Genomic DNA, 57105 nt, shown 5'->3' with positions numbered 1-57105 from the left:
CGGTCCGGCGCCCTGCCGGTCGGGGTCCTCGCCGAGCGGCTCCCCGTGTCCCGTCCGGCCGTCTCCCAGCACCTGCGGGTGCTGCAGGACGCGGGACTCGTGCGCGCCACCGCGGCCGGCACCCGCCGGCTCTACGCCCTCGACCCCGAGGGCGCCCGCACCCTGCGGCACTACCTCGACGACGTCTGGGGCCAGGCGCTCGACGCCTTCGCCGCCCTGGCGCAGGAGGAGTCCGCACGACAGGAGGAACCGTGACCCGGACCACCGTGGAACCCGTGCGGCGCAGCGTGTCCGTGCCGCTGACCCCGGAGCGGGCCTTCGCCCTCTTCACGACCCGGATGGAGCGCTTCTGGCCGCGCAGCCACAGCGTCGGGACGACACCGCCGGCCGCGGTCGAGCTCGAACCCCGCGTCGGCGGGGTGTGGGCCGAGGTGGGCGAGGACGGCACCCGCACGCCGTGGGGGCGGGTCCTCGCGTGGGACCCGCCGGACCGGTTGGTCCTCGCCTGGCAGCTGTCGGCCGACTGGACGTACGACGACACCGTCGACACCGAGGTCGAGGTCCGGTTCACCGCGGTCCCGGACGGCACCCGGGTGGACCTGGAGCACCGCGGACTGGACGCCTACGCCGAACGCGCCGAGGAGGTCCGCGCAGCGCTCGGATCGCCCGGCGGCTGGGCCGGGATCCTCACCGCCTACGACGCCCTGGCTGCCGGGGAGCGCTTCTGACGCACCCCCGGCGAGCGCCGGACCCGTGTCAGCCGGTGACGGGCGGGCCACCCACGGCGGCGACGGGCTTGTCGAGCGCCGTGCCCGACCCGTCACGCCGGCCCTGGGGGCCGGGCAGCGCCACGGCACTGCCCGTGGAGGTCGCGGCCTCCGCCGGACCCCGCCCGGCCCACGCCAGCAGCAGCGTGTCCTCGCCCCGCGCGAACCGGTGGCAGCGGACCCCGCCGGTGGCGCGGCCCTTCGACGGGTACTCCGTCAGCGGGGTGACCTTGGCCGAGCCCACCTGCGACGCCCCGCCCGCGGCGTCGCCCGCGACCGTGACGAGGACGGCGTCGGGCGCGTCCGCGACCACGGCCGTCATCGACAGCACCCGCGCACCGGGGGACAGCTTGATGCCGGCCACCCCGGCCGCGCCGCGGCCCTGCGGCCGCACGAGCGCGGCGGAGAACCGCAGCAGCTGAGCGTCGGTCGTGACGAACACGAGGTCCTCCTGGCCCGTGGTCAGGGCCGTGGCGGCCACGACCTCGTCCTTCTGCCGGGCCGTGAGGTCCTTGAGCGCGATGACCTCGACCTCGGGGCGGTTGCCCAGCGGTTCGGGCACGACGCGCTTGACGACCCCCGACGCGGTGGCCATCGCGAACCCCGGGTCGTCGGGGTCCTCCACGCCCGCGACGGGCAACGGCACGATCGTCAGGACCCGCTCGGCCTTGCCGAGGGTCACGAACTCCTTGACGCTCGTCCCGCCCGAGAGGTTCGGACGCCCCGCGACCGGCGGCAGCGTGGGCAGCTCCAGGACGGACACCTTCACCAACCGCCCCGCGGAGGTGAGCACCCCGACGTCCCCGCGCGCGGTGGCCGGGGCCGCCGCGACGACGAGGTCGTGCCGGGCGCGGCGTCCCTCGGTGCCCAGCGGTTCGGCCGAGCTCGTGCGGGCCAGCAGCCCGGAGGAGCTCAGCAGCACCCAGCACGGGTCGTCCTCGATCTCCAGCTGCGCCGCGGCCGCCGCGCCCGTGGCGGGGCCGGAGGACGTCAGCAGCACCGTGCGACGCGGGGTCCCGTGGTCGGCGGCGACCTGGCCGAGTTCGTCGCTGACGAGCGTGCGCAGCCGTTCCTCGTCGTCGAGGATCGCCTGCAGACCCGCGATGGTCTCCTGCAGCGCCGCCTGCTCCTGCTCCAACTGGATCTTGGAGAACCGGGTGAGCCGGCGCAGCTGCATGTCGAGGATGTAGCGGCCCTGGGTCTCGGACAGCGAGAACCGCTCGACCAGCCGGGCCAGCGCGGCGTCCGCGTCGTCGGAGGACCGGACGATGGCGATGACCTCGTCGATGTCCAGGATGGCCAGCAGCAGGCCGTCGACGAGGTGCAGCCGGTCCTGCGCCTTGCCCAGGCGGAACTGCGTCCGCCGGCGCACGACGTCGATGCGGTGCCCGACGAACACCTCGAGGAGTTCCTTCAGTCCCAGCGTCCGCGGCTGCCCCTCGACGAGGGCGACGTTGTTGATGCCGAACGTCTCCTCCATGGGCGTCAGGCGGTACAGGTGCTCCAGGACGGCGTCGGGGTTGAACCCGTTCTTGACCTCGATGACCAGGCGCATGCCGTGGCGCCGGTCGGACAGGTCGGTGACGTCCGCGATGCCCTGCAGCCGCTTGTTCTTGACGTTGTCGGCGATCTTCTCGACGAGCCGCTCGGGGCCCACGCCGTAGGGGAGTTCGGTGACGACCAGACCCTGGCGGCGGCCGATCTTCTCCACCTTCACGGTGGCCCGGGTGCGGAACGTCCCGCGACCCGAGACGTAGGCGTCGCGGATCCCCTCCAGGCCCACGACGCGGCCCCCGGTGGGGAAGTCCGGACCGGGCACGAACCGCATGAGGGCCGGCAGGTCGGCGTCGGGGTGCCTGATGAGGTGGCGGGCGGCGTTGACGACCTCGACGAGGTTGTGCGGCGGCATGTTCGTCGCCATCCCGACGGCGATGCCGCTGGCCCCGTTGACGAGCAGGTTCGGGAACGCCGCGGGCAGGACGCCGGGTTCCTTGAGGCGGTCGTCGTAGTTCGGGACGAAGTCGACGACGTCCTCGTCCAGACCCGTCGTCATGAGCAGCGCGGCGGGCGCCATCCGGGCCTCGGTGTACCGCTGCGCGGCCGGGCCGGCGTCCAGGGAGCCGAAGTTGCCGTGGCCGTCGACCAGCGGCAGTCGCATGGTGAAGGCCTGGGCCTGCCGGACGAGGGCGTCGTAGATCGCGACGTCACCGTGCGGGTGGAGCTTGCCCATCACCTCCCCGACGACGCGGGCGGACTTCACGTGCGCCCGGGTGGGGATCAACCCCATGTCCTGCATCATGTACAGGATCCGGCGCTGGACCGGCTTGAGACCGTCGCGGGCGTCCGGCAGGGCCCGGGAGTAGATGACCGAGTACGCGTACTCGAGGAACGCGCCCTGCATCTCCTGCTCGACGTCGATGTCGACGATCCGTTCGGGGACGTCGGTCGGCGGAGGTCCGGATCTGCTGGGCACGGGGGCATTCTGCCGCCCCGCGGGCCCTCAGCCGCCCCAGGGCACGCCGAACCGCCCGTCGTGCACCGAGTCCGCGACGGTCCGGCGGTGCCGCCGCGAGGGCCGGGACGCCTCCCCGGGGGCGGGGTGCCCGAGGGTGAGCGCGGCGACGACCCGCCGGTCGGCCGGGACGCCGAGGACGGCGCGCAGGGCCGGGTGCGCGGCGGCCGGCACGCCGAACAGGCAGGCGCCCAGCCCCGCGTCGACGGCCGCGAGCAGCACGAGGAGCCCGGCCATGCCCGTGTCGACGTCCGGCCAGGCGACCTCCCAGGTGGCGGCGTCGCGGTCCGGGCCGGGCTTGTCCGGGGCCGCGTACCGGCGGGCGTACGCCTCGGGGTCGGCCAGCAGCACCACGACGACGGGGGCCGTGCGCATCCCGGTCAGCCAGGCGTCCGGGGCCGCGTCCACCGGACGGGCGCCCGCCGTGGTGCTCCAGAAGACGTCCCGGTCGGCGGGTGTGCGCAGGACCAGCAGGTCCCGGCCCTGGCTGTTGCCCGCGCTGGGGGCCCGCAGCCCGGCCGCCAGCACCCGGTCCAGGACGTCCCGCGCCACCGGCCGGCCGTCGTAGCGGCGGACCATGCGCCGCGCCCGCAGGACCTCGGAGTACTCCACGGGCCCATCCTCGTAGGATCGTCGCCATGCCGCTGCCGCCCGTGGGGTACCCGACCCGGTGGGAGGCCGACGTGGCCCTGCGGGACGGGGGCACCGCCCACGTCCGGCCCATCCGGCCCGACGACGCCGACGCCGTCGCGGCCTTCCACGACCGCCAGTCCGAGCAGTCCCGCTACTTCCGCTTCTTCGCGCCCATGCCGCGGCTGTCGCGGCGCGACCTGGCCCGCTTCACCCAGGTCGACCACGTCGACCGGGTGGCCCTCGTCGCCACCGTGGGCGAGGACATCGTCGGTATCGCCCGCTTCGACGCCGCCCCCGTGCAGCCGGGCCGGCCCCGGTCCGCCGAGGTCGCCTTCAACATCTCCGACGCCCACCAGGGACGCGGGCTCGGGTCGGTGCTGCTGGAGCACCTCGCCGCCGCCGCCCGCGAACGCGGCATCCGCCGCTTCACGGCCGACGTACTGCCGACCAACGCCAAGATGATCGGCGTCTTCCGCGAGGCGGGGTTCGAGGTCCGGCAGGGGTTCTCCGACGGCGTGCTCGACGTCTCCTTCGACATCGACCCCACCGAACGCTCGGTCGACGTCATGCAGGCGCGCGAGCAGCGCGCCGAGGCCCGCAGCCTCACCGCCCTCCTGACGCCCCGGTCGGTCGTCGTCGTCGGGGCCCGGCGTACCCCGGGGACGGTCGGGCACCGGTTGCTCGCCGACCTGCTCGCCGGGGGTTTCGCCGGCACCGTCCACGCGGTCAACGCCGCGGGCGCGGGGGAGGAACTGCTCGGGGTCCGGTTGCGTGCGACGGTCGCCGAGATCGGTGAACCCGTCGACCTCGCCGTCGTCGCCGTCGCCCCGGTCAACGTCCTGGACACCGTCACCGATTGCGCCGCAGCCGGTGTGCGCGGTCTCGTGGTCGTCTCCAGCGGTTTCGCCGAGACCGGGCCGCAGGGTGCGGAACTGCAGCGCGACCTCGTCCGCATCGCCCGCGCCAACGGCATGCGCGTCATCGGCCCCAACTCCTTCGGCGTCGTCAACACCGCCGCCGACGTCCGGCTCAACGCCTCCCTGGCCCAGGACGTCCCGCCCCCGGGCCGGTTCGGGTTGTTCAGCCAGTCCGGTGCCCTGGCCGTCACGGTCCTCAGCTCCGCGCACCGCCGCGGGCTCGGCATCTCCACGTTCGTCTCGGCGGGCAACCGCGCCGACGTCTCGGGCAACGACCTCATGCAGTTCTGGCACGACGACGAGGCCACGGCCGCCGTCGGCCTGTACCTCGAGAGCGTCGGGAACCCGCGCAAGTTCAGCCGCGTCGCCCGGCGGCTGGCCCGGCGCAAACCCGTCATCGTCGTGAAGTCCGGGGCGTCCGGTTTCGGCGTCCCGCCCGGGCACACCGTCCGCCGGTCCGAGGTCCCGTTCGAGGTCGTCGACAGCATGCTGCGGCAGGCCGGGGTCATCCGCGTCGAGAACGTCCACCAGCTCTTCGACGTCGCCCAGGTCACCGTCGAGCAACCGCTGCCCGAAGGCGCGCGCATCGCGATCGTCGGCAACTCCGACGCCCTCGGCACGCTCGCGGCCGACGCCTGCGTCAGCTGGGGGTTGCAGGTGGCCCACGGGCCGACGTCGGTGCACCCCGAGGCGCCCGTGGAGGAGTTCACCGCGGCGCTGCGCGAGGCGTTCGCCGACCCCGAGGTCGACGCCGTCGTCGCGAGCTGGGTGCCCCCCACCGCCACCGTCGACGCGGCCGTCGCCACGGCCGTCGCCCGGACCGCCGCCGAGGGCGGCAAGACGTGCGTCACCTGCTTCCTCGGCACCCGGTCGGTCTCGGCCGCCCGCGTGGGGTCGGGGGAACCGGGGGAGGACTGCCCCTCCGTCCCGAGCTTCCCCACGCCCGAGGACGCCGTGCGCGCCCTGGCCGCCGTCGTCCGGTACGCGCAGTGGCGGCGCAAGGACCGCGGCCACCCCGTGGTGCCCGAGGGGGTCGACCTGCCCCGGGCGCGCGCCCTCGTCGGGCGGGTCCTGACCGAGCACCCCGACGGGGCCGCCCTCGACCGCGACGCCCGTGCCGAGCTGCTCACGGCCGCCGGCGTCCCCCTGCTGCCGCGCGCGGAGTTCCCGGCCGGCGAGGACGCCGCCGACGAGGCCGTCCGGGCCGCCGAGCGGTTCGGCTGGCCCGTCGCGCTGAAGACGGTCGGGGAGGAACTCGCCGGGCGGCAGGACCTGCGCGGGGTCCGGCTGGGCCTGTCGAGCGCGGAGGCGCTGCGGGCCGCGGTGGGGGAGATGCGCGCGGTCTTCGGTGCCGAGGTCAGGGCACTCGCCGTGCAGCCCATGGCCCCGCTCGGCGTGCCCTGCCTCGTGCGCAGCACCGAGGACCCGCTCTTCGGGCCCGTGCTCGCCTTCGGCGTCGAGGGCGACCCCCTCGACCTCATGGGCGACGTCGCGTACCGCATCCCGCCCCTGACCGACGTCGACGTGGCCGACCTCGTGCGCTCGGTCAAGGCCGCCCCCAAGCTCTTCGGGCACCGCGGGTCCCCGCGCCTGGACGTGCCCGCGCTGGAGGACGTCGTCGCCCGCGTCGCCGTCCTGGCCGACGCGCTGCCGGAGCTGGCCGAGCTGCGGCTGAGCCCCGTCCTCGTCGCCGAGGAGGGTCTGACCTGCCTCGACGCCGTCGTCCGCGTCGCTCCACCGCAGGGACGGGCCGACCCCGACCGCCGCACGCTGCCCACCTGAGCACGGGCGTCCCCGGGGGCGGGACCGGTGCGGGATGATGGCCCGATGCGCGACCGCACCGACACCCGTGCCGGCTCCGACCTGCCGGTCGCCCTGCTCCAGGACCTCGCCCGGGCCGGGTACTACCCCGAGCTCGTCGCGGACTGCCTGCGCACGGCCCTGGGCGGCGACGCCGTCCACGCGCACCTCGTCCACCCCGAGACGACGTTCGACGCCAACGAGGTGCGACGGCACGTGACCGTCCTCGTCACCACCCCCGGCCGGCTCGTCGTGGCCCACGCCGACGACCACGGCCCGGACGACACCTCCGGTGAGCCGTACGCCGTCTGCTCCACCGAGTCCGTCGCCCTCGCGCGCGTGCACTCCGTCGTCGTCTCCCAGGTCGTCGCCCGCCCCGCGGACCACCGCCCGGGCGCCACCCCCGCCGAGGTGAGCCTGACGCTCGGCTGGGGTGCGCTGCACCGGGTCGACCTCGAACCCGCGTCGTGCCCCGACCCCGACTGCGAGGCCGACCACGGCTACACGGGGTCCCTCACCGGGGACGACCTCACCGTCCGGATCGCGAGCGCCGCCGAGGGGGCCGACGCCGTCACCGCGGCCCTCGACTTCGCCCGCGCGCTGTCGGCCGTGGCCGGTCGCTGACCCCCTCGTGCTCCCCGCGCCCCTCCCCGCACCCGACTACGGCCGCGACACCCTCGCCGACCTGCTCCCGGCCGTCGGGCGGGCGCTCGGTGTCCCCGACCTCGCCGACGCCTCCCCGCACGTCGTCCTGCCGGCCGCGCAGCGGGTCTGCCTCGTCCTCGTCGACGGCATGGGGGAGCTGCTGCTCGCGGCCCGGTCCGGTCACACGGGCACGATGCGCCGCTGGCGTTCCGACGGCCTCCACCAGGTCCTCACCGCCGGCTTCCCCACCACGACGGCCACGAGCATGGGCCTGCTCGGCACGGGCCTGCCGCCGGGCGGGCACGGCCTCGTCGGCTACGAGGTCCTCGACCCCGACCGCGACCGGCTCCTCAACGAGCTGCAGTGGGACACCGCCGTCGACCCGCGCCGCTGGCAACCGCACACGACGCTCTTCCAGCGGATCGTCGCCGCCGGGGTCGACGTCGCTCGCGTCGCGCCGCCCCACTTCGACGGGTCCGGCCTGACCGAGGCCGCCCTGCGCGGCGGCCGCTTCGTCGGCACGCCGGAACGGCTCGAGGCCCGCGTCGACGCCGCCGTCACGGCCGTCCGCTCGAACCCGTGGCAGCTCACGTACCTGTACTGGGGGCGCCTGGACCACACCGGCCACGGCACCGGCGTCGACTCCGGGGAGTGGACCGCCGAGCTCGAACGCGTCGACGAGGCCCTCGGCACCCTGGCCCGCCGGCTGCCGCGGGGGACGCTGCTCGTCGTCACGGCCGACCACGGGATGGTCGACGTGCACGGCCCGCAGCGGCTGGACCTCGCCCGCGAACCCGACCTGCTGACGGGGGTGCGGCACGTCGGCGGCGAACCGCGGACCGTCCAGCTGTACACCGAACCCGGTGCGGCGCACGAGGTCGCCCACACCTGGCGGCAGCGCTTCGGCGGCCGGGCCGAGGTCCTGCTGCGCAGCGAGGCCGTCGCCGCCGGCTGGTTCGGTCCCGTCGTGGACCGCGTCGCCGCCCGCATCGGCGACGTCCTGGCCGTCATGCGCGACGACCTCGCCGTCGTGAACTCCGCGACCATGCGCCCCGAGACGCTGCGCCTGGTCGGCCAGCACGGGGCCCTGTCGGACGCCGAACGGCTCGTCCCGCTCTTCACCGTCCCCTGCTGAGAAGTCCCCACCTGAGAAGTCCGACCTGAGAAGTCCGACCTGAGAAGTCCCGAGCCGAGGAGTCCCGTGCGCACCCCCCTCCGCCGCCCGCCGCTGCCGCCGTTCCCCGACTCCGGGCGCAGCGCCCCCGGGATGCGGACGCTGCCGGCCGAGCACGACCCCGTGCACGGCACCGCGCGGCTCGGGATCGAGTACGCCCACCGCGACGGCCGTTCCCTCGTCCTGCACCTGCTCGTCCCGCCGGGGGAGCGCACCGGCCTCCCCCTCGTCGTCCACGTCCAGGGTTCGGCCTGGTCCGAGCAGGAGCTCGGGCTCAACCTGCCGGCGCTCGCGGCCTTCGCCGGGCGCGGGTACGCCGTCGCCACCGTGGCGTACCGGCCGTCGGACGTGGCCCCCTTCCCGGCGCAGGTCCTCGACGTGCGGGCCGCGGTGCGATTCCTCGCCCGCCACGCCGAGGAGTTCGGCGTCGACCCCGGGCGACTGGCGCTGTGGGGCGACTCCTCCGGCGGTCACACCGTCGTGCTCGCCGCCCTGACCGACGGCGACCCGGCCTTCGTCCACCCCGACGAGGGGGAGGACGGGCCGCTGGGGGTGCGCGCCGCCGTGGACTTCTACGGCCCCACCGACATCGCGGCCATGAGCGCCGAACCGTCGGCCATGGACCACGACGCCCCCGGTTCCCCCGAGGGGCTCCTCCTCGGCGGGCACCGCGTCAGCGAGCGACCCGACCTCGTCGCGCCCACGGTCGCCGCCACCCACGTGCGCGCGGGCGTCGAGCTGCCGCCGTTCCTCGTCGTGCACGGCAGCCGGGACCGGCTCGTGCCCTTCGGCCAGAGCGTCCTGCTCGCGCACGCCCTGCAGCGGGCCGGGCAGCGCGTCGACCTCGTGCGGCTCGAGGGCGCCGACCACGGCGGACCCCCCTTCTGGTCGGACACCGTGCTGGACCTGGTCGACGCCTTCCTGCGGGAGCACCTGGCGTGAGCACCACCCGGCGGCAGGCCCGGGTCGCCGTCCTCGTCCTGTTCGTCGTGGCCGGGGCCGTCACGGGCGGCTGGGCCGGGCGCATCCCGACCGTCAAGGCCGACCTCGGCCTGAGCGACGCGCAGTGGGGGCTCGTCGTCCTGGCTCAGCCGGTGGGGACGTTGCTGGCGCTGCTCCTGCTGACCCGGGTCATCGGCCGCACCGGTCCCCGCGTCCTGGCGCTGACCGGGGCTGCGCTGCTGCTGGCGATCGCCCCCGCCGCGGCGGCCTCGCCGACCCCGGCGGTCCTCGTCGTCGCCCTGGCCGTGCAGGGGGCCGCCGTCGGGCTGCTCTTCGGCCCGATGAACGCGCTCGCCGTCGTCGTCGAGCGCCGCTACGGGCGCAGCACGATGTCGTCGTTCCACGCGGGGTTCAGCGCGGGACAGCTCGGTGGGGGACTCGCCGGGGTCGCGGCGGGGGCCGCGGGGGTGGACCCCTGGGTGCAGGTCCTCGTCTGCAACGCCGTCCTCGCGGTGGCGCTGGTGGCCACGCGTCGGGCCGTGCCGCCCGGGGAGACCGATCCGGCGCGACCCGCACCGGGCCGACCGGCCCGGCGGGAGCGACCCACCCGGCAGGTCGTCCTGCTCGCGGTGCTCGCCCTCCTGGGGGCGATCACCGAGGGGTCGGCCGTGCAGTGGAGCGCGCAGTTCTCCGTGTCGCTCGGCGCGGGCGTCGCGGTGGGGTCGCTGACCCTCGTCTGCTACTCGCTGGCCATCGCGCTGACCCGCCTCGTCGGGGACCGTCTCGTGGACCGGCTGGGCCGGGTCCGGTTCGTGCAGGTCTCGGCCGCGACGACCGCCGCGGGCGTGCTGCTGGCCGTGCTGGCCGGCACCGTCCCCGCCGCGCTCGTGGGCTTCGCCCTCGTCGGCTTCGGGTGCGGGTGCGTCTTCCCCACGGTGATGGGACTGGCCGGCAACCAGCCGGACATCGCCGCGGGCCGCGCGGTGACGTGGGTGAACCTCGGGGAGTGGCCCGCGTTCTTCGTCGGGCCACCCCTCGTCGGCGCGCTCGCCGAGGTGACGTCGTTGCGGGCGGCGCTCGGCCTGCTCGTCGTGACGTCCCTGCTCGTCGCCCTGCTCGCCCGGTGGATCCGCGTCCCGGCCGGGCCGGTCGCGAGCCCGGTCAGTCCTTCTTCGTCCCGAACATGATGTCGTCCCAGCTCGGGACGCTGGGCCGCTTGGCCGCAGCCGACCCGCGACGCGCGGAGCGGTTGCGCCGCCGCGGCGCCGCCCCGTCCGCCGGGGTCTCCTCGGCGGCGTCGGTCCTCGGCTCCTGAGGGGTCTCGACCGGGGGCTGCGGCGCCGGCGGCTCCTGTGCGTCGACCGCCTCCACCTCGGTCTCCACCTCGGTCTCCACCTCGGTCGCCGCGTGCGGCTCCACCGGGGTGTCCACCTCGGGTGCCGGCAGGACCGTGCGGTCGACGGCCTCGTCGGGGGCGGACTCGGCGGGGTGCGCGGGCGGCGGGTCGGCGGTCAGGGCGTCCACCCGGGGTGCCGCGCCGGCGGGCGTGCCCGTGCCCGTAACGGGAGCGGCGGGCGTGACGGGCCCGTGCTCGGGCCGGACGCCGCGGGCGGAGTCCAGGGCCTCGAGCAGGTCGTCGGTCGCGTCGGCACCCCGGCCGGCGCGCACACCGCCGTCGGCCTCGACGTCGTAGACGCGCTCGGAGGCGGGACGGGTGCCCTCCCCGGCCACCGACACGAGACGCCGCGCGGGCAGCGGGCCGGGTTCGGCCGGTTCCTCCTCCGACAGCCAGCGGGCCTCGTCGTCGTGCGCGGACAGGACCCGGGCGGCGGGGTCGAAGCCCCAGCGCGCGACCCGCCCACGACCACCGGCGACGAACTCGCACTGCACGACCCAGCCCCCGTCCTCGCTGCGCCACGCGTCCCAGCGGGCCCCCTCGGGGTCCACCGCACGCGCCGACAGGCGGGCGACGACGACGTCGTCGAGGGTTCCGGCGACGGGGGACCGGCCGTAGGGCGTGCGCCGGGCCAGGCCCGTCACGTGGGCCCGCTCGGCGAGCACCGGACCCTCGTAGCGACGGACGTGCTCGAGGGTCAGGCCGCCGGCGGCGGCGACCTCCTCGGCCGTCTCCCCCGCGCGGATGCGGGCCTGGATGTCGCGGGGGCGCAGTTGCGCCTCCATCTGGATCTGCAGCTGGCCGAGCCGGGCCCGGTCGCGGCGCACGGCGGCGCGCAGCGCCTCGTCCACCCGCAGCCGGTAACGGCTGCCGTCGGTGCCGACGAGCACGACGTGCTCTCCGTCGTCGTGGACGCCGACGAGCCTCAGGTCCTGCATGTGGGGCGCCCTCCGGGAAGCGTGGTGCGGGCCATCATCGCGGATGCACTCTGCCACCTCCGCCGCGACCCCGTGCGCTGGTGCGGGGACGAGGGTGGGCCGGGGGGCGCGTCGGGCCCCCGTGAGTGGATGATGGCGCCGTGAGCGACGCGAAGCCGTACGACGCCGTCCTGCTGCTGTCCTTCGGTGGGCCGGAGGGTCCCGACGACGTGATGCCGTTCCTCGAGAACGTGACGCGTGGTCGGGGCATCCCCCGTGAGCGCCTCGAGGACGTGGCCCAGCACTACCTGCACTTCGGCGGCAAGAGCCCCATCAACGACCAGAACAAGGAACTGCTCGCGGCCCTGCGCTCCGAGTTCGACGCGCGCGGCCTGGACGGGCTGCCCCTGTTGTGGGGCAACCGGAACTGGGACCCCTACGTGACGGACGTGCTCCGCGAGGCGCACGAGTCCGGGGCACGCCGCGTGCTGACCGTCTTCACGAGCGCGTACTCCTCGTACTCCAGCTGCCGGCAGTACCGCGAGGACCTGGGCAAGGCCCTGGGGGCGCTCGCGGAGGAGGGCCGCACCCTCGAGGTCGACAAGATCCGGCACTACTTCAACCACCCGGCCTTCGCCGACGTGAACGCCGCGGCCGTGGCCGACGCCGTCGACCGGCTGCCCGAGGACGCCCGTGCGCAGGCGCGTGTGGTCTTCGTCACCCACAGCATCCCGGACGCCATGAACGACGTCTCGGGGCCGCCGGCCGCGGGCGGCGGCGCCTACGTCCGTCAGCACCTCGACGTCGCGGCCGAGGTCGCCCGCCGCGCCTCCGAGCGCGTCGGCCACGAGCTCGCGTGGGACCTGGCCTACTGCTCGCGCAGCGGCCCGCCGACGCAGCCGTGGCTGGAACCGGACGTCAACGACCACCTGCGGGCCCTGCACGCCGACGGGGTCCCCGGCGTCGTCGTGGCCCCCGTGGGGTTCGTGAGCGACCACATGGAGGTCAAGTTCGACCTCGACACCGAGGCGGCCGAGACCGCCGAGGAGATCGGCCTGCCGTTCGCCCGCGCCGCGACGGTCGGTGCGACGGCGCAGTTCGTCGCGGGTCTGGTCGACCTCGTGGAGGAGCGCGCGGCCCAGGCGCGGGGGGAGGAGCCGGAGCGTCCGGTGGCGGGCGGGCTTCCCCCCTCGCACACCGTGTGCCCCGTGGACTGCTGCCGGAACCTGCGGGCGCAGCTGCCGGCCGCGACGGGCGAGGACTGGCGCGCCCCGGTCCCGGCCGGGTCCTGACCGGTGGGCGAGTCCGGGCACGCCGAGCTGCGGCGACTGGCCGTCGAGGTCGCGACGGCCGCGGGTGAGTTGATCTCGGCCGGTCGCCCCGACCGGGTGGAGGTCGCGGCGACGAAGTCGAGCCCCACGGACGTCGTGACCGCGATGGACACCGCCTCCGAACAGCTGCTGAGGCAGCGGCTGCGGGCCGCCCGCCCGCACGACGGCCTGCTCGGTGAGGAGGAGGGGTACGAGGCGGGGAGCAACGGCATCACCTGGGTCGTCGACCCCATCGACGGCACGGTCAACTACCTCTACGGCTTGCGGTCCTACGCCGTCAGCGTCGCGGTCGTCTCCCACGACCCGGCCGGCGACCCCGACCCCGCGACCTGGACGGTGCTCGCGGCGGCCGTCGTCGACCCGTCCGCGGGGGAGACGTGGTCGGCCCACGCCGGCGGCGGGGCGACCCTGACGGACGCGCGGGGGACCCACGCGCTGCACGCGGGTGCGGGTCCGGAGCTGGGCCACGCGCTCTTGGCGACGGGCTTCGGCTACGACGCGCAGCGCCGGGCCGAGCAGGCCGCCGTCGTCGCGAGGTTGCTGCCCCAGGTCCGCGACCTGCGGCGCATCGGCACCGCGTCGCTGGACCTGTGCGCCGTGGCCGCGGGCCGGGTGGACGCCTACTACGAGCTCGGCCTCAACGCGTGGGACTTCGCCGGGGGGTGGCTCGTGGCGCAGGAGGCCGGGGCCGTCGTCACCGACTTCGCCGGGGGACCCGCGGGGTCCCACGGCCTGATCGCCGCCGGGACCGCCCTGCACCCCGTCCTGCGGGAGACCCTCGGCCTGGGCTGAGCCCTCGACGACGAAGAGCCTGATCCTCCGCTGGAGGGTCAGGCTCTTCGCGTGCGGTCCCTGCGGGGACGCGGTGGAGTTCAGGCCGGAGCGCACTCCGCGCCGGCGTGGACGGGGCTGTCGACGCCGCTGTGGCGGACGTCGATGGTGCGACCCTGCCGGCTGGCGAGGTACGCGACGGTGTCGGGCAGCGCCACGTCGTGCGCGGCGGCGAGGTCCACGAGGGCCTCGAGGTCGTCCAGCAGAGCCTGCGCGAGGTCGTCGTCGCCGGCGGCGGCGGCGGTGTCGATGGTCACGCGGGTGCGCTGGACGCGGTCGGACAGCTCGGCCACGAACGTGGGCGAGGTCTCTACGGACGTGCGGGGTTCGTGCACGGGCACGGCACCTCCCTGCGGGGCGTCGGGAGCTCCTCGCGGTCGTGAGCTCCGTCCCGGGCGGTAGGCGCGGGACGGACGACCGGATCGGCGGGGACGCGAGCAGACTACGGCTCGGCGGCCGCTCGTCCAACTCCCAGGGTGTCCCGGCTGTGGACAGACCCCCGAACGGGCGCATCCGTGAAAGCCGTTGCCCGAGCGCGGAAGTGACGCACGCGACACGTGGTTCCGGTGCGTTGGCCCGTTCGGGTGGTCGCGGTCCCGGGGGGTTGCGGCGCGACACGCGACCCGCCCCCGTTCGAGTCCGCGCCGTGGGTAGGTCATGATGCGTGCTCGCTCGTGCGCAGCACGGGTGGACGCAGGGGGCGGGAAGGAACTGGTCCCGGGCATGGAACGGGCGGTCGGGACGTTGTCCCCGCCGCACCGGGGACCCGGTGCCGGCACGACGCGCGGGAACCGGCGGAAGAAGCAGGAACACCAGCACGTCCTGCACGACGAGGACGACGGACGCCGAGAAGGCATGGAGTGTGAGGCGAGGTCATGGCGACCGACTACGACGCACCGCGCAAGAACGACGACGAGCTGAACGAGGACTCCATCGAGGAGCTCAAGGCGCGTCGCACGGACAAGAGCTCGGGCGCCGTCGACGAAGACGAGACGGAGGCGGCCGAGGGTTTCGAGCTGCCCGGTGCCGACCTGTCGAACGAAGAGCTGTCGGTGAGGGTCCTCCCGCGCCAGCAGGACGAGTTCACGTGCACCAGCTGCTTCCTGGTGGTGCACCGCAGCCAGCTGCACGACTCCGGCGACGGCCGGATCATCTGCAACGACTGCGCCGCCTGATCTCGGAGGCCAGGCGCTGCGGACGACGGCTCGACACCACCCAGTAGGGGGTGGGGTCGGCCGGGTCGTCCAGGTGGATCCGGACCGCGGGTCCGATCCAGGAGCGGATCGCCAGGTGGGCCCGGGCGTCCAGCCCGGGCCCCAGGGCGGCCCGCCGCTCCTGGCGCGCGATGACGTCGACGCCGGAGACGACGTCCAGCGGGAGCCGCGCCCGCCCCACGCGGAACTCCTCGTCGGACAGGCGCGTGGTCCACGACAGGCTCAGCAGGACACCCACGGCGAGCAGCGCCCCCACGACCGCCCCCACGAGGGCCCCCGTCTCGCCCCAGATGGGCAGGGCGATGAGCGCACCGCCGGCGACGGCGGGCAGCCACGACAACCACGAGGTGACGGCGGGCCACCACGTCTCCCGTCCGTCCCACACGGGGCCGTCGGCCGGGCCGTCGGCGGGCTGCTGGGGCGGGGAGGGGTGGGTCGCGCTCGACACGTGCCCAGGGTCGCACGGGTTCCTGGGGCTCCCGTTCCTGAGGTGCCGGGGCGCGGTGACGTGCCGGCGGGACCGGACCGGTCTCCCACGGGTCACCCACGGGTCACTCACGGGTCACTCACGGGGACACCCGTCGGTGCATCGACGTGGCGTGAGGCGTGGATGTCCCTTCCGCGTCGTCCTGGCGACGCTCTCGGGGCACCCGTCGGTGACCCCACGCCCGGTCCCACGCCCGGCCCGACGTGGGTGCAGGTGTGGGTGCGGCTCCTACGTCGCCGTGACGACGTGCACCCCGGTCCCAGGCCCCGGTCCCACGCCCGCGATCTGGCTGGACCCACGGGGACACCCACCGGTGTTCCGACGCCGGTCCCACGCCCGGTCCCAGGCCTGGCCCGACATGGGTGCAGCTGTGGGTGCGGCTCCGACGTCGCGGTGGCGACGTGCACCCCGGTCCCACGCCCGGCCCCACCCACCCCATGAACACCGCCGACGCCCCGACGCGCACCCGACCCGACCCCGCCCCAGCCCGACCCGGGGACGGGCGGGACCGAGCGCTGCGTGACGGGTAGGGTCGAGCCCCGTGACCGACGCGTTCCCGCAGGCCGAGGAGGTTCCGGGACCCCCCGCGCCGTCTCCGGAGGCCACTCCCGAGGCGTCCCTGGCGGTGCCGACCCTCCTCGCCGTCCCCGAGGCCCTGCCGACGTACGCCCACCCCGGCGACGCCGGTGCCGACCTGACGACGCGGGTCGACGTCGTCGTGGGCCCCGGTGAGCGGGTCACCGTCCCGACGGGCGTCTCGCTGGCACTGCCCGAGGGGCACGTCGCCTTCGTCGTCCCCCGGTCGGGTCTGGCCGCCAAGCGGGGCCTGACGGTCCTGAACTCCCCGGGCACGGTCGACGCCGGGTACCGCGGCGAGGTCCGCGTGACCCTGCTCAACACCGACCTGCGCGAGGCCGTCGAGCTGCGCGCGGGGGACCGCGTCGCGCAGGTCGTCGTCCAGCGCGTCGAGCGCGTCCGGTTCGTCCCCGTGCCGGAGCTGCCCACCTCGGCGCGCGGTGCGGGCGGGCACGGTTCCACCGGCGGCAGCGACGCCCTCGGCACGCCCACCACCACCCCGCCCACCGACACCCCCACCCCGAAGGAGCGAGCGTGAGCCTCTTCCGCCGCCGCAAGGTCGCCGAGAGCACCCCGACCGACCCGACCGACGACGCCGTCGACGCCGTCGACGCGACCACGGTGACCACCGCCGAGGCCGGGGCCGAACCGGCGACCGCCGCCTCCGGTGTCGTCGACGACCCCGAGGCCCGCGCGGCCGCGGAGGCCGACGCCCCGGCGCGCACCACCCCGGCGCCGGAGGCCTTCGACCGCTCCGGCGGCCCGTTCGACGTCAGCGAGGTCGACGGGACCGACGGGCGGCTGACCCTGGGCGGGCTGAGCCTCGTCGGCCGCGAGGGCATGGAGCTGCGCTTCGAGGTCGAGGAGGGGTCGGGCCGGGTCATCGCCGTCACGGTCGGGCTCGGCGGGTCCACGGTCCAGCTGCAGGCCTTCGCCGCGCCGCGCTCGAGCGGGGTGTGGGACGAGATCCGCGCCGAGATCGCCGAGGCCGTCGTCCAGCAGGGCGGCACCGCCGACGAGCAGGACGGTCCGCTGGGCCGCGAACTCCTGTGCCGGCTGCCGGTGCGCACGGAGGACGGCCGGACCGCCCACCAGCCTGCGCGCTTCGCCGGGGTCGACGGGCCCCGCTGGTTCCTGCGCGCCGTCTTCAGCGGTCACGCGGCCCACGACGGCGAAGCGGCGGCCGAGCTCGAGAGCGTCGTCCGCGAGACGGTCGTCGTGCGTGGGGACGAGGCCATGGCGCCCCGTGAGCTCATCGCCCTGTCCCTGCCCGAGCAGCCGGAGCCGACGGAACCGGCGGCGGAGGAGACTGCGGGCCGCGACGACCTCAAGCCGTTCGAGCGCGGACCCGAGATCACCGAGGTCCGCTGACGTCGGACCCGCCGGAACACCACCCCGGTGGGTGACGTTGGGACCTGCAGGCGATCGGGAGGGCCTACTGTGAGTGCCGTGTCGAAGTCCTCAGTGCTGGGGGCGCCCCTCTGGCGTCGTGCTCTGGCGCGGTTCACCGCGTCGAACTCCGACCTCGCGGCGGAGGAGGCCCAGGAGGACGCCGTGCGCTACGGCGGCACGCCCTGCGACCAGGTCCCCGACCGCACGCGCGCGTGCGTCTGCGGGACGCTCCGGTCCGTGACGCTGCGTCCGCGCGGCGGGGTCCCCGCACTGGAGGCCGAACTCTTCGACGGGTCGGGGTCGGTGCAGCTCGTCTGGCTCGGACGTCGCCGGATCGCCGGCGTCGAACCCGGCCGGCGTGTGAAGGCCAAGGGCCTCGTGGCCTGCGACGACGGGCAGCGGGTCATCTTCAACCCGGTCTACGAGCTCGTCTGCACCGAGACGGCCGAGAAGGCCTAGTGGCGGTCCCGTCCGCGCCCGAGGGTCCGCAGACGGTCGAGGAGCTCGTCCGGCTGCGCCTGTCGACCGCGCTCGGCGGCTGGCGCGGGCTCGTGGACTCCGCCGTCGCGCCTCTGGCGTTCCTCATCGCCTGGCTGACGACGAGCGACCTGTGGACGTCGGTCGGCGCGTCGCTGGCCGTCATGCTCGTCGCCCTGGTGGTGCGCATCGCCCGCCGCGAGACCGTCCAGTTCGCCCTGGGCAGCATCCTCGTCACCGCGGTGGCGGCCTTCATCGCCTCGCGCACGGGGCGCGCGCAGGACGTCTTCCTCCCCGGCATCCTGCTGAACCTGGCCCTGGCCGTCGCGTTCGCGGTCTCGATGGTGACCCGCTGGCCCGTCGTGGGGTTCCTCGTGGGCGCCGTGACGGAGGAGCCCACGGCCTGGCGCCGCGACCGCGGGATCGTCGCGCTGTGCCAGAAGCTGACGGCCCTGCTGCTGGCCGGGTACGTCCTGCGCGTGGCCGTCCAGCTGCCGCTCTACCTCGCCGACAACACGACGGGCCTGGCCGTCGCCAAGCTCGCGCTGGGCTGGCCGCTGCTCCTGCTGGGCCTGGCCGTCGCCGGGGGCATGCTGCTCAAGGGACGCACACCGTTGCAGGTCCCGCAGCGCTGACCCGTCCGGCAGGTGTGGTGAGGCTCACCTAGCTTGAACCTGTTACCTTCTGCGCGTGGGCAAGAAGAACAAGGAACTCTGGCCGAAGTCCAAGTGCTGCGAGTCGAAGGACAAGTGCCGACGCTGCCCGCTGCGCATGCTCAAGGAGGGCACGATGCCCGAGGGCTGGACCGTCAAGCGCCGCCGGCTCGTCAAGGCCGACTGACTCACCCGCGACCGGGGTCGACCCGGTGCGCCAGCACGTCGGTGACGACGTGGCCGAGCGCGAGGCCGCGCTTCTCGAACCGGGTCAGCGGTCGCCAGTCCGGCCGCGACCGGTCCGGGTCGAGCGCGAAGCGGGGGTCCGCGGCGACGACGTCGACCATCTGCTCTGCGTAGGGCTCCCAGTCGGTCGCGCAGTGCAACGTCCCACCCGGCGCCAGCCGGTCGGCCACGAGGGCCACGAACTCCGGCTGCACGAGGCGACGCTTGTGGTGCTTGGCCTTCGGCCAGGGGTCCGGGAAGTACACGCGGACCCCCGCGAGGGCCCCGGAGTCGATGCGCGCGTCGAGGAGTTCCCGCCCGTCCCCTTCGAGCAGCCGGACGTTCTCCAGCCCGAGCTCGACGATCCCCTGCAGCAGCGCCCCGATCCCGGGGGTGTGCACCTCGGCGGCGAGGACGTTGGTGCCGGGATCGGCCTGGGCCATCGCCAGCGTCGCGTCCCCCATGCCCGAGCCGATCTCCAGGACGACGGGGTGGTCGTTCCCGAACAGGTGCTGCAGGTCCAGACGCCCCGGCCCGGCCGGGACCGCGAAGCGCGGCAGGTGCCTCGCCAGCGCCTCCTGCCGCTCGATCCCCATCCGGCCCCGGCGCAGCTTGTAGGACTGCACGGGCGTTCCGGCGGGGACGGGGGAGGCGCTCACCGCCCCATTCTCGGGCACCCGGCGGGGTGGCTCGTCGTCACGACGGGCCGGTGGGTCCGGCGCTCCGTGACGACGACCCGGACCTCCGGGGGCCGCGCGGGGCTCGCGCAGGGGTCGCTTCAGTCGTCGCCGAGCGCGGCCAGCAGGCGGTCGAGCGCGGGCAGGGCGGCCGCGAGCGCGGCGCGGTCCCCGGCGTCCAGGTGGCCCAGCGCCCGTTCGAGCGTCCGCGCGCTCGCTGCGTCGTAGCGGCGCAGCAGTTCCAGGGCGTGCCCGGTGGCGCTGACGGCCACGGCGCGACCGGCGCCGGGGGAGCGGTCCACGAGTCCGGCGCTCGTCATGGTCCGCAGCAGGTTGCTGATCGTGGGCCGGGCCAGGTGCAGCCGGTCGGCCAGCCCGCTGGGGCTCTGCGGCCCGTCGTCGGCCAGGACGCGCAGGAGCTCCACCTGCGCCTCCGGCAGGTCCGGCAGGGCGGCCAGGTCGCGGCTGCGACGCAGCACGGTGCGCCGCAGGGGTCCCAGCAGCGGCCCGAGCCGGCGGGCGAGTGGGGCGCCGGACGTGGGGGAGGTCACGCGCCCATCGTGCACCGTCGGGTTGCCCTCGTGAGTTTTGTCTGCAAAATAGAAGACATGACGACCACCGACTTCCAGGTCACGACGACCGTCGAGCACCCCGTCCCGCCGCAGGACCTCTCGGGCATCGTGGGGCACCGCTTCGTCTACACCTACGCCAACGGCTGGCAGTACGAGATGTACGTCAAGAACGCCACGACCATCGACTACCGCATCCACTCCGGGATGGTCGGCGGCCGCTGGGTCAAGGACCAGACCGTCGACCTCGTCCAGCTCGACGAGGACAGCTTCAAGGTCTCCTGGAACGAACCCACCGGAACCTCCGTCGTGGTCAACGTCATGCCGCAGCGGCGCCGTCTGCACGGCACGATCTTCTTCCCCCGCTGGATCGAGGAGGACGGCTCCAAGACCGTCCTGTTCCAGAACGACCACCTCGACCGGATGCGCGCGTTCCGCGATGCCGGCCCGACGTACCCGATCCACGTCGTCCCCGAGTTCGCCCGCATCACCCTGTTCGAGCACGTGGGTGCGGACGACGACTCGGTCGTCTCGGTGGCCCCGGCCGACCTCGACCCGGAGTTCGTCCGACGCACGAACTGACCCGACCGGGCGATGGCAGGTTTCCTGTCAGTGCCCTACCGTGGTCCCGCCCCACCTGAGAACCCCCGGAGGAACCGTGAGCACCCCCGCACCCGAGCAGCCCGACGTCCCGGAACTCCGGGCCCCGGACCACACCCACCGCCTGCCGACGTCCGACGGCCTGACGCTGACGGTCTACGAGTGGGCCGGGACGGCCGAGGCCCTGCCCGTGTTCCTGCACCACGGTTTCAGCGCCAGCGCGTTCGTCGAGTGGCCGCGCTCGGGCCTGCCGCAGACGCTCCTGGCCCAGGGCCGGCGCGTGCTGGCGGTCGACGCCCGCGGGCACGGCGCCTCCGACGCCCCGCACGACAACGCGTTCTACGGCGAGACGCGGATGGCCCAGGACGTGCTGGAGGTCCTCGAGGCCCTCGGCCTGGCGCAGGTCGACCTCGCCGGGTACTCGATGGGGTCCGTCGTCTCCCTGATCTTCGCCTCCCGGCACTCCGACCGCCTGCGCCGCCTCGTGGTCGGCGGGGTCGGGGCCGGGATCGTCGAGGTCGGCGGCGTCGACACCCGCGCCCTGCCGTCCTCCGAACTCGCCAGGGCGCTGCGCGCGTCCGACCCCGGCGAGCTCGGGGACGACCTGCTGCAGGGGTTCCGGATGTTCGCGGCCTCCACCGGGAACGACCTGCTGGCCCTGGCCGCGCAGGCCGACGTCGTGCACGCCTCACCCATCGACCTGGCGGCCATCGCGGTGCCCACGCTCGTCGTGGCCGGCGACGAGGACCCCCTGGCCGTGCGGCCGCAGGTGCTCGCCGACGCCGTTCCCGGCGCCCGCGTCCAGCCGGTCACGGGCGACCACGCCACGGCGTTCAGCGACCCCCGCTTCGCGCAGGAGATCGCCGCCTTCCTGCAGCCGTGACGGGTGCCTCGGGGGCGCCGACGTAGCGGGCCAGGTGCTCGCCCGTCAGCGTCGAACGCGCGGCCACGAGGTCGGCCGGGGTGCCCTCGAACACCACCGTCCCGCCGTCGTGGCCCGCGCCCGGTCCGAGGTCGACGATCCAGTCGGCATGGGCCATGACGGCCTGGTGGTGCTCCACCACGAGCACCGACGTCCCGGAGTCCACGAGGCGGTCCAGCAGTCCGAGCAGGTGCTCGACGTCCGCCAGGTGCAGCCCCGTCGTGGGTTCGTCGAGGACCAGGACCCCGCCCGTGGTCCCCATGTGGGTCGCGAGCTTGAGCCGCTGACGCTCCCCGCCCGACAGGGTCGTCAGCGGCTGGCCCAACGTCAGGTAACCGAGCCCGACCTCCGCGAGCCGCTGCAGCAGCACGTGGGCCGCGGGGGTCCGGGCCGGACCGTCGGCGAAGAACTCCACGGCCTCCTCCACGGGCATCGCCAGGACCTCGGCGATGTTCCGCCCGGCGAGCCGCAGCTCGAGCACGGAGGCCTGGAACCTGCGCCCCTCGCAGTCCTCGCACGTCGTCGCGACCCCGGCCATGACGGCGAGGTCGGTGTAGACGACCCCCGCCCCGTTGCACGTGGGGCAGGCCCCTTCGGAGTTCGCGCTGAACAACGCGGGTTTGACGCCGTTGGCCTTCGCGAACGCCTTGCGCACCGGTTCCAGCAGCCCCGTCCACGTCGCCGGGTTGCTGCGCCGGGACCCCCGGATCGGGCTCTGGTCGACCGTCACGACCCCCTCCAGCGGAGAGACCGACCCGCGCACGAGGGAGCTCTTGCCCGATCCCGCGACCCCGGTCACGACGAGCAGGACCCCCAGCGGCAGGTCGACGGAGACGTCGCGCAGGTTGTGCGTGGATGCGCCGCGGACGGGCAGGGAACCCGTGGGGGTGCGGAACTCCGTCTTCAGCCGCGCCCGGTCGTCCACGTGCCGGCCGGTGACCGTCCCGCTGTCGCGCAGGCCCGCGTACGAGCCCTCGTAGCAGATCGTCCCGCCCGCCGACCCCGCGCCGGGACCGAGGTCCACGACGTGGTCGGCGATGGCGAACACTTCGGGTTTGTGCTCGACGACGAGCACGGTGTTCCCCTTGTCCCGCAACCGCAGCAGCAAGTCGTTCATGCGGGTCACGTCGTGCGGGTGCAGGCCCGTCGTGGGTTCGTCGAAGACGTACGTCGTGTCCGTCAGCGCCGACCCGAGGTGGCGCACCATCTTCACGCGCTGGGCCTCCCCGCCGGACAACGTGCCCGCGGGCCGTTCCAGCGAGAGGTAGCCCAGACCGATCTCGACGAACGCCGCGAGCACCCCGGCGAGGTTGCCCAGCAGCGGGGCGACGGAGGGTTCGTCCAGCCCGCGCACCCACTCCAGGAGGTCGGTGACCTGCATCCGGCAGGCGTCGGCGATGCTCACCCCGCCGATGCGGCAGTTCCGCGCGCCCTCGGCCAGGCGGGTCCCGTCGCAGTCCGGGCACGTCGTGAACGTGGCGACGCGTTCGACGAAGGCCCGCACGTGCGGCTGCAGGGAGTCGACGTCCTTGGACAGCATCGACTTGCGCACCTTCGGGACGAGACCCTCGTAGGTGACGTTGATGCCGTCGACCTTGATGCGGACGGGCTCGGCGTACAGGAACGCGTCGAGCTCCTTCTTCGTGAACCTCTCGACCGGCTCGTCGCAGGAGAAGAACCCGCACCCGTTGTAGATGCGGCCGTACCAGCCGTCCATCGTGTACCCCGGCACCTTGATGGCGCCGGAGTTGATGGACAACGCCGCGTCGTACAGCTCCGTGAGGTCGAGGTCGTCCACCGCGCCGCGGCCCTCGCAGCGCGGGCACATCCCGCCCGTGCGCGACCAGTCGGCCACGACCTTCTTCTGCCCGGCCCCCTTGGCGACCGTCATGGCGCCCTTGGCCGAGACGGAGGCGACGTTGAAGGAGAACGCCTGAGGGCCGCCGACGTGGGGTTCCCCGAGGCGGCTGAAGAGGATGCGCAGCAGGGCGTTGGCGTCGGTGGCCGTGCCGACGGTCGAGCGGACGTCGCCGCCCATGCGCTGCTGGTCGACGATGATCGCCGTCGTCAGGCCGTCGAGGACGTCGACGTCGGGCCGGCCGAGCGCGGGCATGAACCCCTGGACGAACGTCGAGTACGTCTCGTTGATCATGCGCTGGGACTCGGCGGCGATCGTGCCGAAGACCAGCGAGCTCTTCCCGGACCCCGACACCCCCGTGAAGACCGTGAGCCGGCGCTTGGGCAGGTCGACGCTCACGTCGCGCAGGTTGTTCTCCCGCGCCCCGTGGACCCGGATCGTGTCGTGCCGGTCGGCGGGGTGCGCGCTCATGGACCGATCCTGGCAGCCGCGGCCGCCGCGGGGGAGCCCCTCAGCCGGCCGCGAGGATGGTGCGCAGTTCGGCCTCGGCGTCCGGCACGGACAGGAAGAGCAGGTGGTCGCCGGGTTCGAGGACGTCGTCCGGGCTCGGCGGCAGCGGCCGCTCCGCGCGGACGATCGCCACGAGCACGGTGTCCTCGGGCAGCCGGACCTCCCCGACGGTGCGGCCCAGGACCGGGCTGCCCTCCTCGAGGGTGTACTCGGCCATCGAGGCCTGCCCCTGCTGGAACGTGAAGAGCCGCACGAGCTCGCCGACGCTCACGGCCTCCTCGACGAGGGCCGTCATGAGCCGCGGCGTCGAGACGGCCACGTCCACGCCCCACGCCTCGTCGAAGAGCCACTCGTTCTTGGGGTTGTTCACGCGGGCGACCGTGCGCGGCACGCCGTACTCCGTCTTGGCCAGCAGCGAGACGACGAGGTTCGCCTTGTCGTCGCCCGTGGCGGCCACGACGACGTCGCAGTCGGCCAGCTCGGCCTCGTCGAGGCTGGAGATCTCGCACGCGTCGGCCAGCAGCCACTGCGCGTCGGGAACGCTGGTGATCTTCATGGCCGCGGGACTGCGGTCGATGAGCAGGACCCGGTGGCCGTTGCCCAGCAGCTCGCGGGCGATGGACCGGCCGACGATCCCGGCCCCGGCGATGACGACGCGCATCAGGCCCCCTCCTCCGGTGCGGCGGCCAGCACGGCCGCGGCGGACGTCGTGCGCTCGTCGGCGACGACCACGTGCACGACGTCGTCCTCCTGGTACGCCATGCCCTTCACCGGCACGACGCCCTGCCCCAGCCGGGTCAGGTACGCGACGCGGACCCCGGCGGCGGCCTCGAGGGCGGACAGGGGCCGCCCGACCCAGCCCTCGTGGACGGGGAGCTCGACGAGGACGACACGCCCGGAGGCGTCGCGGAACTCGCTGAGGGCGCCCTCGGGGACGAGCCGGCGCAGCACCTGGTCCGCCGTCCAGCGGACGGTGGCGATCGTGGGGATGCCGAGGCGCTCGTAGACCTCGGCGCGACCCGGGTCGTAGATGCGGGCCACGACGTTCTGGACGTCGAACTTCTCCCGCGCCACGCGGGCGGCGAGGATGTTGGAGTTGTCGCCCGAGGAGACCGCCGCGAAGGCGCCGGCCTCGTGGATGCCGGCCTCGACGAGCGTGTCGTGGTCGAAGCCGACGCCGGTGACGCGGCGGCCGGAGAAGGTCGGGCCCAGCCGGCGGAAGGCGTCGACGTTCTGGTCGACGACCGAGACGCTGTGCCCGCGCTGCTCGACGGTGAGCGCGAGGCTCGAACCGACCCGGCCGCAGCCCATGATCACGAAGTGCACGTCCCGAACGCTACCGTCTTGCGCCTACCATCGGCAGACGTGCCCTCTGTGACCGATGCGGTCAAGCGCGTCCTCGTCGGACGTCCGTTCCGCAGCGAACGCCTGTCCGAGACGCTGCTCCCCAAGCGCATCGCCCTGCCCGTCTTCGCCTCCGACGCGCTGAGCTCCGTCGCCTACGCGCCCGACGAGATCTTCCTGACGCTCTCCATCGCGGGGATCGCGGCGTACTCGTTCTCGCCGTGGATCACGGCGGGGGTGGTCGTCGTGATGTTCGTCGTCGTCGCCTCCTACCGGCAGAACGTGCACGCCTACCCCTCCGGGGGCGGCGACTACGAGGTGGCGACGGTCAACCTCGGGCCCAACGCGGGCCTGACGGTGGGCAGCGCGCTCCTCGTGGACTACGTCCTGACGGTGGCGGTGTCGATCTCCTCGGGGGCGCAGTACGCGGCCGCCGCCATCCCCGCCCTGCGCGGGCACGAGGCCCTCTTCGCGGTCGTCCTCGTGCTGGTGCTCATGACGGTCAACCTCAGGGGCATCCGGGAGAGCGGGGCCGCCTTCGCGATCCCGACCTACATCTTCATGGCCTCGATCCTCGGGATGGCCGCCTGGGGCTTCGGCCGCCTGCTGTTCGGGGACCTGCCCAAGGCCCCGAGCGCCGCCTTCAGCCTGACGGCCGAGCACGACATCTCCGGGGGGCTGACGAGCCTGGCGGGGGCCTACCTGGTCCTGCGGGCGTTCTCCTCCGGCGCCGCGGCCCTGACGGGCGTCGAGGCCATCAGCAACGGCGTGCCGGCCTTCCGCAAGCCCAAGAGCAAGAACGCGGCCACGACGCTGCTCCTGCTCGGCCTGACGAGCGTCACGATGCTCGTGAGCATCGTCGCGCTGGCGAACCTCACGGGTGTCCGCTTCGCCGAGGACCCCGAGCACCAGCTGCTGCGCAACGGCGTGCCGGTGGGGGGCAGCTACGTGCAGGACCCCGTCATCGGCCAGCTCGCGGCGACGATCTTCGACCACTTCCCGGTCGCCTTCTACGTGGTCACCGCCGCCACCGGCGTCATCCTCGTCCTGGCCGCCAACACGGCCTTCAACGGCTTCCCGGTGCTCGGCTCGATCCTGGCCCGCGACGGCTTCCTGCCCAAGCAGCTGCACACGCGCGGGGACCGGCTCGCCTTCTCCAACGGGATCATCGCCCTCGCGGTGGCCGCGATCGTCCTCATCCTCGCCTTCGACGCCGAGGTCACCCGCCTGATCCAGCTCTACATCGTCGGGGTCTTCGTGTCCTTCACGATGAGCCAGACCGGCATGATCCGGCACTGGAACCGGCACCTGAGGACCGAGACCGACCCCGCGGCCCGCGCGCGCATGCGCCGCTCCCGCGTCATCAACTGCATCGGCCTGGGCCTGACGGCGACCGTGCTGGTGATCGTCCTGCTCACCAAGTTCACGCAGGGCGCCTGGATCGCGATCCTCGCGATGGTCGTCGTGTTCGTGAACATGAAGCTCATCCGCCGGCACTACAGCTCCGTCAGCCGCGAGATCGAGGTCGCCCCGGACGCCAAGGCCAAGGCCCTGCCGACGGGTGTGCGCGGGGTGGTGCTCGTCTCCAAGATCCACAAGCCGACGCTGCGGGCGCTCGCCTTCGCCCGCGCCGCCAAGCCGACGGACCTGCAGGCCGTCACCGTGGCCGTCGACCCCGAGGAGACGGCGGCGCTGCAGCAGCGCTGGGAGGCCCTGGGCGTGCCCGTGCCGCTCACGGTCCTGGACTCCCCGTACCGGGAGATCACCCGGCCCGTCGTGGAGCACGTCAAGGCGCTGCGGGCCCGCTACGCGCGCGACCTCGTCATCGTCTACGTGCCCGAGTACGTCGTCGGGCACTGGTGGGAGACGTTCCTGCACAACCAGTCCGCGCTGCGCCTGCGGGCGCGGCTGCGCTACCAGCCCGGCGTCATGGTCGCGAGCGTGCCGTGGCAGCTGTCCAGCTCGGCCGGCCTGGAGGACCGCCTGGAACGGCAGGCCCCCGGCACCGTCCGCCGCGGCACCTTCGGTCCCGGCCCCGTCGACCGCGGCCCCGCCGGAAGCACCGGCCCGACCAGCACCCAGCAGGAGACCCCGTGAGCAACCCCCCGTCCCGACCCGCCCGAGGCCCCGCCCGAGGACCCGCCCGCGCCCGGCGCACCCGGCCCGCGCCCCCCGCCGGCCCCGACGCCCGGGGGACCGAGCTGGAGCTCGAGGTCGGCCCCGTCGCGCACGGCGGCCACTGCGTGGCCCGGTACGAGGGCCGCGTCGTCTTCGTCCGGCACGCGCTGCCCGGCGAGCGGGTCGTGGCCCGGGTCACCGAGGGCGCCGAGGGCGCCTCGTTCTGGCGGGCCGACGCCGTGCGCGTGCTGTCCGCCGACCCGGACCGGGTGGAGCCGCCGTGCCCCGTCGCCGCTCCCGGCCTGTGCGGCGGCTGCGACTTCCAGCACGTCACCCCCGCCCGGCAGCGGGCCCTCAAGGCCGCCGTCGTCGCCGAGCAGTTCCGCCGCCTCGCCCACCTCGACGTCGAGGTGACGGTCGAGGAGGCGCCCCTGCCGGGGGCGGACGGGCTCCGCTGGCGCACCCGCACCCAGTTCGCGGTCGACGCCGAGGGCCGCCCGGGGCTGCGGGCGCACCGCTCGCACCAGGTCGTCGCGCTGCAGGACTGTCCCATCAGCACCGAGGCCGTCGTCGGCTCGGGCGTGCTCGGCGCCCGCTTCGGCAACGTCGGGACGGTCGAGGTCGCGGCCGGTTCCGACGGTGCGCCGCCGCTCGTGGTCGTGGACCCGCTGCCCGGCACGCACGCCCACGTGCCGAAGCTGCCGGACGCCTCCGTCGCGGTGCGCACGCCCGAGGGCCTGCACCGGGTCTCGGGTCGCACGTGGGTGGGGGAGCGCGTGGACGTCCAGGTGGGCGACACCCGGCGCGAGCACGTCTTCCGCGTCGGCGGGGCGGGGTTCTGGCAGGTGCACCCGGCGGCCCCGCGCCTGCTGGGCGAGGCCGTCCTGGCGGCCCTGGAACCGCGGGCGGGGGAGCAGGCCCTGGACCTGTACGCGGGGGTCGGGCTGTTCACGGCGCTGCTGGCCGAGGCCGTGGGCCCCGACGGCTCCGTCCTCGCCGTCGAGGGGGAGGAGCGGGCGGTGCGCGACGCGCGGCGTTCGCTGCACGAGCACCCCCAGGTCGAGCTGTGGGCGGGGTCGGTCGAGGAGGCGCTGGCGGACGACGAGCTCGCCGGCCGCCGGACCGACCTCGTCGTCCTGGACCCGCCGCGCTCGGGGGCGGGGCGGGCCGTGGTCGAGCAGATCGCGGCGCTCGCGCCGCGGGCCGTCGCCTACGTCGCGTGCGACCCCGCGGCGCTGGCCCGGGACACCGCGTTCCTGGCCCAGCACGGGTACCGGCTCGACGGCCTGCGGGCCTTCGACCTCTTCCCGATGACGCACCACGTGGAGTGCGTGGCGCGCTTCGTGCGCTGACCCGCTCGTCGGGTGCTGCGGCAGGAGGCCTCAGACGGATGCGCGCTCGCGGGCGTCGAGTCCGTCGAGGGCCTCCAGCACGCTCTCCAGCACGTCCGTCGGGGAGTCGCCGCGAGTCACGTCGACGACCGTCTCGGGCTGCCAGGCGTGGAACACCTCGCGCGTGGAGTGGCGGGGGACGTAGCGGTCGGGGCGACGGGAGAGCAGGGGCATCGGGTCCTCCAGAGGCGGTTCGGGGCGTGCCTCCACTGTGCTGACCCAGAGTGATCCGACTCAAGCCGACCGTGCTGCATCCGAGTGCACCCGTCCGGGTGGTCCGTCGCCGTGCGCCACGGCACGTCGTTCCGGGACCGGAGCCACGTCCGGTGGTATCTTGATGTCGAGAGAAATGCTCGTGAGGGTCCACCCCGCGGGTCGGGACCACCACAGCCGGTGGGACCATCGAGCAGATCGCCACGACAGCACGGCAAGGACGACGGCGCGGTGCGACGCGACGACGTCGGACGACGAGTGAGGAGCTCCCGGTGAGCAGCCACAACAGCTTCGAAGCGAAGGCTACCCTAACAGTCTCGGGGACGGACTACACGATCTTCCGCCTCGACAAGGTCGAGGGGGCGGCGGCGCTGCCGTTCAGCCTGAAGGTCCTCCTGGAGAACCTGCTGCGCACCGAGGACGGCGCGAACATCACCGCCGACCACATCCGCGCCCTGGCCGACTGGAACCCCGACGCCGAACCGGACACCGAGATCCAGTTCACGCCGGCGCGCGTGATCATGCAGGACTTCACCGGCGTGCCCTGCATCGTCGACCTCGCCACCATGCGCGAGGCGGTCGGCGCCCTGGGCGGGGACCCGACGAAGGTCAACCCGCTGGCCCCGGCCGAGCTCGTCATCGACCACTCGGTCATCGCCGACGTCTTCGGGCGCCCCGACGCGTTCGAGAAGAACGTCGAGATCGAGTACGGCCGCAACCGCGAGCGCTACCAGTTCCTGCGCTGGGGCCAGACGGCGTTCGACGACTTCAAGGTCGTCCCGCCGGGCACCGGCATCGTGCACCAGGTGAACATCGAGCACCTCGCGCGCGTCGTCTTCCCGCGCCAGGTGGGCTCGGAGCTGCAGGCCTACCCCGACACCCTCGTCGGCACCGACTCGCACACCACGATGGTCAACGGCCTCGGCGTCCTCGGCTGGGGCGTCGGCGGCATCGAGGCCGAGGCGGCCATGCTCGGCCAGCCCGTCTCGATGCTCATCCCGCGCGTCGTCGGGTTCAAGCTGTCCGGAGCGATCCCGCCCGGCGCGACCGCGACCGACGTCGTCCTGACGATCACCGAGATGCTGCGCAAGCACGGCGTCGTCGGAAAGTTCGTGGAGTTCTACGGCCAGGGCGTGGCCTCGGTGCCGCTGGCCAACCGCGCCACCATCGGGAACATGAGCCCGGAGTTCGGCTCGACCGCGGCGATCTTCCCGATCGACGACGTCACCCTGGACTACCTGCGCCTCACCGGCCGCAGCGACGAGCAGGTCGCGCTCGTCGAGGCGTACACCAAGGAGCAGGGCCTCTGGCACGACCCGGCGGTCGAGGCGAAGTACTCCGAGTACCTCGAGCTGGACCTGTCCACGGTCGTGCCGAGCATCGCCGGCCCCAAGCGCCCGCAGGACCGCATCGTCCTCGACGACGCCAAGGCCGCGTTCCGCGCCGCCCTCGGCGACTACGTGACGCCCGAGTCGGCCCAGGACGAGGCGCTCGCCGAGACGTTCCCGGCCTCCGACGCCCCGTCGGCCAGCGGCAGCAACGCCGGGGGGGAACCGCAGGTCCCGGGCAAGGCCAGCGGCCGCCCGTCGAACCCCGTCGCCCTCACGATGTCCGACGGAACGCAGACCGAGATCGACCACGGCGCCGTCGCGATCGCCTCGATCACGAGCTGCACCAACACGTCCAACCCCTCGGTGATGGTCGCCGCCGCGCTGCTGGCCAAGAACGCGGTCGAGAAGGGCCTGACCCGCAAGCCCTGGGTCAAGACCTCGCTGGCCCCCGGGTCCAAGGTCGTCACCGACTACTACGACAAGGCCGGGCTCACCCCGTACCTGGAGAAGCTCGGGTTCCACCTCGTCGGGTACGGCTGCGTGACCTGCATCGGGAACTCCGGCCCCCTGCCCGAGGAGGTCTCGGCGGCCGTGCAGCAGAACGACCTCGCGGTCACCGCGGTGCTGTCCGGCAACCGCAACTTCGAGGGCCGGATCAACCCGGACATCAAGATGAACTACCTTGCCTCCCCGCCGCTGGTCATCGCCTACGCCCTCGCCGGGACGATGGACTGGGACGTCGAGAACGACCCCATCGGCCAGGACGAGTCCGGCCAGGACGTGTTCCTGCGCGACATCTGGCCCGACGCGGCCGAGGTCGAGCGGGTCATCGGCGAGGCCATCAGCAAGGACATGTTCGTCAAGGACTACGCCGACGTGTTCGCCGGTGACGAGCGCTGGCAGGGTCTGCCCACGCCCGAGGGCAACACCTTCGAGTGGGACGCCGACTCCACCTACGTCCGCAAGCCCCCGTACTTCGAGGGCATGCAGGCCGAGCCGTCGCCCGTCAGCGACATCTCCGGCGCGCGCGTCCTCGCCCTGCTCGGCGACTCCGTGACGACCGACCACATCTCCCCGGCCGGGTCCATCAAGCCCGACAGCCCTGCCGGTGTGTACCTGTCCGAGCACGGTGTCGAGCGCACGGACTTCAACTCCTACGGCTCGCGCCGCGGGAACCACGAGGTGATGATCCGCGGGACGTTCGCGAACATCCGCCTGAAGAACCAGCTCCTCGACGGTGTCTCGGGCGGGTTCACCCGCGACTTCACCAACGGCGGCGAGCAGACGTCGATCTACGACGCGGCCCAGAACTACGCCGCGCAGGGCATCCCGCTCGTCGTCCTGGGCGGCAAGGAGTACGGCTCGGGCTCCTCGCGCGACTGGGCGGCCAAGGGCACCGCGCTGCTGGGCGTCAAGGCCGTCATCACCGAGAGCTTCGAGCGCATCCACCGCTCGAACCTCATCGGGATGGGGGTCGTCCCGCTGCAGTTCCCGCAGGGGGAGTCGGCGGCCTCCCTCGGCCTCGACGGCACCGAGACGTTCGACATCGCCGGCATCACCGAGCTCAACGAGGGCCGCACGCCCCGCACGGTGAAGGTGACCGCCACGAAGACCGACGGCGGCACCGTGGAGTTCGACGCGGTCGTCCGCATCGACACCCCCGGTGAGGCGGACTACTACCGCAACGGCGGGATCCTGCAGTACGTGCTGCGGTCGCTGACCAGCGCCTGAGCACCACCAGCCCGACCCGACGGCCGTCCCCCGGAAGGGGGGCGGCCGTCGTCGTGCCCGGGTTTGTGGTGGGATGCAGCCCGTGCCCGCACCCCCTCGCCCCTCCTCCCGGGTGGTCCTGCCGCTCTTCGGCGCCCTCGTCGGCGTCCTGCTGTCCTGGACCACCTCCCGCGGGCTCATCGACGACAGCTACATCACGCTCGCCTACGCCCGGAACCTCGCGGAGCACTTCCACTGGGGCATGACCCCGGGGATCACGTCGAACGCCGCGACCTCCCCGCTGAACGTCGGCCTGCTGGCCCTGGGGTTCCTCGTGGTCGGCCCCTTCGCGGGGGCCGACGGTGAACTGGCCCTCGGGGTCGTCACGACCGTGCTGGTCGCGGTGGCCGCCGGGTGCGCGGGGGTCGTGACGCGGCGCGCGGGGATCTCGGCGTGGTGGGCGGCCGCGGCCGTCGTCGTCGTGCTGGCCAACCCGCTGCTCGTCTCGGCCCTGGGCCTGGAGGTCGTCCTCGTCTTCACCGCCGTGACGGCACTGCTGGCCGCCGGGGTCGCTGGACGGCCTGCGCTGTACGGCGTCGTCGCCGGGCTGGCGCTGCTGGCCCGCCTCGACACGGTCGTGTTCGTCGTCCTGCTGGCCCTCGTCAGCGGACCCGTGCTGCGCCGTCTGCACGTCGCGGTCCTGACGTGCCTCGCGGTGTGCCTGCCGTGGTTCGCCGTGAGCTGGTGGTTCCTCGGTTCGGCGATCCCCGACACGTTCGTCATCAAGACGAACCAGAAGAACTTCGGGCCCGACCGCACGTACCTGCGGGGCCTGTGGACGCACTACTGGCCGAACACGCCCGTCGCCGTCGCGGTCGGGGTCGCCGGCGCGGTCCTCGGCGTTCTCGTCCTCCTCGTGCTGGTCCTCGCGCTGCTGCGCCACCGGGACCCGGTGCGCCGCGGCCTCGTGGGGACGGGACTGGGCGGGGTCGCCTACTTCGGCGTCTACAGCGTCCTCGGCGTCCCGCCGTACCAGTGGTACTACGTGCCGCCGGCGGCCTCGCTGTCCTTCGTCGCCCTGCTCGGACTGGGCGTCCTGCTGCGCGACCGGGCCCGCCGCGTCCTGCCCGTCGTCACCGCCCTGGCGGCGGTCGGCGGGCTGGCCGCGTCGGTGCCGGCGGCGGCCCTGCCGCTGCCGTGGGCGTACCCGCCGGTCTTCGGGAACTTCGCCACACCCGCGGAGTACCGGGCGATCGGGGCCGACGTCGGCCGGATCGTCGGCGGCGAGCGCGTCACCGCGCCGGGGGAGATCGGGCTGCTGGCGTACTCCTGCAACTGCGAGATCGTCGACCAGTTCTCCGACCCGGCCGTCCTGGAACCGCTCGTGCGCGCCCGCACGCAGGAGGCCGACCCCGTCCTGCGGCAGCTGCTCGAGTGGAACTACGCCCGCCGCGATCCCGGTCCCGTGCAGCCGGACCCGTGGGTGCTGCGCTGGCGCAGCGCGGCCGTGCCCCCGCCCCAGGGCGTGGCCCAGTGGACGACGACGGCCGGCACCTGGCGCACGAAGGACGTCCTGGTCCTCTTCCGCGCGGGGTCCTGATCGGTCACGGTCGGCGCGCCCCGAGGCTGCTCACCGCGGCGACGGCGGCCGCGAGCACGAGGGCACCGAGGCAGACCCGCGCGGCCTGCAGGTCGGGCGCGCCGCCGCCACCCGGGGTCAGGTGCAGGGCGAGCGCCACGACGGCGACGCCGAACGCCGTCCCGAGGCCGCGGGCCATGTTCACCAACCCGCCGCCCGTGCCGGCCATCCGCGCGGGGACGGCCGCCATGACGGAGGAGTTGTTCGCGGGGATGTAGACGCCCAGGCTCAGCCCCAGCACCGCGAGCCAGGGCGCCACCCAGCCCGCCGACCCCGGCGCCGCGAGCAGCGCCCCGGCGGCGACGGCGCAGCCGCCGGAACCGACCAACGCCCGCGTGCGGGGGCTCCAGGTCCGGGGCACGAGCCGTTCGGCGGCCACGGCCGTCACGGCGAACCCCGCGGGCAGGGCCGTCAGGACCAGGCCCGCGGCGCCGTGCACCCCGAGGACCTGCGGGAACAGGGCCAGGGGTGCGAACAGGAGCAGGTAGGCGCACAGGGCCCCCACCAACCCGTCCCGGACGGCGCGCGAGGCGAGGACCTCGGGGTCGACGAGGGGACTGTCCGCCCGGCGTTCGGTGCGGACGAACCACGCCGCTCCACCCAGCGCCCCGACGACGAGCACGGCGGCGACCCACCCGGGCAGCGGCAGCCCGGAGGCCACGGAGACGCCCAGCAGGAGCGCCGTCGAGGACCCGGCCAGCAGGGCCAGACCACGTCCGTCGAAGCGTCCCAGGGGGTTGCGCTGCCGGCTGCGGGGCAGCAGGAAGCGGCCGGCCACCAGCGCCACGACGCCGACGGGAACGTTGACCCAGAACACCCACCGCCAGCCGACGGTGCTGACGAGCACCCCGCCCAGCACGGGCCCGAGCGCGAGACCGAGCCCCTGCGCCGCCGCCTGCACACCGAGGGCGGCCCGCATCCGCTCGCGCGGCACGCTCGTCACGACGAGGGCGACGCTGTTGGCCTGCAGCATCGCCGCACCGACGGCCTGCAGGACGCGGAACCCCACGAGCCAGCCCAGCCCGGGGGCCAGCGCGCAGGCCGCCGACGCGGCCGTGAACACCGCGAAGCCGTACAGGTAGAACAGTTTGCGGCCGGCGGCGTCCGCGATCCGCCCCGCCGCGGCGACGAGTCCCACGAGGGTGACCAAGTAGGCCAGCGAAACCCACTCCACGGCCGCCAACGGCGCGGAGAACTCCTGTTCGAGGGCGGGGAACGTGATCGTGACGATGCTGGCGTCGAGCTGGCCCATGAAGGCCCCGAAGCACACCGTGGCGACGGCGAACCAGCCGGCCCACGGGTGCTCGCGCACGAGGCCGGGGCGGGGGGTCTCCGTGAACATCGTCGGTCCAGGTCTCTCGGGGACGGCGTCGCCGCCGATCGTAGACGCGGTTCCTGGGCCCGTCCTCAGAGGTCCAGGAACCCGCGCCGCGCCGCGCTCAGCGGGGGGACGTGACCGGTCAGCAGGTCCTCGCGCAGCGCCTCGGCGGCGGTGTCCGGCGGAGTGATCCGGCCCAGTTCGTCGAACAGCGGGGTCCGGCGGCGCAACCGGACCCCGGGGTGCTCGGGGTGTTCGAAGGTCCACTCCAGCAGCGTGTCCGGCCAGTCGCCGACGAGGCGGGACCGGGCGGCGTGCAACCCCTCGACGAGCGGCAGCAGCCCCTCGTCGGTGCGCCAGTGCTCCTCGAGCCGGCCGTGCGTGGCCAGGACCTGCCGCAGGTACGACCCGGCCTCCAGGGGACGCGGCAGCAGCGGCCGCACGTGGTCGGCGACGTCGACGTCGCCGCCGCGCAGCAGCGGGGTGACGTCCCCGCTGCGGTGCACCGTCACCAGGTCCACGGGCGGGCGGAGCTCACCGGGTGCGTCCCGGCGCACCGCCACGACGAGCCGTTCGGCGGAGCCCGTCCCGACGAGGGCCGCCGAGGTCGTGGTCCCGCGGCCCAAGGGGATGCGTCGCAACGGGTTCCCGTCGGCGTTGTGCGTCAGCGCCACGAGCTCCCCGCCGGTGGCGGCGTCGCCGTCGGCCCGCCAGCCGAAACCCCAGCGCGCCCCCTCCAGGCGGACCCCGTGCCGGTCCTGGCCGGTGGCCCACGGGTCCAGCCACGAGTGCGTCCCGCGGCCGTCCTCGGTCCGCACGGGCGGGCCCTCGGGGAGGGGTTCGGCGACGTCGAGCAGTTCCCCGCCCACGGCGGCCCCCCACGGGACGCGGAACCACGCGGTGCTCCACACGACCTCGTGCAGGTCGGCGCCGAGCGGTTCGAGGTGCCACGGTTCGGCGTCCAGGGCCAGGAGGAACCCGGTGTCCTCGGCCTGGGCGGCGCGGACCGGGGCCGGGACGGTCGTCAGGCGGGGGGTGCCGCCACGGGCGACGTGGAGCAGTTGGGCGGGGTGCAGACCCCACCCGGGCCGCCCGTCGACCGACCGCACGACGTCCTGCGCCGGGGGTGGCGGGGCGCACCAGACGCCACCCGGCCCGACGGCCGCCAGCCGCAGCCCGTGCGTCCAGACGGCGAGCTCGACACCGTCCGGGCCGATCCGCACCAGGGGCGCCTCGCCGTGGGGGTGGGTCCAGAACGCGGGGCCGTCGGGCAGCAGGCGCGGCGGCGGCCAGGGGGTCGGCACGGGTTCGGCCGGGACCTGCGGCCAGCTGACGACACGTTCGAGGCGTCCCGTCCGGTGGTCCAGCACGGCGGCCACCGGCTGCGTCTCGTCGAGCGCCCACAACCCCGAGTCCAGGCTCAGGAGGCGGGTGGGACGCAGCGGGCGCACCCGCCGATCCTGCCCCACCCCCAGGCCACGCCGGCCAGGGCGGCCGTGGCCGCCGCGGCCACGCCGGCCGCCCCCGCCGCGCCGACGTGGTCCACCACCTGACCGGCGACGGCCGACCCGGCGGCGACCCCCGCCGCCGACACCGAGGCCGACCAGGCGAAGGCGCTCGTGAGGCGTTGCGGTGCAGCCGCTGTGCGGATGGCGACGGCCGCTGCGACGACGACGGGCGGCACCGCGGCGCCGACGGCCGCGAGCACCGCCGCGAGCCCGACCACGGAGCCCCCGAGCACACCCGGCACGGCCAGTGGGGCCGCCGCGAGTGCGAGGACGACGGCGCTGCGGCCCACCCGGGGGTCGCCGACCCGCGTGAGGACCAGGCCGGCGAGGAGCCCGCCGGCGCTGGAGGCGCCGAACAGCACCGCCGCCTCCTGCGGCCGCGCCGCGGTGACCGCGAGCGGCAGCGCGCCGAAGTGCACTCCCAGACAGGCGGTCACGGCCAGCGGCAGCCCGAGTCCACGCGGGGGACCCCCACCCCGCCGTGGCCTCCGGGCCGGGCGACCCCCGGCGGGAGGTGCCGAACCCCGCAGCAGCGCCAGCACCACCGATCCGGACGCGACGAGCGCAGCGGCTCCCGCCAGCGCGGCCGCCGGCCGCCCGGAGGACGCCAGCCACGCGGCGAGGACCGGTCCGAGCAGGAACGCCGTCGAGTTCGCGACGGCCTCCCAGGCGAACGCGCGGGACAGACCCGTCGCGGGGGTCAGGCGGTGTGCCCACCGGGCGGCGGAGTACGCGCCGAGCTGGGGCAGGGTCGCCCCGACGGCCGCGCCGGCCGGCAGGAGGAGCGCCGCGGGAGCGGTGGGGGGCAGCAGGACCACGACGGCGAGCAGGACGGCGGCGTGGGCGAGCGCCAGCCCGGGCAGGACCCGGGGCTGGCCGAACCGGTCGACGAGGCGCGCGGTCTGGGGACCGGCGAGGGCTTCGGCGACCGCGAGACCGGCGGTCGCCAGCCCGGCCGAGGACCAGGAACCCGTGCGGTCGTGGACGCACCACAGCAGCGCCAGGGGAGTCGCGGCGAGTCCGACCCGTCCCCACGCGGCCGCGGCGAAGAACGCCGTGAGCACGGCGAGACCTTCCGGCAGGGGCGGACCGGCCTGGGGGCCGGACGTTTGCCCGCGAGCCTAACGCGCCGTCCCGACGGGTGGCGAGGTGACGCAGCGCAGCCGGTCCCGCAGGGGCCCCCCTTCTGAACTCGGCGTCCGTGGGCGCGAGGGGGTCAGTTCGTCGCGCATCGTGCCGATGAACACTCCGATGCGGTCCCACGGAAGGGATCGCCGGGAAACACCGTGGACGGAACCAGTGCTGAACGAGGCGTGGCGCAGCCACCACCCCGGGGGGAGCCCCGACTCCACCGCCGGGGTCGACGCCGCGTTGCTGCACCACGCCGCGGCCGCGGACGAACCCGTCCTCGTCGTGTCCCGTCCGCACGACCCCCCCGCGCGGGAGATCGCCCGCGTCCGCTGGGCCAACGCCGCCGCCTCGGACCTGTTCGGGGTCGACGCCGGCCACCTCGTCGACGTCGCCGTCACCCGCCTGCTGCGGACCGGTCCCGACGCCGAACGCCTCTCGCGCGAACGACGGACCCGCTACGCCGTCGACGTCGTGACGGCCGGCGGCGACCTGCGCCGCACCGAGGTCGTCGCCTGGCCCGTCCCCGAACGTCCTGGTCCCGGCCTCGGGGCCGTGGCCCGCGCGGGGACGACCGAGCACTACTGGGTGCTGTCGCTGGCGCTGCCGGAGGACGAGAAGGCCCACGCCGCGGTCCGGGCCGCCGAGGAACGCTTCGCGACGCTCGCGCAGAGCTCTCCCGTGCCCACGATCGTCTCCGACGTCGGCGCCCGGCTCTCGCGCGTCAACGACGCCTTCGCCGAACTCCTCGGCCTGCCCGCCGAGGAGTTGTGCGGCACCGGCTGGCTGACCCACGTCGTGGACGACGAACGGACCGGGGTCGTCGAGGCCATCGCCACGGTGCTCTCCGGCGAACGCGTCACCCTCGACACCCGCCTGCGCACGGCCGCCGGCCAGGTCCGCTGGGTGACCGTGCGCCTGGCCCCGAGCCGGACCCCCGGGTACGGGGCGGGTTTCATCGGCACGGTCGAGGACGTCACGGACCGGCTGGCCCGCGAGCACCGCCTCGCCTACCAGGCACAGCACGACCTGCTGACCGGGCTGCCGAACCGGCTCGCACTCCTGGAACGGCTCTCGGACCTGCTGGCGCTGCCCGGCCGCGCGCCCGGGCAGGGCACGAACGTCGGTGTCCTCATGGTCGACCTCGACGACTTCAAGACCGTCAACGACGGCCTGGGACCCGAGGCCGGGGACGCCGTCCTCGTCGAGGTCGCCCGCCGGCTGGCCCGCACGGTGCGCGCCGGGGACATGGTCGCCCGGCCCGGCGGGGACGAGTTCGTCCTCGTCTGCGCCGACCTCGGCGACCTCGACGCGGTGCAGGCCACGGCCCGGCGCGTCCTGGACGCCGTGCTCGCCCCCGTCGAGGTCAACGGGTTGCGGCTGCGCCTCGTCGCCAGCATCGGGGTGGTGCTGCTGGAGGGGCTGACGTGCAGCGCCGAGGAGGTCGTCCGGGATGCCGGCATCGCCGTCCACGAGGCGAAGGCCGCCGGCGGCGGGCGGTGGACCCTGCTCGACGAGGAGGTCCGCACCCGGGCCCGGCGCGCCCTGCGCCTGGTCGCCGACCTGCGCGAGGCCCTCGCCCGCGGCGGCGTCGACGTGCACTACCAGCCCGTCGTGCGGCCCGGCCGTCCCGCGCAGCTGCGCAGCGTCGAGGCGCTGTGCCGGTGGACGCACCCCGAGCTCGGGCCGGTGCGGCCGGACGTCTTCATCGAACTGGCCGAACGGGCCAACCTCGTGCCGGCCCTCGACGCGCACGTCCTGGAGGTCGCCTGCCGCGACCTCGCCGCCTGGCGCGCCGAGCAGGCCGCCGGGGTGCTGCCGACGAGCCCGGAGCACGTGGCGGTCAACGTCTCCGCCGTCAGCCTGGCCGCCGAGGGGTTCGCCGCGGGGGTGCGCCGCGCCGTGGCCGCGGCGGGTCTGCAGCTGTCCGACCTGTGCCTGGAGGTCACCGAGACCGCCCTGGCCAGCGACCTGCGCGCGTGCCGGGAGGTGCTGGAGGAACTGCGGGCCGACGGGGTGCGCGTGGCCATCGACGACTTCGGCACGGGCTACTCCTCGCTGGCCTACCTCAAGGACCTGCCCGTCGACCACCTCAAGGTCGACCGGTCCTTCGTGCGGGACCTGCGCTCCACCGACGGGCCGGCCCGCGCCGTCGCCGCCGCCGTCGTCTCCCTGGCCCGGACCCTGGGGCTGGGCGTCGTCGCCGAGGGCGTCGAGACGTTCGAGCAGGACCAGGTCATCAGCGAGCTCGGGTGCGAGGCCGTCCAGGGCTACCTGTACTCCCGACCGCTGCCGCGCGAGGCGCTCGTCGAGGTGTTGCGGCGCGGGGGCGAGCTCGTGCCCGCCGCCGCCCCCACGTCGACGGTCCTGAAGGGGGTGCCCGCGTGAGCACCGCGTCCGGCGCGAGCGGCGTCACCGCCACCTCGACGTCCCCGCCCGGGGCCGTCGAGGTCCTCGGCCGCATCTCCGCGGCCCTCGACGACCTGCCCGCCCACCGGCCCGTGGCGGCCCGCGTCGTGGCCGAGGCCGACGACCAGGCCTCGGACGCCGCCTCCCTGGGCCGCACCCTCGGGTTCGACCCGGCGCTGCTGGCGAAGGTGTTGCGGCTGGCCAACTCCGCCTACTTCGGCCTGTCGGGCCGCGTCTCCCGACCCGCCTTCGCCGTCACCGTCGTCGGGTTCTCCACGGTGCGCAGCCTCGCGGTCTCCGCGATGGCCGGCCTCGACGACGTCCCCGAGGCGCTCGCCGGCTTCTGGGACCGCAGCGTGCTCACCGCCGTCGCCGCCGCCGAGTTCGCCCCGCGTCTCGGCTGCGCTGCGCCGGAGGCGTTCTCCGTCGGGCTGCTGGCCCGGCTCGGGCAGGCCCTGCTCGTGCGGTGCGACCCCGTGGAGTACCCGCGCATGATCGCGGAGTCGGCCGACCGCGAGGAACTCCTCGCGGCGGAGAACCGCCGCTACGGCGCCACCCACACCCGGGTCTCGGCCGAGGCGCTCGCGGCCTGGGCCTTCCCCGAGGACCTGGCGCACGCGCTCTCGCAGGTCGACCGGCCCGGCTGGGCGACGCCGCTCGCGACGTGCGTGCGGCTCGGCCTGGAGCTGTCCGAACGCGCCACCGATCCCGCGCGGGCACCGCAGCCGGCCGAGCAGTTGTCGGCCGGTCACGTGCGCGACGCCGAGCTGGACGCCGTGCGGGCGGGGGTCACCCGCACCGCCGCCGAGCTCGTGCAGCTGCTGACCTCGTGACCCCGGACCCCCACCGGTCCCGGCCGCTCGGCCGGGGGCGGGGTGCGGGGGGATGGTGTTGGATGGCACTCGTGTGCGAGGCGACCCCGGCGGCGGAGATCACCCTGCCCGACGAGGAGCACTCGGCGCGTCGAGCGCGCGCCTTCCTGTCCGAGGCCTACTGCGCCGCCCACCACGCGCGCGTCCTCGACGAGGCGCAACTGCTCGTCTCCGAACTCGTCACCAACGCCGTCCGCCACGGCGGGCCACCGGTGCGCGTCCGCGTCTCCTGCGACGGGGAGGGGCCCGGGCTGCACGTCGCGGTCTCCGACGGCAACCCGCACCCGCCCGTGCGGCGCGACGCCGCCCCGGAGGCCGAGGGCGGACGCGGTGTGGCCCTCGTCGACATCATCTCCGACCGCTGGGGCGTGGAGCACGACGAGAACGGCAAGACCGTGTGGTTCGTGATCTCGTGAGCGGTGCGACGACGCTGCGTCTCGCGCGCGCCGACGACGCCCCCGCGGTGGCGTCCCTGCTGCGGGAGAACTGGCCGTTCCTGGCCCCCTACGAACCCGAACGGGACGAGTCGTACTTCACGAGCGAGGGGCAGGGCGACCTGCTGCGGACCGCGCTCGCCGAGCACGAGGCGGGGCGCGTGGCGCCCTACGTCATCGAGCACGACGGGGAACTCGTCGGGCGGTTGACCCTGTCGGGGATCGTGCGGGGGCCGTTCCAGTCCGCCGACGTCGGGTACTTCGTGGCCGAGGCCGTCAACGGTCGCGGGGTCGCGACCCACGCCGTGGCCGCGCTCGTGGACCTCGCGTTCACCGCAGAGCCGGCCGGGCTGGGGTTGCACCGGTTGCAGGCCGGAACCCTGCTCTCGAACTCCGCCTCGCAGGCGGTGCTGCAGCGCAACGGGTTCGAGCGCATCGGGGTGGCACGCCGGTACCTGCGGATCGCGGGACGCTGGCAGGACCACGTCCTCTACCAGCGCACCGCCCCGAACTGACCGACCCGCGGGAACCCACCGTTGCGGGAACTCACCGCTCCTGAGCCGTCATGTCGCCCGTGCCGGGAACCCCGTCGCGCAGCCCGTAGCGCAGGAACACCGATCCCTGCGGTCCGGCGTCCGGGGGTGTGAGCAGAGTGAGGTTCGAGGGCACCGCGCCGCCGTCGAACACCTTCTTGCCCTGCCCCAGGAGGAGGGGGTGCAACCACAGGTGCAGTTCGTCGAACAGCCTCTCCCGCAACAGGGTCTGGACGAGGTTGAGGCTGCCGACGACCTTGACGCGGTCGTGCCGTTCCCGCACCTCGCGCACGGCGGCGGGCAGGTCCGGACCGAGCTGCACCGAACCGGTCCACGACAGGTCCGGCCGGCCGCGGGAGGCGACGTACTTCGGGACGCGGTTGAAGAGCGCGGCGATCGAGTCGTCGGGGCCGCCCTGCTGGTGGGGCCAGTACGCGCTGAAGATCTCGTGCGTGCGGCGGCCCAGCAGCAGGGCGTCGGTGCCCTCGTAGGAGGCCTGCACCTGCCGGCCGGTGTGCTCGTCCACGAGCGGGGCCTGCCACCCGCTGAAGGCGAACCCGACGGGGTCCTCGTCGGGGCCGCCCGGGCCCTGGCCCACGAGGTCGAGGGTGGCGAACAGTTCGAGGTGGATCTGGCCCACGGTGTCCTCCTGCTGGTGCCTGCGCTGGGTCACGGGTCTCGTCGGTGGGTGGACCCGCGCCACCGTCGGGATTCAGCGGTGGTCGGCGATGCGGTGCACGAGGTCGCCCCAGCCGGCCGCCAGCCGGTCCAGCGGAGGCGCGCCGGGGGAGCCGTCGGGACCGTCCCCCTCGAGGTGGTGGCGCAGGGGCGCCTCGAGCGCGGCGTGCAGCTGGAACGCCAGGACCTCCCCGTCCCCGCCGACGCCGGCGGCCTGCAGCAGGACGCGCAGGTGGAGGCGGCTGAAGTCCCCGGGCGCCCCGGAGGCCGTGGCCCGCGCCCGCGCCTCGCGCAGCAGGCCCGCGAGGCGGGCGGTGAAGCGCAGGCGTTCGTGGCCGAAGGCGACGAGCCGCTCCACCGGGTCCGCGCCCGGCCCCAGGGGCGGGGGACCGGCGAGACAGGCGCCCTGGAACTCGCGTTCGTGCTCGTCGAGGAGGGCGGCGAAGAGCCCTGCGCGCGAACCGAACCGGCGGAACACCGTGCCCTTGCCCAGCCCGGCGGCCTCCGCCAGGGCGTCCATGCTCAGGCCCTGGGGACCGACCTCGTCCAGGAGGCGGCGGGCGGTGCACAGGAGCAGCTCGCGGTTGCGGGAGGCGTCGGCGCGGGCGGGCAGACCCCCCTCGCCCAGCCGGGCCAGCATCCGTGCCACCCGCGCAGCCTAGGTGACCACGACGGTGCTTGAAGCCGGGACAAGATACGGACTACAGTCCGTTTCAGCGGCCCGTCCGGGTCCGCCCCCGTCTTCCCGAGGAGTTCTCCGTGACCGACGTCCTGGTCCTGGTCGGCAGCCTGCGCGCCGCCTCCACGAACCGCCAGATCGCCGAGACCGCCGTGGCCCTGGCCCCGGAGGGTGTCGAGCTGACCATCCACGAGGGCCTCGCCGACCTGCCCTTCTACAACGAGGACGTCGACGTCGAGGGTTCCGTCCCCCAGGCCGCGGTCGACTTCCGCGCCGCCGTCGGCGCCGCCGACGCCATCCTCGTCGTCACCCCCGAGCACAACGGCACCGTCCCGGCCGTGCTGAAGAACGCCATCGACTGGGCCTCCCGCCCCTACGGCGCCAGCCCCCTCAACGGCACCCCGCTCGTCGTCGTCGGCTCCGCCTTCGGCCAGTTCGGCGGCGTCTGGGCCCAGGACGACGCCCGCAAGGCCCTCGGCATCGCCGGCGCGAACGTCCTGTCCGACGTCACCTTCGCCATCCCCGGTTCGGTCGTCCGCTTCGCCGAGACGCACCCGAAGGACGACGCCGAGGTCGTGGAGAAGCTCACCGCGGTCCTCGACGGCCTCGTGGCCGCCACCAAGGCCGCCTGAACCCCGGCCGCCTGAACCCCACAGCACCACCCCCGGTCGACACCGGGACACGCGACTCCAGTCGCGCGGTCCCGGTGCCGATCACCGGGGGAGCGGGGGCACCGGGTCCGCGCGCGGGAGGGACGTTCGCCGTGGTCGGTCACTGGCGGGACCTGCGGGTCGCGGCCAAGCTCGCCGTCGGCTTCGGCCTGGTCGGTGCCCTGCTCGTGCTGGTCGCCGGGGTGGGACTGCACCGCCTCGCCCAGGCCCAGGACCACCTGGAGTTCCTCGCGACGTCGGGACTGGCCGCCGTCGACGCGGTCGACAAGGTCGACACCGCCTTCGTCGTGGCCCGCGCCGACCTCGGCGACACCGCCCTGACCCCGGACGCGGCCGGCACCGCCGCCGCCCGGCAACGCCTGCAGGCCGACGACGCAGCCCTGGACGCCGCGTGGGCCCGCTACCTGCAGACCGGCCCCGCCTCCAGCCCCGCCCAGCGCGAGGCCGTGACGCAGGCCCTGGCCGAGTACCGGACGGCCGCCACCTCCCTGCTGCCGCTCGCCACCGCCGACCGGCTCGACGCCTTCGTGCAGCAGCGCGCCACTGCGGCCGACCCCGCCGCCGGCCGGGTCCGCGCGGCGCTCGCGGACCTCGACGAGGTCGAGACGGCCGCCTCGCAGGCGATCGCGGCCGACGGGCAGGCCGCCTACCGGACCGCCGTGGCCGTCCTCGTGGGGACGGTCCTGCTGGCCCTCGTCCTGGCCGCCGTGACGGCGGTCCTCACCGCACGCTCCATCGCCCGGCCCCTCGGCCGGGCGGTGCACGTCATGGAGGGGCTCGCCGTGGGCCGTCTCGACCGGCGCGTCGGCCACGTGAGTCGCGACGAGGTCGGACGGCTGTCCGTGGCGACGGACGCCTCCCTCGACGCCCTGTCCGCCACGATCGGCCGGATCGCCGACAACGCCCTCACCCTGGCCGCCTCCAGCGAGGAGCTGACGGCCGTCGCGACCCAGCTCTCCGGCGGCGCGGAGGAGTCGGCCGTGCAGGCCCAGGTCGTCTCGGCCGCCACGGAGGAGATCTCCACCTCGATCGCCACGGTCGCCGCGGCCGGTGAGGAGATGACGTCGGCCATCCACGAGATCGCGTCCGCGACCGCGTCCGCCTCGCAGACCGCCGCGGGCGCGGTGGCCGCGGCCCACGGGGCCGGCGAGACGCTGGCGCGCCTGGCGACCTCGAGCCGCGAGATCGGTGACGTCGTCAAACTCATCACGGCCATCGCCGAGCAGACGAACCTGCTCGCGCTCAACGCCACGATCGAGGCGGCCCGGGCGGGGGAGACGGGCAAGGGGTTCGCCGTCGTCGCCGGCGAGGTGAAGGAACTGGCCCAGCAGACCGCCCGGGCGACCGAGCAGATCGTCGCCCGCGTGGCCGCCACCCAGACCGACGCGGACGCCGCCGCGCGCGCGGTCGAGGGGATCGCCGAGGTCATCCTGCGCGTCGACGCGCTGCAGTCCACGATCGCCGCGGCGGTGGAGGAGCAGTCGGCCACGACGGCCGAGATGGTCCGCAACGTGACCGAGGTCGCGGCCGGCAGCCAGGAGATCGCCCTGAACACCACGGGGATCGCGACCGCCGCCGCCCAGACCACCGCCGGTGCCGGGCACACCGCGACGACCGCCGGCGAGGTGGCGCGGTCCGCAGCGGAACTGAACTCGCTCGTCGCCCAGTTCCGCCGCTGAGGTCACGCCTCCGGTGACGTGACCGGGACCATCGCCGAGGCGCCCTTGTCCCAGATGCGCGCGTTGCGGCCCGGACCGAGCGCTGCGAGGTCGCGGCGCACCTCGAGGAACGTGCGGCCCGGGTCCGCCAGCCGGTGCTCCCCGCGTTCCTCGAACGCGTCCCCGTCGAGGCAGTACGCCACCTGGTCGAGGGAGTTCAACGCGCGGATCGTCACGAGCCGGTCCACCAGGACGGCGCCGGGATCTTCGGCGTCGGGGTGCAGACCGGCGGCCGCGGCGAGGAACTCCGCCCCGTAGCCGTCGTCGGTGAACGTCCAGTCGCAGGGGCGGCCGTCGCCGTGGTCGGTGACGAGCCCGAAGCTCTGCCCGTACCGCAGCAGGTTCGCCGACCAGGCCACGGCGCCCGACGGCAGGTCGGTCTCCTGGTACCCGCTGACGCTGTACCGCTGCAGGGGATGGCTGATCGGCAGGGCCACGGCCGCAGCCTACGCGTCGACCTCCTGCGCGACCGGGCAGGTGGCGACGACGAGTTCCAGCCGGGAGCGGGCCGACTCCAGGACGACGCGTTCGGCGACGGTCGCCGGGCGCAGGTCCTCCAGGGTCGTCAGCAACCCGGCGCACAGGGTCGGGTCCTCCCGGACGAAGGCCGCGTGGACGTGCGCCAGCCCCATGACGAACGCGGCGTGCCGGCGGGCCTCGATGGCCAGCAGGTCCTCCTGGGTCAGCGACAGGCCGAGGAAGCGCCGGACGCACGTCCGGGCGTAGTGGACGAACCGGCCGTCCCGGGCGACGACGAGCGCCGCCCCGTCCGTGACGGGGTGCGCACAGCCGGGCGCCTGGCACCAGCCGGCCTCGCGCGTGAACCCGACGACGCAGGCCCCGGTGACGGCGGAGGTGAACATGCCTTGGTGGTCGGCCCGCGGCGACCCGGGCTGGATGGGCCGCCCGGGCGACGGGCCCCCGACGCCACGCGGCGCCGGTCAGGAGATCGCGCGCCGCGCTGCCCCCTGCACCGCCGGGAGGACGACCTGGCCGTACGCGCTCAGCGTCTGGTCCTTGCCGTCGTGCTGCAGGTAGAGGGCGAACTGGTCGACGCCGAGGTCGGCCAGTTCGGTGAGCCGTTCGACGTGCGCCTGAGCGGGACCGAGCAGGCAGAACCGGTCGACGATGCCGTCGGGGACGAAGGCCGCGTGGGAGTTCCCGGCCCGGCCGTGCTCGTTGTAGTCGTACCCGGCCCGGTCCTTCACGTAGTCGGTGAGGGCCTGGGGGATCGTCGAGTCCGTCCCGTACCGCTCGACGAGGTCGGCGACGTGGTTGCCCACCATCCCGCCGAACCAGCGGCACTGCTCGCGCTGGTGGGCCATCGACTCCGCGTCGGCGTCCCCCACGTACGCGGGTGCGGCCACGCAGAACCGCACCGACGCCGGGTCGCGGCCGGCACGTTCGGCCGCCTCCCGCACCGTGCCGATGGTCCACGCCGCGATGTCCGGGTCGGCCAGCTGCAGGATGAACCCGTCGGCGACCTCGCCCGTGAGCTGCAACGCCTTCGGCCCGTACGCGGCGACCCACACCTCGGTCTGGCGGCCCGGGCCGTGGTCGGTCGCCCACGGCAGCTGCACCGTCTGCCCGCGGTGCTCGACGGGCCGGCCGTTGGCCAGTTCGCGGATGACGTGCACGGATTCGCGCAGCGTCGCCAGCGTCGTCGGCTTGCCGGACAGGGTGCGGACCGCGGAGTCGCCGCGGCCGATGCCGCAGACCGTCCGCGGGCCGAACATCTCGTTGAGCGTCGCGTACGTGGAGGCCGTGACCGACCACTCCCGGGTGGCGGGGTTGGTCACCATCGGGCCCACGACGACCTTGCGGGTCGCCTGCAGGATCGCGGAGTGGATGACGTAGGGCTCCTGCCAGAGCACGTGGGAGTCGAACGTCCACACGTGCGAGAACCCGTAGGTCTCGGCCACGCGGGCGAGTTCCACCACGCGCGAGGACGGCGGGGTGGTCTGCAGGACGACACCGAAGTCCACGGGTCGACCTCCCTTCAGCGCAGGTACTGGGACAGGCCGCGGCGGACGAACCGGCCGTGCGTGGGGGACCCGAGCCAGGTCCCGCGGTCCACGACCGTCCGTCCCCGGGACAGGACGGTCCGCACCCCGCCGGTGAGCTCGAAACCCTCGAAGGCCGAGTAGTCGATGTTCATGTGGTGGGTCTGCGCCGAGATGCGCGTCGTCGCCGTCGGGTCGTAGACGACGACGTCCGCGTCCGAACCGGGCGCGATCGTCCCCTTCTGCGGGTACATGCCGAACATCCGCGCCGGGGTGGTGGCGCACGTCTCGACCCAGCGCTGCAGGGACAGGTGCCCGTCGACGACGCCCTGGTGGACGAGGTCGAGGCGGTGCTCGACCCCGCCCATCCCGTTGGGGATCTTGGAGAAGTCACCCCGTCCGAGCTGCTTCTGGTCGTTGAAGCAGAAGGGGCAGTGGTCGGTGGACACGACCGCGAGGTCGTCGGTCCGCAGACCCTGCCACAGGTCGGCCGCGTGCCGCTCGTGCTTCGAGCGCAACGGCGTCGAACAGGCGTACTTCGCCCCCTCGAAGCTCCCCGGTCCGCCCGCGCCGAGGTGGTCCTCGAGCGTCAGGTACAGGTACTGCGGACAGGTCTCGGCGAACACGTTCGCCCCGGTCGTCCGTTCGGCCGCGATGCGGGCCAGGGCCTGGGAGGCCGAGACGTGCACGACGTACAGCGGGGTTCCACCGGCGACCTTGGCGAGGGCGATCGCGCGGTTCACGGCCTCGGCCTCGAGTTCGGCCGGGCGGGTCAGCCCGTGGAAGACGGGGTCGGTGTTCCCGGCCGCGAGGGCCTGCTGGACGAGGACGTCGATGGCGATGCCGTTCTCGGCGTGCATCATGACCGTCGCGCCGTTGCCGCTCGCGCGCTGCATGGCCCGCAGGACCTGGCCGTCGTCGGAGTAGAACACCCCGGGGTAGGCCATGAACAGCTTGAAGCTGGTGACGCCCTCGTGCGCGACGAGCGAGTCCATCGCCTTCAGCGACTCCTCGTCGACCCCGCCGAGGATCATGTGGAACCCGTAGTCGATCGCGCTGTTCCCCGCGGCCTTGGCGTGCCAGGTCTCCAGGGCGTGCTCGACGACCTCGCCCGTGCGCTGGACGACGAAGTCGACGATCGTCGTCGTGCCGCCGAACGCGGCGGCCCGCGTGCCGGTCTCGAACGTGTCGCTGGCCTCGGTGCCGCCGAACGGCATCTCCAGGTGCGTGTGCACGTCGACCCCGCCGGGCAGCACGTAGCAGCCGGTGGCGTCGATGCGCTCGTCGACGACCATCCCGGCCACCAGGTCGGAACCGGGCGTGAGGAGGGCCACGACGCGTTCGCCGTCGATGAGCACGTCCGTCGGGGTGGCGGCCGTGCTGGAGACCAGGGTGCCACCGGTGACGAGGGTGGTGCTCACGGCCGCACCAGGTCGCCGTAGGAGTCCGGCCGGCGGTCCCGGTAGAACTGCCAGTCGGTGCGCGCCTGCCGGATGAGGTCGAGGTCCAGGTCGCGGACCAGCAGTTCGGGGTCGGTGCTGCTCGCCTTCTCGCCGACGAAGTTCCCCATCGGATCGGCGATGTAGCTGGTCCCGTAGAACGGCACGGCGTCGTCGCCGAACTCGCCGGTCTCGGCGCCCACCCGGTTCGGCACGGCCACGAAGTAGCCGTTCGCGGCGGCCGCGGTCGGCTGCTCGAGTTCCCACAGGCGGTTGGACAGGGAGGGCTTGGAGGCGTTGGGGTTGAAGACGATCTCGGCGCCGGCCAGCCCGAGGGCGCGCCACCCCTCGGGGAAGTGCCGGTCGTAGCAGATGTAGACGCCCACCCGCCCCACGGACGTCTCGAACACGGGGTATCCGAGGTTTCCCGGGCGGAAGTAGAACTTCTCCCAGAACCGGTCCAGGTGGGGGATGTGGTGCTTGCGGTACTTGCCGAGGTACCGGCCGTCGGAGTCGACGACCGCCGCCGTGTTGTAGAGGACGCCGGGCTGCTCCTCCTCGTAGACCGGCAGCACCATGACCATCCCGAGTTCGGCGGCCAGCGCCTGGAACCGCGCGACCGTCGGACCGGGGACGCTCTCGGCGTAGGCGTAGTAGGCGCTGTCCTGGGTGATGCCGAAGTAGGGCCCGTAGAACAGCTCCTGGAAGCAGACGATCCCCGCGCCTGCGGCGGCGGCGTCGCGCGCGTACTGCTCGTGCGCCGCGAGCATGCTGTCCTTGTCGCCCGTCCAGGCTGCCTGCACGAGGGCCACACGTACCGTGGTCATCTCCGGTGCTCCCTTCCCTGCGGTCCGGCGGTGCGCCGGTGGGACCCGAGCCTTCCGCGGCGGGGCCCGGGTCGCAAGGACGTCAGCGTGCAGGTCGACCTGGCTAGGGTGTGCACGTGCACAGTCCGGGAAACACCCCCGCAACGGCCGCCGGGTCCGCGACGGTCCGGTCGGCGCTGCTGGAACTCCTGGGGGACGTGGACGCGCTCGCGACCCGGTTCGTGGCGCAGGTGCGGGAGGTGGTGCCCTACTCCGACGGCGCCGTCGAGGTGGACCGGCTGCAGAGCGACGCGGTCGACACGTACGAACGGGTGTTCCGCCGGCTGGTCGACCTGCCCGTCCCGGAGCGGCTCGTGGAGGCCTCGCGGGAGCTGGGGCGCACCAGGGCGCACCTCGACGTGCCCCTGGCCGCCGTGACGGCGGGGACCCGCCTGCACTTCCGGATCGTGTGGGAGGTGCTCGCCGAACGGCTGGCCCCTGAGGGCCTCGCGGCCGCCGTCACGCTGCCGGTGCAGGTCTGGCAGGCGGTGGAGGAGCACTCGACGGACGTCCAGGTCGGCTACCACGAGGCGGCGACGGCGCTGGCGTACGCCCGTGAGCGCGACCGGCACCGCATCGTCGACACGTTCCTGGAGTCCGACGGCCGCGACGGGACGCTGTTGTCGGGGGCTGCGGCCGTGCTGGGGATGGACGTCGAGGCGGACGTCGTGTGCGCCGTCGTCCCGGCCGGCGTCGCGGTCCCCGGCGTCGGGCGCAGGACCGGGTTGCACGTCCACCCCTGGCGGGGCGGGGCCGTCCTGCTGGCGACGGAGGACAGCGCCCTGCGCGACGTCGTCTGCGGGGTCGGCCCCCTCGCGCGGGGACTGGCCCGGGTGCCGCGCGCGGTGCGGGTGGCGGAGGCCGTGGCGGCGGTGCTCCCGTCCGGGGCGACCGGTCCGGTGCGCCCGCCGGACGTGGCCCTGGCGCTGGCGGCGCGTGCTCTGGGGCCGTTGCGGGCCGACGTCGCCGGCGACGTGCTGAGCCAGGTGCTCGCCCTGCCGGCGCCGGAACGGGACCGGTTGCTGGAGACGTTCGACGTCTACTGCGCGACGGGTTCCGTGGCCGCGACGGCCGAGCGGTCGTTCTGCCACCGGAACACCGTGCTGAACCGGCTGCGCCGCCTCGGCGAGTGCACGGGACTCGACGTCACGGTTCCCGCCCAGAACGCGGTGCTCCTGCTGGCCGTGACGGCCTGGCGGGCGGGTCCGCCCGACGCGGGGCGGGCTCAGTCGGAGGCGTCGGCGGCGCGCCGGTGGGCGGCCACGGCCTCGTAGTGCGTGACGGCCCACGTCGAGAGGGCCATGACGACGTCGAGCAGGCTGCGGCCCAACGGGGTCAGGGCGTACTCCACGCGCGGCGGGACCTCGGCGTAGGCGGTGCGGGTGACGAGCCCGTCCCGGGCCAGCTGCCGCAGGGTCAACGTCAGCATCCGCTGGGAGATGCCGGGCACGACCGCGTGCAGTTCGGTGTACCGCCGTGGACCGTCCCGCAGGGTCCCGACGACCAGCACGGTCCACTTGTCCCCGATCCGGTCGAGGACCTCGCGGATGAACCCGCTCTCCTGCGGCCAGCCGGCGCACACGCCCGGTTCCGGCGCCGGCAGGCCCTGCCCGGAAACCTCTGGCACCACGCGTCCCACCCCCTCCACGAACACCCGTGTGCCCTTCTCGCGCACACGGATGTGCCTTTTGTAGACCCCGTCGAACGGGTCCACCATCGCCTTACGCACACCGTGTGCGTGACCACACCGATGGTAGGTCGCCATGTCTCCCACCCCTCCCGGCCCTCGTTCCCGCTCCCCGTTGCGGGTGGACGTGTGGACCGACCTCAGCTGTCCGTGGTGCTACGTCGGGGAGCACCGCCTGGTCCAGGCGGTGACGCCGCCGACATCGACGCGGACGTCGTGCTGCACTCCTTCGAACTCCATCCCGAGTGGCCCCGCGGGACCTCCGAGCCGGTGCTGGACGTCGCGACCCGCGTCCACGGCGTCCGCCCCGAGCGAGCGCGGGCGGTGGAGGAGGAGATGACCCGCCGGGCCGCCGCGGAAGGGCTGCCCTTCGTCGTGGACCGCCCGGCCGGCAACACCTTCGACGTGCACCGGGTGCTGCAGCTGGCTCACCGCAGCGGCGTCGGGACCGCGTTCTTCACCGACCTGCAGACCGAGTGCTTCGCGGGGCACGTCGACCCCTTCGACTCCGCGCAGGTGGTGGCCGTGGCGACGCGCCACGGCCTCCCCGAGGACGACACGCGGCGGGTCCTGGCCTCCGGGGAGTTCACCCAGGAGGTCCACGCCGACCGGGCCCGGGCCCGCGCCTTGGGGATCACCGGGGTGCCGTTCGCCGTGGTCGGAGGCCGCCTGGCGGTCGCCGGCGCGCAGAGCGTCGAGACGTACTCCCAGGTCCTGGCCCGCGCTGCCGCGGAGGTGAGTGCCTGACCACCCCGCGCCGGGGCCCGGCGCACCGCCTCCCGGAACCGCCCTCCCGCGGCTCCGCCCCCACCACCACCCGACCCGCTCCAGAAGGAACCCGCACCGTGCGCGCACTGCAGATCACCGAGTACGGCGACAACAGCGTCCTGACGATCGCCGACGTCACCCTCCCGCACCCCACCGGCAGCCAGGTCCTCGTGACCGTCGAGGCCGCCGCCCTCAACCCCCTCGACGCGGCCCTGCGGTCCGGGTACGCCCAGGCGTTGATGCCGCTGCAGTTCCCCGCCACCCTCGGCGGTGACGTCGCCGGGGTCGTGGCCGCCGTCGGGCCCGACGTCACCGGGTTCTCCGTCGGCGACCGCGTCTACGGCAACGCCTACACCCTGCTCGGCGGCAGCGGGGCGATCGCCGAGCAGGCCCTCGTCCAGGCCCGCAACCTCGCCGCCGTCCCCGAGGGCCTGAGTTCCGTCGACGCCGCCTCGATGCCGGTGGCCGGCACCACCGCCGTCGAGGCGGTCGACCACAACCTCCACCTGCAGGCCGGTCAGAAGGTCTACATCAGCGGCGGGTCGGGCGCCGTCGGTTCGGCGGCCATCCAGGTCGCCAAGCACCTCGGCGCCCACGTCGCCACCACCGCCAGCGGTGACGGGGTCGACCTCGTCCGGGGACTCGGGGCGGACGAGGTGTTCGACCACACCACCGACGACTTCTCCGAGCACCTGCGCGAGTTCGACGCCGTCCTGGACGCCGTCGGGGGAGCCTCCCTGGAGAAGTCGTACGGGATCCTCCGGCGCGGCGGAACCCTGGTGACCGTCATCGGGGAACTGGACCAGGCCGCGGGGGAGGAGAGGGGCCTCACGCTCGTCCGCCAGGCCGCGCAGTCCGAGGAGGTCCTGCGCGAACTCACCGGCTACCTCGCCGCCGGTGTGATCACCCCGCGGGTGGGCGCCACGTTCCCGTTGGAGGAGGCCGCGGCCGCGTTCACCGCCCTGGAGACCCGCAGCGTGCGCGGCAAGGTCGTCATCTCCCTGCTGTCCTGACCGGCGGGTCGGGGGCGACGGCCCCCTGGGGGGATCGTTGGAGCGGCGTGCCGGTAGGTCCGGTGCTTCGTGACGACGACCCGGACGGCGGCCGACCGGTGCGGGAAGGCCGGTCGACCGCGAGGGGCCCGGTGACGACGGTGGGACCAGGCACGGGACCGGGCACGGGAACGGCTCCGCGGTCGTGGTGACGACGTCCGTGCCGGTCCCACACCCGGTCCGACGTGGGACCGGGTCTGGGACCAGGCGTGGCGTCGCGGGTGCGGGCGTCGTCCGGGGGTGGGTGAACCCCTTGTCCCGCCGTTCCCACGGGGGCAGGGTGGGGTTCACGACCGATGCGGAGGAACCTGTGGGCAGACTCGTCTACGCGGCGAACACCTCACTCGACGGCTACCTCGAGGACGCCACCGGTGCGTTCGACTGGTCGGTGCCGGACGAGGAGGTCCACGCGTTCTGGAACGACCACGAACGCCACGTCGGGACGTCGCTCTACGGGCGGCGGATGTACGAGACGATGCGCGTCTGGGAGGACGACGACTGGCTCGAGGGCGAACCCGCCGTCGTGCGCGAGTACGCCGACGTCTGGCGCGACGCCGACAAGGTCGTGTTCTCCTCGACCCTGCAGCAGGTGAGCACGGCGCGGACGACGCTGGAACGGCGTTTCGACCCCGCCGCCGTCCGCGCCCTCAAGGAGTCCACCGACCGCGACCTCAGCATCGGGGGTGCGACCATCGCGGCCGAGGCGTTCCGGCACGGGCTGGTCGACGACTGCGTCCTGCTGGTCTGCCCCGTCACCGTCGGCGGCGGCAAACCTGCGATGCCGCCGGGTCTGCGCGTCGACCTCGAGCTCCTGGCGGAACGACGGTTCGCCGGGGGAGCGGTCCTCCTGCGGTACGTCGTGCGCGTTCCCTGACGGCACCGTCAGGCGGAGGAACCGCTCGCCCCGACCGGACGCCCGGCCGCGTCCTGAACGGTCAGGGGAGTTCGAAGGGGGAACCGCCGGCGGCGAGCAGCGCGTCGACCCGGGCCGGGGACAGGACGTGGTCCCGGACGAGGTAGCTCGCGCCGACGGTTCCCGACCGGGACCGGAACCCCGTCGGCACGATGCGCAGGTGCCGGGTGGCCAGGGGGTGCGAGCGTTGGTAGACGGTTTCGCGCACCCCGGCCATCAGGTGGTCCCCGCTGACGCTGAGGAGACCCCCGAGGACGATCACCTCGGGGTTCAGCAGGCTGGTGGCGAAGGCGACGGCCTCCCCCAGGATCCGACCCGCGGCGCGCAGGCGGGTCACGGCCTGGACCTCGCCCAGCGTCACCTGGCGGGCCACGTCCCGCGCGTCGTGCATGTCCGGTCGCCGGGCGTCCCGCAGGTCCCGGGCCAGGGCCCACCCACCGACGAGGGACTCCAGGCACCCGAGGTTCCCGCACCGGCACTGCGGGTCGCCGTACCCCCCGACGTGAGCGTGGCCGATGTCGCCCGCGCCCCCCTGGGCGCCGCGGTTCACGGCTCCGTCGACCACCATGCCGCTGCCCACACCCGTGCCGATCTTGACGTAGAACAGGTGCGAGACGTGCGGCCAGAAGCGGTGGTGCTCCGCCACCGTCTGGACGTTCACGTCGTTGTCGACGACGACGGGGACGCCCCAGGCGCGGCGGAGGTGGTCGCGGACGTCGAAGCCGTCCCAGCCCGACATGATCGACCAGCCCGTCACCTTCCCCGCGGCGGAGTCGACGGGGGCGGGCACCCCCAGACCGATGCCCACGACGGGGGCGTCGTCCAGCCCGTCCTCGTGCAGGACCTGCCGGGCCGCCTCGGAGATCCTGTCCAGCAGCGGTTCCGGTCCGTCGTCCAGGCGCAGCGCCAGGACGCTCTCGCCGAGCACCGTCGTCTCGAGGTCGGTGACGGCGACCCGGGTCCGCTCCTCGCCGATGTCGACGCTCACGACGAGCCCGGCGCGGGGGTTCAGGCCCAGGCTGCGGGACGGGCGGCCCCCGGAGGCGACGAGGTCGTCCTCCTCGCGGACCAGGCCGCAGGCCAGCAGGGGTTCGAGGCGCTGGGTCGTCGTCGACCGGGACAACCCCAGGGCTTCCGCCAGGGCGGTGCGGGTGCGGGCGCGTCCGGACGTGATGAGGTCGAGCGCCTGCCCGGGACCGTCGTCGCCGGACGTGCGCCCGGGAGCCGGTGACATGGGGACCCTTCCGGTCGGTGGACGAGCCCCGAGCGTGCTCCCCCTTACGTCGATTGTCAAGCAGAAGTCGGCTTCTAGCCGTTGACAACCGACGTAAGCAACGGGCACTCTCCTGCCGTCGGCCACAGCGCGCGGTGGCGGCACCCGGTCACCGACGACCGCGGGATCTGCGCCCACAGGAGGAATCGATGAAGATCGTCCGCACCCGCCCCACCGTCGCCTTCGGTGTCGCCGTGCTGGCCGCGGCCAGCCTGGCCGCCTGCGGTTCCGGCAGCACAGGTTCCACCGGCGGCGGTGACGACAAGATCGCCGTGTCCCTCATCACCAAGGACTCGCAGAACCCGTTCTTCGTCGCGATGCAGAAGGGCGCCAAGGCCGAGGCCGCGAAGGACGGCATCGACCTGACGGTCGGGGCGGGGAAGGAGGACGGTGACGAGCAGGGTCAGGTGCAGTTGATCGAGAACGCGATCGCGGCCGGGCAGAAGGGCATCCTCATCACGCCCAACGGCCCCGGGATCAACGCCGCCCTCAAGAAGGCGCGCGACGCGGGGCTCTACGTCATCGCCCTGGACACCCCGCCGGACCCGGCCGACACCGTCGACATCACGTTCGCGACGGACAACTTCAAGGCCGGCAAGATGATCGGGGAGTGGGCGAAGGGTCAGCTCGGCGGCAAGCCGGCGACCATCGCGCTCCTCGACGCCTTCAACGACAAGGTCGTCACGGTCGACTACAACCGTGACCAGGGCTTCCTCACCGGCATGGGCATCGACACCAAGGACCCCAAGAAGAACGGGGACGAGGACAAGACCGGCACGTACGACGGTGGTGACTACACGATCGTCTGCAACGAGCCGACCGGCGGCGCCGAGGACGGCGGCCGCACGGCCATGGAGAACTGCCTGACGAAGAACCCGAACATCAACGTGGTGTACACGATCAACGAACCGGCCGCCTCCGGAGCGGACAACGCCCTCAAGGCCGCGGGGAACACCGGCGCCATCATCGTCTCGGTCGACGGCGGCTGCGACGGCGTGAAGGAGGTCACCGACGGGGTGATCGGCGCCACCGCGCAGCAGTACCCGCTGAAGATGGCCGAACTGGGCGTGAAGGCGATCGCGGACTACGCCAAGAACGGGACGAAGCCGTCGACGAGCCCGGGACTGGACTTCTACGACACCGGGGTGCAGCTGGTGACGGACAAGCCGGTGAGCGGGGTGGAGTCGATCACCTCCACCGAGGGCGCGAAGATCTGCTGGGGCTGACATGGCGACGACAAGTGCACCGGTGAGTGCGGCCGCAGAACTCGCCAACCGTCGGCGGACGCCGGTGCAGCGGGTGCAGCACGTGCTGCACGCCTATCCGGCGGTGTCGCCGGCGATCATCCTGGTGATCGCGGTGGTGGTGTTCACCGCGTTGAACCC

55 protein-coding genes (1 of these 55 only partly in view) are annotated in these 57105 nt (G+C 74.3%); 32 read left to right on the top strand and 23 right to left on the bottom strand.

Annotated elements, in window-relative coordinates; translation table 11 throughout:
• Together AB0637_RS14270 and AB0637_RS14265 are read left to right on the top strand one after the other, a co-directional pair.
• On the top strand, positions 1 to 255 hold the 3' portion of the coding sequence (locus AB0637_RS14270; RefSeq protein WP_366173081.1) for a metalloregulator ArsR/SmtB family transcription factor. The gene continues 69 nt to the left of window position 1, outside the view; the window shows 255 of its 324 coding nt (coding positions 70–324); the start codon falls outside the window, past its left edge; the stop codon is at positions 253 to 255.
• Positions 252 to 728 carry an SRPBCC family protein gene (locus AB0637_RS14265; RefSeq protein WP_366173080.1) on the top strand — a complete coding sequence of 159 codons (477 nt, stop codon included), beginning with the start codon at positions 252 to 254 and terminating at the stop codon, positions 726 to 728. Before AB0637_RS14270 ends, AB0637_RS14265 begins: the two co-directional genes overlap by 4 nt.
• Positions 729 to 756: 28 nt before the next feature.
• Here AB0637_RS14265 and AB0637_RS14260 read toward each other — a convergent pair whose 3' ends face one another.
• Together AB0637_RS14260 and AB0637_RS14255 are read right to left on the bottom strand one after the other, a co-directional pair.
• Positions 757 to 3240: a DNA topoisomerase IV subunit A gene (locus AB0637_RS14260; RefSeq protein ID WP_366173079.1), complete on the bottom strand. Its 2484-nt coding sequence runs from the start codon at positions 3238 to 3240 to the stop codon at positions 757 to 759.
• Positions 3241 to 3267: 27 nt separating this feature from the next.
• Positions 3268 to 3891: a nitroreductase family protein gene (locus AB0637_RS14255; RefSeq protein WP_366173078.1), complete on the bottom strand. Its 624-nt coding sequence runs from the start codon at positions 3889 to 3891 to the stop codon at positions 3268 to 3270.
• Between the two features lie 26 nt (positions 3892 to 3917).
• Here AB0637_RS14255 and AB0637_RS14250 point away from each other — a divergent pair, with 26 nt between their 5' ends.
• The 5 genes from AB0637_RS14250 (at position 3918) to AB0637_RS14230 (ending at position 10577) form a co-directional block, all read left to right on the top strand.
• Positions 3918 to 6611, top strand: a complete 2694-nt coding sequence (locus AB0637_RS14250) for a GNAT family N-acetyltransferase (RefSeq protein ID WP_366173077.1) — start codon at positions 3918 to 3920, stop codon at positions 6609 to 6611.
• Between the two features lie 45 nt (positions 6612 to 6656).
• Positions 6657 to 7253, top strand: coding sequence for a DUF5998 family protein (locus AB0637_RS14245; protein ID WP_366173076.1), 597 nt, complete (start codon positions 6657 to 6659; stop codon positions 7251 to 7253).
• Positions 7254 to 7260: 7 nt separating this feature from the next.
• A complete protein-coding gene (locus AB0637_RS14240; protein WP_366173075.1) occupies positions 7261 to 8409 on the top strand; it encodes a nucleotide pyrophosphatase/phosphodiesterase family protein in 1149 nt (382 codons plus the stop codon).
• A 66-nt stretch (positions 8410 to 8475) separates the two neighbouring features.
• Entirely contained in the window at positions 8476 to 9390 is a 915-nt protein-coding gene (locus tag AB0637_RS14235) for an alpha/beta hydrolase (RefSeq protein WP_366173074.1), read from the top strand.
• Positions 9387 to 10577, top strand: coding sequence for an MFS transporter (locus tag AB0637_RS14230; protein ID WP_366173073.1), 1191 nt, complete (start codon positions 9387 to 9389; stop codon positions 10575 to 10577). The genes AB0637_RS14235 and AB0637_RS14230 overlap by 4 nt, the downstream gene beginning before the upstream one ends.
• On the opposite strand, the gene sepH is transcribed toward AB0637_RS14230, so the two are convergent.
• Positions 10552 to 11724: a septation protein SepH gene (gene sepH, locus AB0637_RS14225; RefSeq protein ID WP_366173072.1), complete on the bottom strand. Its 1173-nt coding sequence runs from the start codon at positions 11722 to 11724 to the stop codon at positions 10552 to 10554. The genes AB0637_RS14230 and sepH overlap by 26 nt on opposite strands.
• A 140-nt stretch (positions 11725 to 11864) precedes the next feature.
• Here sepH and AB0637_RS14220 point away from each other — a divergent pair, with 140 nt between their 5' ends.
• Entirely contained in the window at positions 11865 to 12995 is a 1131-nt protein-coding gene (locus AB0637_RS14220; RefSeq protein ID WP_366173070.1) for a ferrochelatase, read from the top strand.
• Positions 12996 to 12998: 3 nt separating this feature from the next.
• Positions 12999 to 13826, top strand: coding sequence for an inositol monophosphatase family protein (locus AB0637_RS14215; RefSeq protein WP_366173069.1), 828 nt, complete (start codon positions 12999 to 13001; stop codon positions 13824 to 13826).
• 80 nt (positions 13827 to 13906) lie between these two features.
• Here AB0637_RS14215 and AB0637_RS14210 read toward each other — a convergent pair whose 3' ends face one another.
• On the bottom strand, positions 13907 to 14206 hold the full coding sequence (locus AB0637_RS14210) for a hypothetical protein (protein WP_366173068.1): 300 nt from the start codon (positions 14204 to 14206) through the stop codon (positions 13907 to 13909).
• Between the two features lie 534 nt (positions 14207 to 14740).
• Between AB0637_RS14210 and AB0637_RS14205 the strand changes: the two genes are divergently transcribed.
• Positions 14741 to 15040 (top strand): DUF4193 domain-containing protein, encoded by a 300-nt coding sequence (locus AB0637_RS14205; protein ID WP_106206830.1) that lies wholly within the window; start codon positions 14741 to 14743, stop codon positions 15038 to 15040.
• Here the strand turns inward: AB0637_RS14205 and AB0637_RS14200 are convergent.
• Positions 15015 to 15527, bottom strand: coding sequence for a DUF3093 domain-containing protein (locus AB0637_RS14200; RefSeq protein WP_366173067.1), 513 nt, complete (start codon positions 15525 to 15527; stop codon positions 15015 to 15017). The genes AB0637_RS14205 and AB0637_RS14200 overlap by 26 nt on opposite strands.
• 658 nt (positions 15528 to 16185) lie before the next feature.
• Between AB0637_RS14200 and dut the strand changes: the two genes are divergently transcribed.
• The 5 genes from dut (at position 16186) to AB0637_RS14175 (ending at position 18851) form a co-directional block, all read left to right on the top strand.
• Positions 16186 to 16680, top strand: a complete 495-nt coding sequence (dut, locus tag AB0637_RS14195) for a dUTP diphosphatase (protein WP_366173133.1) — start codon at positions 16186 to 16188, stop codon at positions 16678 to 16680.
• Positions 16677 to 17513: a DUF3710 domain-containing protein gene (locus tag AB0637_RS14190; protein ID WP_366173066.1), complete on the top strand. Its 837-nt coding sequence runs from the start codon at positions 16677 to 16679 to the stop codon at positions 17511 to 17513. Before dut ends, AB0637_RS14190 begins: the two co-directional genes overlap by 4 nt.
• A 69-nt stretch (positions 17514 to 17582) precedes the next feature.
• Complete coding sequence (locus tag AB0637_RS14185; protein WP_366173065.1) at positions 17583 to 17993, top strand: OB-fold nucleic acid binding domain-containing protein; 411 nt, start codon at positions 17583 to 17585, stop codon at positions 17991 to 17993.
• Positions 17993 to 18646, top strand: coding sequence for a DUF3159 domain-containing protein (locus tag AB0637_RS14180; RefSeq protein ID WP_366173064.1), 654 nt, complete (start codon positions 17993 to 17995; stop codon positions 18644 to 18646). Before AB0637_RS14185 ends, AB0637_RS14180 begins: the two co-directional genes overlap by 1 nt.
• A 55-nt stretch (positions 18647 to 18701) precedes the next feature.
• Entirely contained in the window at positions 18702 to 18851 is a 150-nt protein-coding gene (locus AB0637_RS14175) for a hypothetical protein (RefSeq protein ID WP_366173063.1), read from the top strand.
• A gap of 1 nt (position 18852) precedes the next feature.
• Here AB0637_RS14175 and trmB read toward each other — a convergent pair whose 3' ends face one another.
• Together trmB and AB0637_RS14165 are read right to left on the bottom strand one after the other, a co-directional pair.
• A complete protein-coding gene (gene trmB, locus AB0637_RS14170) occupies positions 18853 to 19548 on the bottom strand; it encodes a tRNA (guanosine(46)-N7)-methyltransferase TrmB (RefSeq protein ID WP_366173062.1) in 696 nt (231 codons plus the stop codon).
• A gap of 119 nt (positions 19549 to 19667) precedes the next feature.
• Entirely contained in the window at positions 19668 to 20117 is a 450-nt protein-coding gene (locus AB0637_RS14165; protein WP_366173060.1) for a MarR family transcriptional regulator, read from the bottom strand.
• A 57-nt stretch (positions 20118 to 20174) separates the two neighbouring features.
• On the opposite strand from AB0637_RS14165, the gene AB0637_RS14160 reads away from it, so the two are divergent.
• A complete protein-coding gene (locus AB0637_RS14160) occupies positions 20175 to 20717 on the top strand; it encodes a phenolic acid decarboxylase (protein ID WP_366173059.1) in 543 nt (180 codons plus the stop codon).
• Positions 20718 to 20793: 76 nt separating this feature from the next.
• A complete protein-coding gene (locus AB0637_RS14155) occupies positions 20794 to 21618 on the top strand; it encodes an alpha/beta fold hydrolase (RefSeq protein ID WP_366173057.1) in 825 nt (274 codons plus the stop codon).
• On the opposite strand, the gene AB0637_RS14150 is transcribed toward AB0637_RS14155, so the two are convergent.
• Genes AB0637_RS14150 through AB0637_RS14140 form a run of 3 tightly spaced genes read right to left on the bottom strand, consistent with a single transcriptional unit; the run spans position 21569 to position 25351 of the window.
• Positions 21569 to 23986, bottom strand: coding sequence for an excinuclease ABC subunit UvrA (locus AB0637_RS14150; RefSeq protein WP_366173056.1), 2418 nt, complete (start codon positions 23984 to 23986; stop codon positions 21569 to 21571). The genes AB0637_RS14155 and AB0637_RS14150 overlap by 50 nt on opposite strands.
• Positions 23987 to 24026: 40 nt before the next feature.
• Positions 24027 to 24686 carry a TrkA family potassium uptake protein gene (locus AB0637_RS14145; RefSeq protein WP_366173055.1) on the bottom strand — a complete coding sequence of 220 codons (660 nt, stop codon included), beginning with the start codon at positions 24684 to 24686 and terminating at the stop codon, positions 24027 to 24029.
• Positions 24686 to 25351 (bottom strand): TrkA family potassium uptake protein, encoded by a 666-nt coding sequence (locus AB0637_RS14140; protein WP_366173053.1) that lies wholly within the window; start codon positions 25349 to 25351, stop codon positions 24686 to 24688. Before AB0637_RS14140 ends, AB0637_RS14145 begins: the two co-directional genes overlap by 1 nt.
• 39 nt (positions 25352 to 25390) lie before the next feature.
• On the opposite strand from AB0637_RS14140, the gene AB0637_RS14135 reads away from it, so the two are divergent.
• The gene (locus tag AB0637_RS14135) at positions 25391 to 27466 is read left to right on the top strand and encodes an APC family permease (RefSeq protein WP_366173052.1); all 2076 of its coding nucleotides are present in this window, start codon (positions 25391 to 25393) and stop codon (positions 27464 to 27466) included.
• On the top strand, positions 27463 to 28839 hold the full coding sequence (locus AB0637_RS14130; protein WP_366173051.1) for a TRAM domain-containing protein: 1377 nt from the start codon (positions 27463 to 27465) through the stop codon (positions 28837 to 28839). Before AB0637_RS14135 ends, AB0637_RS14130 begins: the two co-directional genes overlap by 4 nt.
• A 30-nt stretch (positions 28840 to 28869) precedes the next feature.
• Here AB0637_RS14130 and AB0637_RS14125 read toward each other — a convergent pair whose 3' ends face one another.
• Positions 28870 to 29052: a hypothetical protein gene (locus AB0637_RS14125; RefSeq protein WP_366173049.1), complete on the bottom strand. Its 183-nt coding sequence runs from the start codon at positions 29050 to 29052 to the stop codon at positions 28870 to 28872.
• 311 nt (positions 29053 to 29363) lie between these two features.
• Here AB0637_RS14125 and acnA point away from each other — a divergent pair, with 311 nt between their 5' ends.
• Both acnA and AB0637_RS14115 read left to right on the top strand, forming a co-directional pair.
• Positions 29364 to 32153 (top strand): aconitate hydratase AcnA, encoded by a 2790-nt coding sequence (gene acnA / locus AB0637_RS14120; protein WP_366173048.1) that lies wholly within the window; start codon positions 29364 to 29366, stop codon positions 32151 to 32153.
• A gap of 82 nt (positions 32154 to 32235) precedes the next feature.
• Entirely contained in the window at positions 32236 to 33732 is a 1497-nt protein-coding gene (locus tag AB0637_RS14115; protein ID WP_366173047.1) for a hypothetical protein, read from the top strand.
• 4 nt (positions 33733 to 33736) lie between these two features.
• On the opposite strand, the gene AB0637_RS14110 is transcribed toward AB0637_RS14115, so the two are convergent.
• The 3 genes from AB0637_RS14110 to AB0637_RS14100 all read right to left on the bottom strand — a co-directional run bounded on the left by AB0637_RS14110 (position 33737) and on the right by AB0637_RS14100 (position 37661).
• Positions 33737 to 35113, bottom strand: coding sequence for an MFS transporter (locus AB0637_RS14110; RefSeq protein ID WP_366173046.1), 1377 nt, complete (start codon positions 35111 to 35113; stop codon positions 33737 to 33739).
• Positions 35114 to 35178: 65 nt separating this feature from the next.
• Positions 35179 to 36540: a hypothetical protein gene (locus tag AB0637_RS14105; protein ID WP_366173045.1), complete on the bottom strand. Its 1362-nt coding sequence runs from the start codon at positions 36538 to 36540 to the stop codon at positions 35179 to 35181.
• A complete protein-coding gene (locus AB0637_RS14100; RefSeq protein WP_366173043.1) occupies positions 36510 to 37661 on the bottom strand; it encodes an MFS transporter in 1152 nt (383 codons plus the stop codon). The genes AB0637_RS14105 and AB0637_RS14100 overlap by 31 nt, the downstream gene beginning before the upstream one ends.
• A 235-nt stretch (positions 37662 to 37896) precedes the next feature.
• Here AB0637_RS14100 and AB0637_RS14095 point away from each other — a divergent pair, with 235 nt between their 5' ends.
• The 4 genes from AB0637_RS14095 (at position 37897) to AB0637_RS14080 (ending at position 41955) form a co-directional block, all read left to right on the top strand.
• Positions 37897 to 40113: an EAL domain-containing protein gene (locus AB0637_RS14095; protein ID WP_366173042.1), complete on the top strand. Its 2217-nt coding sequence runs from the start codon at positions 37897 to 37899 to the stop codon at positions 40111 to 40113.
• Positions 40110 to 40967: an HDOD domain-containing protein gene (locus AB0637_RS14090; protein WP_366173041.1), complete on the top strand. Its 858-nt coding sequence runs from the start codon at positions 40110 to 40112 to the stop codon at positions 40965 to 40967. The genes AB0637_RS14095 and AB0637_RS14090 overlap by 4 nt, the downstream gene beginning before the upstream one ends.
• Before the next feature lie 62 nt (positions 40968 to 41029).
• Entirely contained in the window at positions 41030 to 41422 is a 393-nt protein-coding gene (locus AB0637_RS14085) for an ATP-binding protein (RefSeq protein ID WP_366173039.1), read from the top strand.
• Positions 41419 to 41955, top strand: coding sequence for a GNAT family protein (locus AB0637_RS14080; protein WP_366173038.1), 537 nt, complete (start codon positions 41419 to 41421; stop codon positions 41953 to 41955). The genes AB0637_RS14085 and AB0637_RS14080 overlap by 4 nt, the downstream gene beginning before the upstream one ends.
• Before the next feature lie 31 nt (positions 41956 to 41986).
• Here AB0637_RS14080 and AB0637_RS14075 read toward each other — a convergent pair whose 3' ends face one another.
• The gene (locus AB0637_RS14075; protein WP_366173132.1) at positions 41987 to 42613 is read right to left on the bottom strand and encodes a dihydrofolate reductase family protein; all 627 of its coding nucleotides are present in this window, start codon (positions 42611 to 42613) and stop codon (positions 41987 to 41989) included.
• A gap of 72 nt (positions 42614 to 42685) precedes the next feature.
• On the bottom strand, positions 42686 to 43291 hold the full coding sequence (locus tag AB0637_RS14070; RefSeq protein ID WP_366173131.1) for a helix-turn-helix domain-containing protein: 606 nt from the start codon (positions 43289 to 43291) through the stop codon (positions 42686 to 42688).
• A gap of 119 nt (positions 43292 to 43410) precedes the next feature.
• Between AB0637_RS14070 and AB0637_RS14065 the strand changes: the two genes are divergently transcribed.
• Entirely contained in the window at positions 43411 to 43962 is a 552-nt protein-coding gene (locus AB0637_RS14065; protein WP_366173037.1) for an NAD(P)H-dependent oxidoreductase, read from the top strand.
• Between the two features lie 131 nt (positions 43963 to 44093).
• The gene (locus tag AB0637_RS14060) at positions 44094 to 45680 is read left to right on the top strand and encodes a methyl-accepting chemotaxis protein (protein WP_366173036.1); all 1587 of its coding nucleotides are present in this window, start codon (positions 44094 to 44096) and stop codon (positions 45678 to 45680) included.
• Between the two features lie 2 nt (positions 45681 to 45682).
• Here the strand turns inward: AB0637_RS14060 and AB0637_RS14055 are convergent, their stop codons facing one another.
• The 5 genes from AB0637_RS14055 to AB0637_RS14035 all read right to left on the bottom strand — a co-directional run bounded on the left by AB0637_RS14055 (position 45683) and on the right by AB0637_RS14035 (position 49988).
• Positions 45683 to 46156, bottom strand: a complete 474-nt coding sequence (locus tag AB0637_RS14055) for a hypothetical protein (RefSeq protein ID WP_366173035.1) — start codon at positions 46154 to 46156, stop codon at positions 45683 to 45685.
• Positions 46157 to 46165: 9 nt separating this feature from the next.
• Positions 46166 to 46582, bottom strand: coding sequence for a hypothetical protein (locus tag AB0637_RS14050; RefSeq protein WP_366173034.1), 417 nt, complete (start codon positions 46580 to 46582; stop codon positions 46166 to 46168).
• A 78-nt stretch (positions 46583 to 46660) separates the two neighbouring features.
• On the bottom strand, positions 46661 to 47704 hold the full coding sequence (locus AB0637_RS14045; protein WP_366173033.1) for a TIGR03842 family LLM class F420-dependent oxidoreductase: 1044 nt from the start codon (positions 47702 to 47704) through the stop codon (positions 46661 to 46663).
• Between the two features lie 14 nt (positions 47705 to 47718).
• Complete coding sequence (gene hydA / locus AB0637_RS14040) at positions 47719 to 49143, bottom strand: dihydropyrimidinase (protein WP_366173032.1); 1425 nt, start codon at positions 49141 to 49143, stop codon at positions 47719 to 47721.
• Complete coding sequence (locus tag AB0637_RS14035; protein WP_366173031.1) at positions 49140 to 49988, bottom strand: nitrilase-related carbon-nitrogen hydrolase; 849 nt, start codon at positions 49986 to 49988, stop codon at positions 49140 to 49142. Before AB0637_RS14035 ends, hydA begins: the two co-directional genes overlap by 4 nt.
• A 116-nt stretch (positions 49989 to 50104) precedes the next feature.
• On the opposite strand from AB0637_RS14035, the gene AB0637_RS14030 reads away from it, so the two are divergent.
• Positions 50105 to 51301: a helix-turn-helix domain-containing protein gene (locus tag AB0637_RS14030; RefSeq protein WP_366173030.1), complete on the top strand. Its 1197-nt coding sequence runs from the start codon at positions 50105 to 50107 to the stop codon at positions 51299 to 51301.
• On the opposite strand, the gene AB0637_RS14025 is transcribed toward AB0637_RS14030, so the two are convergent.
• Positions 51253 to 51609, bottom strand: a complete 357-nt coding sequence (locus tag AB0637_RS14025) for a helix-turn-helix domain-containing protein (RefSeq protein WP_366173130.1) — start codon at positions 51607 to 51609, stop codon at positions 51253 to 51255. The genes AB0637_RS14030 and AB0637_RS14025 overlap by 49 nt on opposite strands.
• A 321-nt stretch (positions 51610 to 51930) precedes the next feature.
• On the opposite strand from AB0637_RS14025, the gene AB0637_RS14020 reads away from it, so the two are divergent.
• The 3 genes from AB0637_RS14020 to AB0637_RS14010 all read left to right on the top strand — a co-directional run bounded on the left by AB0637_RS14020 (position 51931) and on the right by AB0637_RS14010 (position 54408).
• Positions 51931 to 52461 (top strand): DsbA family protein, encoded by a 531-nt coding sequence (locus AB0637_RS14020; RefSeq protein WP_366173029.1) that lies wholly within the window; start codon positions 51931 to 51933, stop codon positions 52459 to 52461.
• A gap of 98 nt (positions 52462 to 52559) precedes the next feature.
• Positions 52560 to 53495, top strand: a complete 936-nt coding sequence (locus AB0637_RS14015) for an NADP-dependent oxidoreductase (RefSeq protein WP_366173028.1) — start codon at positions 52560 to 52562, stop codon at positions 53493 to 53495.
• Positions 53496 to 53844: 349 nt separating this feature from the next.
• Positions 53845 to 54408: a dihydrofolate reductase family protein gene (locus AB0637_RS14010; protein ID WP_366173027.1), complete on the top strand. Its 564-nt coding sequence runs from the start codon at positions 53845 to 53847 to the stop codon at positions 54406 to 54408.
• A 61-nt stretch (positions 54409 to 54469) separates the two neighbouring features.
• Here the strand turns inward: AB0637_RS14010 and AB0637_RS14005 are convergent, their stop codons facing one another.
• On the bottom strand, positions 54470 to 55681 hold the full coding sequence (locus AB0637_RS14005) for an ROK family transcriptional regulator (RefSeq protein WP_366173025.1): 1212 nt from the start codon (positions 55679 to 55681) through the stop codon (positions 54470 to 54472).
• A gap of 188 nt (positions 55682 to 55869) precedes the next feature.
• Here AB0637_RS14005 and AB0637_RS14000 point away from each other — a divergent pair, with 188 nt between their 5' ends.
• Positions 55870 to 56946, top strand: a complete 1077-nt coding sequence (locus AB0637_RS14000; RefSeq protein WP_366173024.1) for a substrate-binding domain-containing protein — start codon at positions 55870 to 55872, stop codon at positions 56944 to 56946.
• The last annotated feature ends 159 nt before the right edge of the window (positions 56947 to 57105 follow it).

It is taken from the genome of Kineococcus sp. NPDC059986 (assembly GCF_040702905.1).
Classification (GTDB): domain Bacteria; phylum Actinomycetota; class Actinomycetes; order Actinomycetales; family Kineococcaceae; genus Kineococcus.
Note: the sequence above shows the minus strand (reverse complement) of the source record. Positions and strands in the feature narration are given on the sequence as shown.

Excerpts from the sequence above, each read along its gene's own strand:
- AB0637_RS14110 (WP_366173046.1), bottom strand. The coding sequence starts at position 35,113 with ATGTTCACGGAGACCCCCCGCCCCGGCCTCGTGCGCGAGCACCCGTGG.
- AB0637_RS14050 (WP_366173034.1), bottom strand. The coding sequence starts at position 46,582 with ATGTTCACCTCCGCCGTCACCGGGGCCTGCGTCGTCGGGTTCACGCGC.
- AB0637_RS14125 (WP_366173049.1), bottom strand. The coding sequence starts at position 29,052 with ATGCCCCTGCTCTCCCGTCGCCCCGACCGCTACGTCCCCCGCCACTCC.
- AB0637_RS14205 (WP_106206830.1), top strand. The coding sequence starts at position 14,741 with ATGGCGACCGACTACGACGCACCGCGCAAGAACGACGACGAGCTGAAC.
- sepH (WP_366173072.1), bottom strand. The coding sequence starts at position 11,724 with ATGCAGGACCTGAGGCTCGTCGGCGTCCACGACGACGGAGAGCACGTC.
- AB0637_RS14085 (WP_366173039.1), top strand. The coding sequence starts at position 41,030 with ATGGCACTCGTGTGCGAGGCGACCCCGGCGGCGGAGATCACCCTGCCC.
- AB0637_RS14160 (WP_366173059.1), top strand. The coding sequence starts at position 20,175 with ATGACGACCACCGACTTCCAGGTCACGACGACCGTCGAGCACCCCGTC.
- AB0637_RS14070 (WP_366173131.1), bottom strand. The coding sequence starts at position 43,291 with ATGCTGGCCCGGCTGGGCGAGGGGGGTCTGCCCGCCCGCGCCGACGCC.
- AB0637_RS14035 (WP_366173031.1), bottom strand. The coding sequence starts at position 49,988 with ATGACCACGGTACGTGTGGCCCTCGTGCAGGCAGCCTGGACGGGCGAC.
- AB0637_RS14245 (WP_366173076.1), top strand. The coding sequence starts at position 6,657 with ATGCGCGACCGCACCGACACCCGTGCCGGCTCCGACCTGCCGGTCGCC.
- AB0637_RS14250 (WP_366173077.1), top strand. The coding sequence starts at position 3,918 with ATGCCGCTGCCGCCCGTGGGGTACCCGACCCGGTGGGAGGCCGACGTG.
- AB0637_RS14150 (WP_366173056.1), bottom strand. The coding sequence starts at position 23,986 with ATGAGCGCGCACCCCGCCGACCGGCACGACACGATCCGGGTCCACGGG.
- AB0637_RS14000 (WP_366173024.1), top strand. The coding sequence starts at position 55,870 with ATGAAGATCGTCCGCACCCGCCCCACCGTCGCCTTCGGTGTCGCCGTG.
- AB0637_RS14145 (WP_366173055.1), bottom strand. The coding sequence starts at position 24,686 with ATGCGCGTCGTCATCGCCGGGGCCGGGATCGTCGGCCGGTCCATCGCC.
- AB0637_RS14005 (WP_366173025.1), bottom strand. The coding sequence starts at position 55,681 with ATGTCACCGGCTCCCGGGCGCACGTCCGGCGACGACGGTCCCGGGCAG.